This window comes from Enterococcus sulfureus ATCC 49903 (assembly GCF_000407605.1).
Taxonomy (GTDB): Bacteria; Bacillota; Bacilli; order Lactobacillales; family Enterococcaceae; genus Enterococcus_G; species Enterococcus_G sulfureus.
Window position 1 is genome coordinate 288,358 of sequence record NZ_ASWO01000005.1, and the last position, 57,671, is coordinate 346,028.

43 protein-coding genes (2 of these 43 only partly in view) are annotated in these 57,671 nt (G+C 38.7%); 34 read left to right on the top strand and 9 right to left on the bottom strand.

Going from position 1 to position 57,671, the window contains the following annotated elements:
• The 4 genes from uvrA to whiA form a co-directional block, all read left to right on the top strand.
• On the top strand, nucleotides 1-2,185 hold the 3' portion of the coding sequence (gene uvrA, locus I573_RS07460) for an excinuclease ABC subunit UvrA (protein WP_016185633.1). Its footprint begins 635 nt before the window's first position; only the last 2,185 of its 2,820 coding nucleotides appear in the window; the start codon falls outside the window, past its left edge; the stop codon is at nucleotides 2,183-2,185.
• Between the two features lie 109 nt (nucleotides 2,186-2,294).
• The gene (rapZ, locus tag I573_RS07465) at nucleotides 2,295-3,182 is read left to right on the top strand and encodes an RNase adapter RapZ (RefSeq protein ID WP_016185632.1); all 888 of its coding nucleotides are present in this window, start codon (nucleotides 2,295-2,297) and stop codon (nucleotides 3,180-3,182) included.
• Complete coding sequence (locus tag I573_RS07470) at nucleotides 3,179-4,183, top strand: gluconeogenesis factor YvcK family protein (RefSeq protein ID WP_016185631.1); 1,005 nt, start codon at nucleotides 3,179-3,181, stop codon at nucleotides 4,181-4,183. Before rapZ ends, I573_RS07470 begins: the two co-directional genes overlap by 4 nt.
• 28 nt (nucleotides 4,184-4,211) lie before the next feature.
• Complete coding sequence (whiA, locus tag I573_RS07475) at nucleotides 4,212-5,144, top strand: DNA-binding protein WhiA (RefSeq protein ID WP_016185630.1); 933 nt, start codon at nucleotides 4,212-4,214, stop codon at nucleotides 5,142-5,144.
• Between the two features lie 49 nt (nucleotides 5,145-5,193).
• On the opposite strand, the gene I573_RS07480 is transcribed toward whiA, so the two are convergent.
• Nucleotides 5,194-5,709: a thioredoxin domain-containing protein gene (locus I573_RS07480; protein ID WP_016185629.1), complete on the bottom strand. Its 516-nt coding sequence runs from the start codon at nucleotides 5,707-5,709 to the stop codon at nucleotides 5,194-5,196.
• A 163-nt stretch (nucleotides 5,710-5,872) separates the two neighbouring features.
• On the opposite strand from I573_RS07480, the gene nifJ reads away from it, so the two are divergent.
• The 13 genes from nifJ (at nucleotide 5,873) to yihA (ending at nucleotide 29,264) form a co-directional block, all read left to right on the top strand.
• Nucleotides 5,873-9,478 carry a pyruvate:ferredoxin (flavodoxin) oxidoreductase gene (gene nifJ / locus I573_RS07485; RefSeq protein ID WP_016185628.1) on the top strand — a complete coding sequence of 1,202 codons (3,606 nt, stop codon included), beginning with the start codon at nucleotides 5,873-5,875 and terminating at the stop codon, nucleotides 9,476-9,478.
• A 161-nt stretch (nucleotides 9,479-9,639) separates the two neighbouring features.
• Nucleotides 9,640-10,533: a diadenylate cyclase CdaA gene (cdaA, locus tag I573_RS07490; RefSeq protein WP_016185627.1), complete on the top strand. Its 894-nt coding sequence runs from the start codon at nucleotides 9,640-9,642 to the stop codon at nucleotides 10,531-10,533.
• On the top strand, nucleotides 10,533-11,648 hold the full coding sequence (locus I573_RS07495) for a CdaR family protein (RefSeq protein WP_016185626.1): 1,116 nt from the start codon (nucleotides 10,533-10,535) through the stop codon (nucleotides 11,646-11,648). The genes cdaA and I573_RS07495 overlap by 1 nt, the downstream gene beginning before the upstream one ends.
• 31 nt (nucleotides 11,649-11,679) lie before the next feature.
• Nucleotides 11,680-13,035, top strand: a complete 1,356-nt coding sequence (gene glmM / locus I573_RS07500) for a phosphoglucosamine mutase (protein WP_016185625.1) — start codon at nucleotides 11,680-11,682, stop codon at nucleotides 13,033-13,035.
• Nucleotides 13,036-13,097: 62 nt separating this feature from the next.
• Nucleotides 13,098-15,083 carry a penicillin-binding protein PBP4(5) gene (pbp4, locus tag I573_RS07505; RefSeq protein ID WP_016185624.1) on the top strand — a complete coding sequence of 662 codons (1,986 nt, stop codon included), beginning with the start codon at nucleotides 13,098-13,100 and terminating at the stop codon, nucleotides 15,081-15,083.
• A gap of 60 nt (nucleotides 15,084-15,143) precedes the next feature.
• Nucleotides 15,144-15,419: a hypothetical protein gene (locus tag I573_RS07510; RefSeq protein WP_245555075.1), complete on the top strand. Its 276-nt coding sequence runs from the start codon at nucleotides 15,144-15,146 to the stop codon at nucleotides 15,417-15,419.
• 21 nt (nucleotides 15,420-15,440) lie between these two features.
• Nucleotides 15,441-16,472 carry a signal peptide peptidase SppA gene (gene sppA / locus I573_RS07515; protein WP_016185622.1) on the top strand — a complete coding sequence of 344 codons (1,032 nt, stop codon included), beginning with the start codon at nucleotides 15,441-15,443 and terminating at the stop codon, nucleotides 16,470-16,472.
• Nucleotide 16,473: 1 nt separating this feature from the next.
• Nucleotides 16,474-17,112, top strand: a complete 639-nt coding sequence (locus I573_RS07520) for an RDD family protein (protein WP_016185621.1) — start codon at nucleotides 16,474-16,476, stop codon at nucleotides 17,110-17,112.
• A complete protein-coding gene (locus tag I573_RS07525) occupies nucleotides 17,109-18,023 on the top strand; it encodes a hypothetical protein (protein WP_016185620.1) in 915 nt (304 codons plus the stop codon). The genes I573_RS07520 and I573_RS07525 overlap by 4 nt, the downstream gene beginning before the upstream one ends.
• A gap of 126 nt (nucleotides 18,024-18,149) precedes the next feature.
• Nucleotides 18,150-19,430, top strand: coding sequence for a trigger factor (gene tig / locus I573_RS07530; protein WP_016185619.1), 1,281 nt, complete (start codon nucleotides 18,150-18,152; stop codon nucleotides 19,428-19,430).
• A gap of 325 nt (nucleotides 19,431-19,755) precedes the next feature.
• A complete protein-coding gene (locus tag I573_RS11285; protein ID WP_016252705.1) occupies nucleotides 19,756-27,183 on the top strand; it encodes an Ig-like domain-containing protein in 7,428 nt (2,475 codons plus the stop codon).
• A gap of 194 nt (nucleotides 27,184-27,377) precedes the next feature.
• Complete coding sequence (gene clpX / locus I573_RS07545; RefSeq protein WP_035020708.1) at nucleotides 27,378-28,622, top strand: ATP-dependent Clp protease ATP-binding subunit ClpX; 1,245 nt, start codon at nucleotides 27,378-27,380, stop codon at nucleotides 28,620-28,622.
• Nucleotides 28,623-28,673: 51 nt separating this feature from the next.
• Nucleotides 28,674-29,264, top strand: coding sequence for a ribosome biogenesis GTP-binding protein YihA/YsxC (gene yihA, locus I573_RS07550; protein ID WP_016185614.1), 591 nt, complete (start codon nucleotides 28,674-28,676; stop codon nucleotides 29,262-29,264).
• Nucleotides 29,265-29,278: 14 nt separating this feature from the next.
• On the opposite strand, the gene I573_RS11530 is transcribed toward yihA, so the two are convergent.
• From I573_RS11530 to I573_RS07565, 4 genes are all read right to left on the bottom strand, one after another.
• A complete protein-coding gene (locus tag I573_RS11530) occupies nucleotides 29,279-29,440 on the bottom strand; it encodes an SPJ_0845 family protein (protein WP_016185613.1) in 162 nt (53 codons plus the stop codon).
• Between the two features lie 88 nt (nucleotides 29,441-29,528).
• Nucleotides 29,529-31,490, bottom strand: a complete 1,962-nt coding sequence (locus tag I573_RS07555; RefSeq protein ID WP_016185612.1) for a PTS fructose transporter subunit IIABC — start codon at nucleotides 31,488-31,490, stop codon at nucleotides 29,529-29,531.
• 18 nt (nucleotides 31,491-31,508) lie between these two features.
• A complete protein-coding gene (pfkB, locus tag I573_RS07560) occupies nucleotides 31,509-32,423 on the bottom strand; it encodes a 1-phosphofructokinase (protein ID WP_016185611.1) in 915 nt (304 codons plus the stop codon).
• Nucleotides 32,420-33,175: a DeoR/GlpR family DNA-binding transcription regulator gene (locus tag I573_RS07565; RefSeq protein WP_016185610.1), complete on the bottom strand. Its 756-nt coding sequence runs from the start codon at nucleotides 33,173-33,175 to the stop codon at nucleotides 32,420-32,422. The genes pfkB and I573_RS07565 overlap by 4 nt, the downstream gene beginning before the upstream one ends.
• 871 nt (nucleotides 33,176-34,046) lie before the next feature.
• On the opposite strand from I573_RS07565, the gene I573_RS07570 reads away from it, so the two are divergent.
• The 6 genes from I573_RS07570 (at nucleotide 34,047) to I573_RS07595 (ending at nucleotide 39,840) form a co-directional block, all read left to right on the top strand.
• Complete coding sequence (locus I573_RS07570) at nucleotides 34,047-35,531, top strand: amino acid permease (protein WP_016185609.1); 1,485 nt, start codon at nucleotides 34,047-34,049, stop codon at nucleotides 35,529-35,531.
• A 13-nt stretch (nucleotides 35,532-35,544) separates the two neighbouring features.
• Entirely contained in the window at nucleotides 35,545-36,456 is a 912-nt protein-coding gene (hemC, locus tag I573_RS07575) for a hydroxymethylbilane synthase (RefSeq protein ID WP_016185608.1), read from the top strand.
• Complete coding sequence (locus I573_RS07580; RefSeq protein WP_016185607.1) at nucleotides 36,453-37,160, top strand: uroporphyrinogen-III synthase; 708 nt, start codon at nucleotides 36,453-36,455, stop codon at nucleotides 37,158-37,160. Before hemC ends, I573_RS07580 begins: the two co-directional genes overlap by 4 nt.
• Before the next feature lies 1 nt (nucleotide 37,161).
• Nucleotides 37,162-37,716, top strand: a complete 555-nt coding sequence (locus I573_RS07585) for a flavodoxin domain-containing protein (protein ID WP_016185606.1) — start codon at nucleotides 37,162-37,164, stop codon at nucleotides 37,714-37,716.
• Nucleotides 37,713-38,738, top strand: coding sequence for a uroporphyrinogen decarboxylase (gene hemE, locus I573_RS07590; protein ID WP_016185605.1), 1,026 nt, complete (start codon nucleotides 37,713-37,715; stop codon nucleotides 38,736-38,738). Before I573_RS07585 ends, hemE begins: the two co-directional genes overlap by 4 nt.
• 556 nt (nucleotides 38,739-39,294) lie before the next feature.
• Complete coding sequence (locus I573_RS07595; protein WP_016185604.1) at nucleotides 39,295-39,840, top strand: TetR/AcrR family transcriptional regulator; 546 nt, start codon at nucleotides 39,295-39,297, stop codon at nucleotides 39,838-39,840.
• A gap of 9 nt (nucleotides 39,841-39,849) precedes the next feature.
• Here I573_RS07595 and I573_RS07600 read toward each other — a convergent pair whose 3' ends face one another.
• Nucleotides 39,850-41,151 (bottom strand): metal-dependent hydrolase family protein, encoded by a 1,302-nt coding sequence (locus I573_RS07600; RefSeq protein ID WP_016185603.1) that lies wholly within the window; start codon nucleotides 41,149-41,151, stop codon nucleotides 39,850-39,852.
• 245 nt (nucleotides 41,152-41,396) lie between these two features.
• Here I573_RS07600 and I573_RS07605 point away from each other — a divergent pair, with 245 nt between their 5' ends.
• Nucleotides 41,397-41,792, top strand: a complete 396-nt coding sequence (locus tag I573_RS07605; protein ID WP_016185602.1) for a cytidine deaminase family protein — start codon at nucleotides 41,397-41,399, stop codon at nucleotides 41,790-41,792.
• 291 nt (nucleotides 41,793-42,083) lie between these two features.
• Here I573_RS07605 and I573_RS07610 read toward each other — a convergent pair whose 3' ends face one another.
• Nucleotides 42,084-43,610, bottom strand: coding sequence for a ClC family H(+)/Cl(-) exchange transporter (locus tag I573_RS07610; RefSeq protein ID WP_016185601.1), 1,527 nt, complete (start codon nucleotides 43,608-43,610; stop codon nucleotides 42,084-42,086).
• Nucleotides 43,611-43,754: 144 nt separating this feature from the next.
• On the opposite strand from I573_RS07610, the gene pcrA reads away from it, so the two are divergent.
• The 9 genes from pcrA (at nucleotide 43,755) to I573_RS07655 (ending at nucleotide 55,575) form a co-directional block, all read left to right on the top strand.
• A complete protein-coding gene (pcrA, locus tag I573_RS07615; RefSeq protein WP_016185600.1) occupies nucleotides 43,755-46,004 on the top strand; it encodes a DNA helicase PcrA in 2,250 nt (749 codons plus the stop codon).
• An 11-nt stretch (nucleotides 46,005-46,015) separates the two neighbouring features.
• Entirely contained in the window at nucleotides 46,016-48,034 is a 2,019-nt protein-coding gene (ligA, locus tag I573_RS07620) for an NAD-dependent DNA ligase LigA (RefSeq protein WP_016185599.1), read from the top strand.
• Between the two features lie 93 nt (nucleotides 48,035-48,127).
• The gene (gene gatC / locus I573_RS07625) at nucleotides 48,128-48,433 is read left to right on the top strand and encodes an Asp-tRNA(Asn)/Glu-tRNA(Gln) amidotransferase subunit GatC (RefSeq protein WP_016185598.1); all 306 of its coding nucleotides are present in this window, start codon (nucleotides 48,128-48,130) and stop codon (nucleotides 48,431-48,433) included.
• Complete coding sequence (gene gatA / locus I573_RS07630) at nucleotides 48,433-49,905, top strand: Asp-tRNA(Asn)/Glu-tRNA(Gln) amidotransferase subunit GatA (protein ID WP_016185597.1); 1,473 nt, start codon at nucleotides 48,433-48,435, stop codon at nucleotides 49,903-49,905. Before gatC ends, gatA begins: the two co-directional genes overlap by 1 nt.
• Nucleotides 49,902-51,332 (top strand): Asp-tRNA(Asn)/Glu-tRNA(Gln) amidotransferase subunit GatB, encoded by a 1,431-nt coding sequence (gatB, locus tag I573_RS07635; protein WP_016185596.1) that lies wholly within the window; start codon nucleotides 49,902-49,904, stop codon nucleotides 51,330-51,332. Before gatA ends, gatB begins: the two co-directional genes overlap by 4 nt.
• Before the next feature lie 11 nt (nucleotides 51,333-51,343).
• Nucleotides 51,344-52,366, top strand: coding sequence for a diacylglycerol kinase (locus I573_RS07640; RefSeq protein ID WP_016185595.1), 1,023 nt, complete (start codon nucleotides 51,344-51,346; stop codon nucleotides 52,364-52,366).
• A gap of 102 nt (nucleotides 52,367-52,468) precedes the next feature.
• Nucleotides 52,469-53,836, top strand: coding sequence for a 23S rRNA (uracil(1939)-C(5))-methyltransferase RlmD (rlmD, locus tag I573_RS07645; protein ID WP_016185594.1), 1,368 nt, complete (start codon nucleotides 52,469-52,471; stop codon nucleotides 53,834-53,836).
• Between the two features lie 174 nt (nucleotides 53,837-54,010).
• Nucleotides 54,011-54,919 (top strand): GIY-YIG nuclease family protein, encoded by a 909-nt coding sequence (locus I573_RS07650; protein WP_016185593.1) that lies wholly within the window; start codon nucleotides 54,011-54,013, stop codon nucleotides 54,917-54,919.
• A 14-nt stretch (nucleotides 54,920-54,933) separates the two neighbouring features.
• Nucleotides 54,934-55,575, top strand: coding sequence for a hypothetical protein (locus I573_RS07655; RefSeq protein ID WP_016185592.1), 642 nt, complete (start codon nucleotides 54,934-54,936; stop codon nucleotides 55,573-55,575).
• 51 nt (nucleotides 55,576-55,626) lie between these two features.
• Here the strand turns inward: I573_RS07655 and I573_RS07660 are convergent, their stop codons facing one another.
• Entirely contained in the window at nucleotides 55,627-56,466 is an 840-nt protein-coding gene (locus I573_RS07660; protein ID WP_016185591.1) for a DNA/RNA non-specific endonuclease, read from the bottom strand.
• A gap of 127 nt (nucleotides 56,467-56,593) precedes the next feature.
• Here I573_RS07660 and I573_RS07665 point away from each other — a divergent pair, with 127 nt between their 5' ends.
• Complete coding sequence (locus tag I573_RS07665) at nucleotides 56,594-57,106, top strand: cysteine hydrolase family protein (protein ID WP_016185590.1); 513 nt, start codon at nucleotides 56,594-56,596, stop codon at nucleotides 57,104-57,106.
• A 33-nt stretch (nucleotides 57,107-57,139) separates the two neighbouring features.
• On the opposite strand, the gene I573_RS07670 is transcribed toward I573_RS07665, so the two are convergent.
• Nucleotides 57,140-57,671 carry the final stretch of an iron-containing alcohol dehydrogenase family protein gene (locus I573_RS07670; protein ID WP_016185589.1) on the bottom strand. It continues 554 nt past the right edge of the window, so 532 of the gene's 1,086 nt are visible here — the last part of the coding sequence; its start codon lies off the right edge, out of view; the stop codon is at nucleotides 57,140-57,142.

Here is a 57,671-nt window from a genome sequence, read left to right on the forward strand (position 1 = left end):
AGAAGGAATTCGTTCACGTTTGTTTGACTCATTTGAAGCGGCATTACGTTTGGCTGATGGGTATGCAGTAGTCGATGTGATCGGCGAAGAAGAAATGTTGTTTAGTGAGCATTATTCTTGTCCGTATTGTGGATTTACCGTGGGCGAATTGGAGCCACGACTTTTTTCATTCAATGCTCCATTTGGCGCATGTCCAGAATGTGATGGACTAGGGATGAAATTAGAAGTCGATCTAGATTTAGTTGTTCCAGATACGACAAAAACCTTGCGTGAAGGCGCGATTATTCCTTGGAATCCAATTAGTTCACAGTACTATCCGCAATTACTAGAGCAAGCTTGTTATGCGTTCTCAATTGATATGGATACGCCTTTTGATCAACTTAGTGAACAAGAACAAGCTATTATTTTATATGGATCAGGCGATGAGGCGTTTCATTTCCATTATGAAAATGACTTTGGTGGTGTGCGTGATGTCGACATTGCATTTGAAGGAGTAATGAGCAATATTAAGCGTCGCTATCATGAAACCAATAGTGATTTTACGCGGGAACAAATGAAATTATATATGACAGAGTTGCCTTGTAACGTCTGTCACGGATATCGTTTAAACCGTCAAGCCTTATCGGTAAAAGTGGGCGGAGAGCATATCGGTCAAGTGAGCGAAAAAGCGATTGTGGATGCATTGGCCTTTATCGAACAGTTGGCTTTATCAGAAAAAGAGCAAACCATTGCACAACCAATCGTTAAAGAAATCAATGATCGATTAAGCTTTTTACGTAATGTAGGCTTAGATTATCTTACATTGAGTCGAGCAGCAGGTACACTATCTGGTGGAGAAGCACAACGTATTCGTTTAGCGACGCAGATTGGATCGAACTTGTCTGGCGTTTTATATATTCTAGATGAGCCTTCGATTGGGTTGCATCAGCGAGACAATGACCGTTTATTAGATTCACTTAGAAAAATGCGTGATCTAGGCAATACATTGATCATTGTGGAACACGACGAGGATACAATGCGTGCGGCAGATTATTTAATCGATGTTGGACCAGGTGCCGGAGCTGCAGGTGGGCAAATCGTTGCACAAGGAACACCAAAACAAGTTGAAAAAAATAAAGCTTCTTTGACTGGACAATATTTGTCTGGAAAACGTAAGATCCCTGTTCCTGAAGTAAGACGTGAAGGAAACGGCAAAGCGATCGAATTAAAAGGGGCAGCGGAAAATAATTTGAAAAATCTAGATGTGTCGTTTCCTTTAGGTGAGTTTGTCGCGGTAACGGGTGTTTCTGGATCTGGAAAATCAACGTTAGTCAATGAAATCTTGAAAAAAGCGTTAGCTCAAAAAATCAACCGAAATAGTGCGAAACCTGGGAAATATAAATCTATTTCAGGATACGAAGCAATTGAAAAAATCATTGATATCGATCAAAGCCCGATTGGACGAACACCTCGTAGTAATCCAGCGACTTATACAAGTGTATTTGACGATATTCGCGATCTCTTTGCGAAAACAAACGAAGCAAAAGTACGAGGATATAAAAAAGGACGATTTAGTTTTAATGTCAAAGGGGGACGCTGTGAGGCGTGTCGCGGAGATGGAATCATTAAAATCGAAATGCACTTTTTGCCAGATGTATATGTTCCATGTGAAGTTTGTCATGGCAAACGTTACAACTCAGAGACACTCGAGGTGCATTATAAAGGAAAAAATATTGCAGATATTTTAGATATGACAGTAGAAGATGCGGTAGAATTCTTTCAATCGATTCCTAAAATCCAACGAAAATTGCAAACAATCGTAGATGTTGGATTAGGGTACATCACACTTGGTCAACCTGCGACGACATTATCTGGTGGAGAAGCGCAACGGATGAAGTTGGCTAGTGAATTGCATAAGATCTCAAATGGGAAAAGCTTTTATATATTAGATGAGCCAACAACTGGATTGCATTCTGAAGATATCGCCCGTTTGTTGCACGTACTTGATCGTTTAGTTGAAAAAGGCAATACCGTGTTAGTCATCGAGCATAATTTGGATGTCATCAAATCTGCCGATCATCTCATCGACTTAGGTCCAGAAGGTGGCGCTGGTGGGGGTACGATTTTAGCAACAGGAACACCAGAAGAAATCGCTCAAGTAAAAGAAAGCTATACAGGGAAATACTTAAAAACAGTATTAGCTTAATTTTGAAGGTAAGGACAAATTGTCTTTACCTTTTTTTATATAAAAGTAGCCATGATACGCCCGGGATGATATAATTGTTTGGATAGAGAAAGTTAGAGGGGGAAATACTATGGTAGATAACTTAGAATTAGTCATAATTACTGGAATGAGTGGAGCAGGAAAGACCGTCGCAGTCCAAAGCTTTGAAGATATGGGGTATTTTTGTATCGACAATATGCCACCATCTTTGATTCCAAAGTTTTGGGAATTGATCAAAGAATCCGGGAAGATCTCAAAAATTGCGCTAGTTGTCGATATGCGTTCTCGTTCTTTCTTTGAAGAGATTCAAACGATGTTGATTGAGATTGAAAATACGAATTTTATCAATACGCGGGTCTTATTTTTGGATGCATCTGATGAAGAATTGGTTTCGCGGTATAAAGAAACGCGTCGTGCTCACCCACTGGCAATGGATGGTTTGGTCACAGAAGGGATCAAGAAAGAGCGCCATTTGCTGGAAGAATTTAAAACACAAGCTTCTGTAGTCGTCGATACAACGGAATTGACACCGCGTCAATTACGCGAACGAATCAGTGAAGAATTCCGTACGAGTGATGCGACTCCAGGATTTCGAATTGAAATGCTTTCGTTTGGTTTCAAATACGGGTTACCAATCGATGCAGATATCGTGATGGATGTCCGTTTCTTGCCAAATCCGCATTATATTCCAGAGTTGCGCCCGTTAACTGGGTTAGATCAACCGGTGTATGAGTATGTGATGTCATTTGACGAAACAGAACAATTTTACCAACAATTTAGTCAATTACTTGTCAGTGTGATGCCAGGTTATATCAAAGAAGGAAAAAGTAGCTTGACGGTTGCGATCGGGTGTACGGGTGGCCAGCATCGTTCAGTTGCGTTGACCAAACGTATCGGTGATTTATTGCAACTAGAATATCTCGTTCATACCACGCACAGAGATAAAGATAAACGTAAAGAAACAGTGAATCGTTCATGAGTGTTAAAACCTACCGTATCCATAAACCAAAAGTCGTGGTGTTAGGTGGAGGTACGGGATTACCTGTCATTTTAAAAAGTTTACGTAATCAAGGGGTCGATATCACTGCAGTTGTGACCGTAGCTGATGATGGAGGAAGTAGCGGTGTCATTCGGGATTCGATCACAATGGCACCACCTGGAGATTTACGTAATGTCTTGGTTTCGTTATCAGATATGCCAAGATTATACGAAGATATTTTTCAGTATCGGTTTAAATCAGAAGACCATTTTCTAGCCAATCATGCGTTAGGAAACTTGATCATCGCAGCGATCTCTGAAATGCGTGGCAGTACCTATGAAGCCGTGCAGTTATTATCCAAAATGATGCATGTAGATGGACGTGTATTTCCTTCTTCTGATGAGCCGTTGATTTTACACGCAGTCTTTAAAGATGGCACGACAGCGGTTGGAGAATCCAATATCGCCAAACAACGCAAAACGATCGATCGTGTTTTTGTGCAAAATCAACACAATCTGGAAGAACCTAAAGCTGCACGAAAAGTGATTTCCTCGATTTTAGCTGCAGATATGGTCGTATTAGGTCCAGGAAGCTTATTTACGAGTATTTTGCCCAATCTTATGATTACAGAAATTGGTCAAGCCTTGTTGGAGACGAAAGCGGAGACGGTGTACATTTGCAATATTATGACGCAAAAAGGGGAAACAGAACAATTTACGGATGCTGAACATGTTCGTGTGTTACATGAACACTTAGGTCAGCGATTTATTGACACAGTATTAGTCAATATTGAAAAAGTACCAGAAGATTATATGGACAACGATCGATACGATGAGTATTTGGTACAAGTGAAACATGATTTTACTAGCTTACGTAATGAAGGTTGTCGTGTTGTATCGACGGATTTTCTTGAACTACGTGACGGGGGCGTATTTCACGATGGAGAAAAAGTTGTCCAAGAATTATTGCGCTTAGTTTATGAACGTAAACGTGTAAATTGAGCGAAGTTGTAGAAAGAAGGTGATCTGGATGTCATTTGCAGCCGAGGTCAAAAAAGAATTAACAAGTCTTGAGGTACATCGTGAGCATGCCAAAGCAGAACTTGCGGCATTGATTCGGATGAATGGTTCGCTTAGTTTAGCCAATCATCAGTTTGTATTAAATGTGCAAACTGAAAATGCTGCGATCGCAAGACGGATTTACTCCTTGCTTAAAGATCATTATGAGGTCAAAAGTGAGTTATTAGTTCGTCGGAAAATGAAATTAAAAAAGAATAATGTGTATATCGTGCGCTTAAAACAAGATACACAACGCATCTTAACGGATTTAGATATTATGGACGGTATGATGTTTCACACACACGTTTCAGATGAAATCATGGGCAATAGTCAAAAAATGCGTTCTTATTTAAGAGGCGCGTTTATGGCTTCAGGTTCCGTCAATAATCCAGAAACGAGCCGGTATCATTTAGAGATCTATTCTTTATATGAAGAGCATAATCAAGATATCTGCGAGATGTTGAATTTCTTCGACTTAAATGGACGAACATTAGAACGACGTAACGGGTATATTTCCTACTTAAAAGGAGCCGAGCAAATTGCGGATTTCTTCGTTGTGATCGGGGCAACCAATTCGATGCTAAAATTTGAAGATGTACGCATCGTTCGTGATATGCGTAACTCTGTCAATCGTTTGGTCAATTGCGAGACAGCCAATATGAATAAAACGATTGATGCCGCCTCAAAACAATTAGAAAATATCGCCTATATCGAAGATACAGTAGGATTACAAGCACTACCAGAAAAACTACAGGAAATCGCTGAGTTACGACTGGAAAATCCTGAAGTTAGTTTAAAAGAATTAGGAGAGATGATTCCATCGGGTGCCATCTCAAAATCAGGGATTAACCATCGAATTCGTAAAATCAACGAATTTGCTGAACGCTTGAGAGAAGCAAAATAAAACGAGCAAAAAGTATTTACTTTTTGCTCGTTTTTTATTGTTCAATTTTTTATTGTTCAACGAATGTAGCCAATTCTTCTTTAGAGATACTTTCATCAAAAATATGTCCATCAAATAAAATAGTTGGGACAAATTTAATGACAGCAGCTTCACTTTCTTGGGTAATTTCTTGAGCATACTCTGCATGGTTATGCTCGGTCAATCCTAGAGTATTTTCGGCAAATGCGGCAACTTCTTCTAAAGATAGATTTCCCCATTGATCTTGAGTATCGAAGATTTTTTCGATTTCAGCTAAAGCTGTTTGTGCATTATCCGTTGTGACATAACGATGCATCACATTTCCACGTTGTAATGATTCTTTTTGTCGATCGGTTAATTTGATCAAGCGTGAAAGACGATCTTGAGCAACAGCTTGTGCTAAATATTCTTTTGAATCTTGGAACCATTTTTTGCAATAAGGACAACGCAAATTCACAAATTCAATCATGATTCGTTCTTCATTGTCTCCGATTTTAATCCCTGTCTTTGTATTGGTTGCTTCTGGTTTGATTACTGAAATATCCATGTAATTATTCCTCCTTTTTCTTATCACAATTGTACCTAATTTTTTGTCAAAATCCTACTAATCAAGTTCCTTTTGTTTTTGTGAAAAAATTAACTTTTATCTTTATAATTTTTTCACAATCTATTATACTGATAATAAAGAATGTGAAAAGAGGAGTGTCTTTATGAAAGAATATCAGATCATGGATGGCAATGAGGCTGCGGCGTATGTATCTTACGCTTTTACAGAAGTAGCCGCAGTCTATCCGATCACCCCGAGTTCACCGATGGCCGAGATGGTTGAGACATGGGCGACACAACGACGGAAAAACATTTGGCAACAGCCAGTGAAAATTGTTGATATGCAGTCTGAAGCTGGAGCAGCTGGAGCGGTCCATGGAGCCTTGAAAACAGGTGCGATGACAACGACCTATACTGCGTCACAAGGATTACTTTTGATGCTACCTAATATGTATAAAATCGCGGGTGAATTATTGCCAAGTGTGATCCATGTCGCCAGTCGTGCAGTAACGACCAATGCATTGAGTATTTTTGGAGATCATTCTGACGTGATGGCCGTACGCCAAAGTGGTTATGCGATGTTAGCATCTAGCTCGGTCCAAGAAGCGATGGATTTTGCAGCAATTGCTCATCTAGCCTCAATCAAAAGTAGTGTACCTTTCGTTCATTTTTTTGACGGCTTTCGAACAAGTCATGAAATTCAAAAAATAGAGGTATTGCCGTATGCCAAATTGTCAGAATGGGTCGATCATGATCAAGTTGCAGCATTTCGCGCACGTGCGATGAATCCAAATCATCCAACGGTCAGCGGAACCAATCAAAATCCTGACGTACATTTTCAGCAACGTGAAGCAGTTAATCAGGCATATGAACAAGTGATTCTAACGGTCAAAAACTATTTCAAAACACTAAATGCTTTTCGTCAAACTGACTATGATGTCGTCAATTACTACGGGGCAATTGATGCGACGGAGGTCATTGTTGCCATGGGGTCTGTAACAGAAACGATTCGCCAAACCGTTGCGCACTTAAACGAAAAAGGACGCAAAGTAGGTGTAGTGTGTATTCATTTATATCGACCATTTCCTGTAGAGGACTTACTTCAAGTCATGCCAAAAACAGTTCAACGTCTCGCGGTTTTAGATCGAAGCAAAGAAAGTGGTGCACCAGCAGAGTCCTTGGCCCTTGATGTACAAAGCGCGTTTTATGGACAAAAAGAAGCACCGATGATTCTTCATGGTCGTTATGGATTGGGTTCAAAAGAAATCCGTCCAGATCATATTCTTGCATTATTTAAAGAACTTTGTGCACCTCAGCCAAAAGAAGTCTTTACCTTAGGAATTGATGACGATGTTACGCATCTATCCCTTCCAAATTTAAGTCCGATCGACCTGACTCCAGATTCGATCAAACAAGCGAAATTCTGGGGATTTGGTTCAGATGGGACAGTAGGAGCGAGTAAATCTGCGATCAAATTGATTGGAAAACATGGAGCACCACATATCCAAGGATATTTTTATTATGATTCTAAAAAATCTGGAGGACTGACGGTTTCTCATTTGCGTTATGGCGATCGACCGATTCAATCTGAGTATTTGATCGAAGCTGCAGATTATGTCGCGTGTCATACACCAGCATATATTCATCATTATCCTTTATTGGAGGATCTAAAACCTGGCGGGATTTTTGTATTGAATACACCGTGGTCTAAAGAACAAATCTTGCATGCTTTGCCTCAAAAAGTGAAACAGCAACTTGCGCAAAAACAAATACGATTTTATACGATCAATGCGATGAAGTTAGCTCATGAAAAAGGTCTTGGACAGCATATCAATACGATCATGGAAGCAGTTTTCTTTTATTTGATGAAACCTTTTGAGTATGAGAAAGCCAAAGAAGCGTTAAAAAAAGAACTAAAACTACGCTATCGACATAAACCTAAGCAAGTTGTTTTGGATAATGTCGCGATCTTAGAGGAAGCCATTTTGTATTTAGAAACCGTCACGATTCCAAAAGAGTGGCAAAGCATAAACGTAGAAGAGCCAAAACCTAGCACAACCACGTATATGGATACGATTGCGCGTCCCGTATTGACTCAAAAAGGAAATGAATTGAAAGTCTCTGCGTTTGCAGAATCGTCTTTACAAACAGGGACCATCCCGCTTGGAACAGCAGCGTATGAAAAGCGCGGAATCGCGTTAGAAGTACCAAACTGGATCAGTGATCGCTGTACGATGTGCAACGAGTGTGCCTTTGTTTGTCCACATGCTGCTATTCGTCCATTTTTACTAGACGAAGAAGAAGAAGCTACTCGACCAGAAGGGATGATCACACGAAAATTCCGTGGAAAAGATGGATTATGGTATCGTATCCAAGTATCCGTAGAAGACTGTACGGGATGTGGGGTATGTGTTGAAGCTTGTCCTGCGAAAGGAAAAGCGTTGGAGATGGTTCCTTATGAAGAACAAAAAGAACAAGCGATTAATTGGGCGTTTGCGATGACGTTAAAACAAAAAGAAAATCCAGCAAAACTAGGAAGTGTGATGGGGTCGCAGTTTGAGCAACCATTATTAGAATTTTCTGGAGCGTGTGCGGGGTGTGGCGAAACGCCATATGTTAAATTAGTCACACAATTATTTGGAGATCGTATGTTGATTGCCAATGCAACAGGCTGTTCTTCTATCTGGAGTGCATCCTTTCCAACAGCTCCTTATACCACAAATCATGAAGGAAAAGGACCAGCTTGGTCAAACTCGCTCTTGGAAGATAATGCTGAATTTGGATATGGAATGTATATGGGGATCACAACCAGACGCTACGCACTAGCAGACCAACTCCTTCAGCTAAAAAAACAAGCCAAAAATGTCTTCAAAGCGGAAACGTTGGCATGGATAGAAGAATTTGTGACGCACTTGATGGATAGTGACGGAACAAAGCAACGCGCAGAGAAGTTGAAGCACGCGTTGCAATCTGAAACTGAGCTTGAACGTGAACGTCTTGCGATCTTAGCAAAAGAAGAGTTATTTGTTAAGCCGAGTCAATGGATCATCGGTGGTGATGGCTGGGCATATGATATTGGTTATGGTGGACTAGATCATGTATTGGCGAGTGGAGAAGATGTGAATATCCTTGTCTTAGATAACGAAGTGTATTCAAATACAGGGGGCCAAGTATCAAAAGCCACCCCACAAAGTGCGATCGCTAAATTTGCTTCGATTGGCAAACGACAACATAAAAAAGACCTAGGAAAATTGGCGATGACCTATGAATCTGTTTATGTCGCACAAATTTCATTTGCTGCCAATCCAATGCAGACGATCAAAGCGATCGAAGAAGCAGAGAGATTTTCTGGTCCATCGATTTTGATTGCGTATACGCCATGTATTGCACATGGATTAGTTGGTGGAATGAAAAATAGTTTAACGGAAGCAAAATTAGCCGTAGAAAGTGGCTACTGGCCACTTTATCGATATCATCCGTTTAAAACGGAAGCCAAACGATTTAGTTTAGATACGAAACGACCAAAATTTGATCGTTTAGGTGACTTTTTAACGATGCAACAACGCTTTAATACGGTAAAAACATCTGCAGTACTAGCAGAATTAACAGAACAAGTAACAAAACGATTTGCGTATTATCAAAAGCTTACGGGCAAGATAAGCCGAGAAAAAGTAAATGCGACTGTAAGCGAACAAGACGTAGAAATGGATGAAGCTACCAAACGGCGACTTGAAAGACGAGAAGCACGTAAGAAAAACGCAAAAAAATAACCTAGAAAAAGCGATCAAATCTTAAATTTGATCGCTTTTTCTGTAAGTAATGATAAGTTTTGAAAAAAATAGATAAAAAAGTCAGAATTTCACTCAATTTTAAAAAATGCTTATGTTATACTGAAATATGAAAAGTCTGTGAGCAAAGGAAGGCTTCATATATGTCAATTAACTTATCGAATTTTTTTAATTTAGAACATTGGAAACAGTTTTTTTCTGTTGATTTTTTATCTTGGGATTTCGCCATTAATTTGCTAGATATTCTAGTAGTATGGTTTATTTTATATAAATTGATCCAACTCGTTAGAGGGACAAAAGCGATTCAATTGTTAAAAGGTGTTGCGATGTTTATTGCTACACGTTTTGTGGCCGAATTGATTGGTCTACATACATTATCTTGGTTGATGGATCAAGTCATTACGTATGGAGTGATTGCGGCGATCGTGATCTTCCAACCAGAGATTCGTCGTGGACTCGAACATCTTGGGCGAACATCATTTTTTAGTCCAGCAAAATCTAACAAACGTCAAGATGAACAAATGATCTTGGCTTTTGATAAAGCGATCCAGTACATGTCAAAGCGTAAAATTGGAGCATTGGTCACGATTGAGCGCAATACAGGATTAGAAGAATATATTGAAACGGGAATTCCTGTCGATGGAGATATCAGTGGAGAATTATTGATCAATATTTTTATTCCTAATACGCCTCTACACGATGGAGCCGTTATTATCCGTGATGGAAAAATCAGTGTATGTTGTGCCTATTTACCGTTGTCTGAAAGTTTATTGATCCCTAAAGAATTTGGGACCCGTCATCGTGCAGCAGTAGGTGTATCGGAAGTCAGCGATGCAGTGACATTTATCGTTTCAGAAGAAACCGGAGATGTGAGCATTACGATGAACAATCAATTATTACCAGGGTTGACCAGAGAAGAGTATTTAACTATCTTACGCCGTGAGTTGATTCCTGCCGAGGAAAAAGATGTCAAGAAACCTTTTTATAAGGTCTTCATCGATGAGATGAATCGCTTAAGTAAGAAGGGGGATAAATAATGCTTAAAACCCGTCGAAGAAAAAATATTTTTTATGCGATTATTTCGTTGTTATTTACACTCGTTTTATTTTTTAATGCAAATGGCTCGACCTTGCAAGGAAATATTATTCCGACACCCACGAGTTATGAAGAAACATTAAAAGAAATTGCGATCCAACCGCAATACGACTCATCTAAATATTTTATCCAAGGATTCACACCATCTGTTACGGTCAAATTAAAAAGTGATAATCGGGTACAACTGAATACAGAGTTGAATGCAGAAACACGAAATTTCAGAGTAATTGCTGATTTAGATGGGTTAGAGCCTGGAACGCATGAAGTCCCATTGAAGGTTCAAAATCTAAGTAGTAGTGTGAGTGCGACTTTGGAAACAAAATCGATTACGGTAACAATCGAGAAAAAAGTAACGAAAACATTTGATGTGCAAACCGATCTTTCGCAAGGAAATTTGCAAGAAGGGTACGAATTAGGTAAAATAGCAATCGAACCGAGTACGGTATCTGTTACGACTGGTGAAGAAACGTTAAAAGAGATCACTCAAGTACTCGCACCAACGAGCGCGGTCAAAAATGCGACAAAAGATATTGCAACTACTGTAACTGTTGCTGCAGTAGATGCAAATGGTCAAAAGTTACCCGCGATCATTACACCGGAACAAGTAAAAGTTTCTGCACCAGTAACATTACCTTCGAAACAAGTTCCTGTGACGGTCGTTCCAACAGGAAAAATGGCAACGAGTTTAGCGACGATCGATTACGAATTGAACGAATACAACGTGACGGTCAGCGCAGAGCAAGCAGTGTTAGATCAGCTTGATCAAGTATCTGTTTCAGTAGACATCGATAATGTCGTCAAGCAAACAGAAGTTACGACTGCTGTTGAAGTACCTGAAGGCGTACAAGTGTCACCAAATGAAGTGACCGTTACGATCAAACCAGTACAAAAAACGACGACGTCTGCGACATCATCTAGTCGTAGCCAAACGCAACAAACAACTCGCTCGTCTACTGTAAGTTCAGAATCGCTCGAAACAACAGAGTCTGCGACTAGTGAAGCTTCTTTACCTACAAGTACAACGGTAGAAGAACCTACAAGTGAGACTACAAATTGATTTTTTTGATAAAGAGAGGATACGTTGAATAATGGGAAAATATTTTGGAACTGATGGAGTAAGAGGAGAAGCAAATACGGAATTAACACCAGAGCTAGCATTTAAATTAGGTCGTTGTGGTGGATACGTATTGAGCCAGCACGAGTCAGGAGAACGAGTGCCACGAGTTTTAGTTGGACGTGATACACGTATTTCTGGTCAAATGTTAGAAAGTGCATTGATTGCAGGATTGCTTTCAGTAGGGATCGAAGTCTTTCAATTAGGTGTGATCTCAACACCTGGTGTAGCCTATTTGACCCGTTTACAAAAAGCAAGCGCTGGGGTCATGATTTCAGCTTCTCATAATCCAGCCCAAGATAACGGAATTAAATTTTTTGGAAGTGACGGATTTAAATTAGTGGATGATCAAGAGGCGGAGATCGAAGCTTTACTCGACGCAGCTGAAGATACATTACCTCGTCCTTCTTCGACAGGATTAGGAACCGTTGAAGAATATCCAGAAGGGTTAATGAAATATTCACAATTTTTAGCACAAACGATTCCAACCGATCTATCCGGTTTAACAGTGTGTATCGATGCAGCTAACGGTGCGACAGCATCAAGTGTCAACCGCTTATTTGCAGATCTAGAAACCGATTTTTATACAATGGGGACTTCTCCAGATGGATTAAACATCAATGATGGCGTAGGCTCGACACATCCTGAAAAATTAGCAGAAATGGTTGTTGAAAAACAAGCAGATGCTGGTTTGGCTTTTGACGGAGACGGCGATCGAATTATTGCAGTTGATGAGTTAGGAAATATTGTAGATGGCGACAAGATTATGTATATCTGTGCCAAATATTTAGCAGAGAAAAAACGCTTGAAACAAGATACGATCGTAACGACGGTAATGAGTAATTTAGGATTCCATAAAGCGGTAGAACAAATTGGATTAAAAGATGTGATCACTCAAGTCGGCGATCGTTATGTTGTAGAAGAAATGCGCAAAAATGGCTACAACTTTGGGGGCGAACAATCAGGTCATATGATTTTCCTAGATTTCAATACGACTGGTGATGGGATGTTATCAGGTATCCAGTTATTAAATGTGATGAAAGAAACTGGAAAAACTTTATCTGAATTAGCAGCAGAAGTTGCAATCTATCCGCAACAATTAGTCAATATTCGCGTATCGAATAAATACGGGGCCATGGACGTGCCAAAAATCAAAGAAGTAATCGAAGAAGCAGAACAAGAAATGAATGGTGAAGGGCGTATCTTAGTCCGTCCTTCTGGAACAGAACCTTTATTACGTGTGATGGCAGAAGCACCAACAGATGAAAAAGTAACATATTATGTTGAGAAAATTGCCGCAGTCGTACGCGAAGAAATCGGGTTAGAGTAACTCTAAAAAAGCTGTGAAGAGAACCACTTCTCTCGCAGCTTTTTTGACTAAAGGAGGGCATTATGAAAACAAAATATCTTGTATGGGGCGTAGCGGGCATCGTTGTGGGTATCGGTCTTAGTGGTACAGTTTGGTATTATCAAAATCACCAAGCTCAAGTAAAGGCTACTGAGATCGTAACAGATTTTACTAACGCGCTAAGCCAACAAAAATTTACAGAACTCAATCAGTATGTAAGTACAGATTCGCTTAAAGCAGAGGGGTTTACTAAAGAAGAACTTGCCAAAAAATATGAAACGATCTACCAAGGTATCGGTGTAAAAGAGGCGAAAATCAAAGAGATCGAAACCAAAAAACAAAAAAAGGGCTATGAAGTTTCTTACGAGTTAACCTTAACGACAGCACTAGGGAAGTATACAACAACATATCAAGCAATGGTCGATGCGGATAAGATCCAATGGACGCCGGCGTTGATCTTTCCGGATATGACAAAAGACGATACAGTATCTTATCAGCCGATTTCAGCGACTAGAGGACAAATAGTCGATCGAAATCAGCAAGGTCTAGCGATCAATGATACGCTCGATCAAGTCGGGATCATTCCAGGACAGCTAGGAGAACAAAAAGAAAATGCGATCGCACAAATTGCGGCATTATATGGATTGACAAGTGAAGGAATCAACCAAACCTTAGCTCAAGGCTGGGTGACAGATGATGCGTTCGTACCACTGAAAGTGACAAAAGACGCACCAAATGAAAATCTTCCAGGTGTCGAGATTAGACAAACGACAGGTCGCTATTATCCATTAGGAGAAGCCGCGGCTCAATTGATTGGGTATACAGGAGAAGTCACTGCTGAAGATTTAGAAAAAAATCCCAAATTGGAAGCAGGTCAATTGATTGGTCGATCAGGACTTGAACAAACACTTGATGATACTTTGCGTGGTCAAGATGGAGGGGAAATCGTTCTTTTAGATCAAAACCAACAAGAAAAAAAGGTGTTGGTCAAAAAGCAAGTGACGAATGGAAAAGATGTTACACTAACGCTTGATGCGAATGCTCAAAAAATCGCGTTTGAACATTTAGGTGGTAAAAAAGGTTCTTCAGTAGCCACTCTTCCCAAAACAGGGGACTTAGTCGCTTTAGTCAGTTCACCAAGTTACGATCCTAATAAAATGGCCAATGGAATTTCAAGTGCGGAGTACAATGTCTATGCTGAAAATGAAGCCAAACCATTTATTAGTCGCTTTGCCACACGTTATGCTCCAGGTTCAACGTTTAAAACCATTACGGCTGCTCTAGGAATCGATGCAAAAACACTTGATCCAGATCAGAAAATTGCGATTCCTTCATTGAAATGGCAAAAAGATGCTTCTTGGGGAGACTATCAAGTAACACGTGTTCAACAAACGGATGAAGTGAATCTAAAAGATGCGCTAATGTATTCAGATAATATTTATTTTGCGCAACAAACCTTGAAAATGGGCGAAGCCACGTTTCGTGAGGGGTTGAATCGTTTTATTTTTGGGGAGACACTCGATTTGCCATTTGAGATGAAAGCGGCCCAAATTTCAAACGATGAGCAATTCAACTCAGAAATTTTATTAGCCGATACAGGTTATGGACAAGGCCAGTTGTTGATCAGTCCGGTTGAACAAGCCACGATGTACTCGGTATTTGCAAACGAAGGAAATTTGGTGTATCCACGACTACTACTCGATGCCCAAACCAAAACGAAAAACGAAGTTATCAGTCAAGAGGCTGTCAAGATTGTCGGCAGTGATTTACGTGCAGTCGTGACAGAACCGACAGCTTTTGGATATCGTTTAAATGCATTAGGGATCGATGTCGCAGCCAAAACGGGTACTGCAGAAATCAAACAATCACAAGACGACACAAGCGGAACCGAAAATAGCTTTTTATTTGCGTATGATTATGGCAATCACAACTATTTAACGGTTACGATGTTTGAAGATAGTCAAGGAGAATACACTGCAATCAAGCAAGCAGATGAATTATTGAGCTATCTAAATCAAACGTATCAATAATAAAAAAAGAGAAAAAGTGATGTGAACCTTTTTCTCTTTTTTTAATAAGGAGTAAAGATGATGGAAACAATGACGCTAAAACAATTAAAAGAACTTATTCAAAGATTAGAAACAGAAGGTGTAGGCGAGGAAACACCGATCTTTTTAGATACGGGTTGGGATAGTATCCAAGAAATCGACCCAACTGCCTTGGTAAAAAAACAAGCGCGGCCGTTTCAAATTCAAGATGAATTAACTAAGGAATATTATGGTGGATTTGTATTGGAAGAAAAAGCTCATACAAAAGACACAACTGGGGATATACAAGAAGTTCTTGTATTTGACCATAAATATTAAGAGAAAGTAGAGGGGTAAAGAATGAATAAACGTAGATGGGTTGCAGTTGGGATATTTGGTGTCATTGTCATTGGATCGATTATCTTTAGTGTTGTAGGGTCAGAGGATAAAAAAGAGACATCGAATTTAACGACAGTTCAAAGTATTTTATATGGCAGTAATGATTTAGCAGAAAATGAATTAGAACCAGGTGAGGTCAGCAAGCGTATCGTGAAAGTGACAATCGACGGTACAATTGCCGACACAGGTGAGTCGAATGGGTTGTTTTCTAGTGAAGGGTACAATCACGCATTTGTATTGCAACAATTGCAAGCGATCCAACAAGACGATTCGATCCAAGCCGTATTGCTTGAAGTGAATTCACCAGGTGGAGGTGTTTACGAAAGTGCAGAACTAGCTAGACAGATCCACTTGATCCAAGATCAAAAAAAAGCCTTATATGTTTCGATGCAAAGTATGGCGGCTAGTGGCGGCTATTATATTTCTGCTTCTGCTGATAAAATCTTTGCCACAGATGAAACGATCACAGGTTCAATTGGTGTGATTTCGTCTAGTTTAAACTACGCTGGGTTGTTAGAAAAACTTGGACTCAAAGAACAAACGTATAAAAGCGGTGCGCTAAAAGATATGAACGCACCGACAAAAGAACCTAGTGAAGAAGAAAAAAATGTGATGCAAGACTATATCAATAGTTCATATGAACGTTTTGTAGATATTGTGGCGACTGGACGAAATCTACCAAAAGACACTGTATATAAACTTGCAGATGGAAGAATCTATGATGGAAGTCAGGCGGTCAAAAATGGATTGGTCGATGCCATTGGATATGAAGATCAAGCACTTGCAGCGCTTCGTAAAGACAAAGGTCTGAAAAATGCACAAGTATTTGAATACGGTACAAGTAGTACAGGATTTGCCCAAACATTTTTTGGTGCTAAATTAGCTCAATGGCAAGGATTGACACAAAGTCCAGAAAATCGTTTGACGAAAGTGATTGAAAGCATCGGTACACAAAGTGCGCCAAAACCACTATACATGTATGGAGGGGAGTAAGATGAGCGAAAAACAAGATACTTTTTTTACGGAACTTGTAGCTTCAAGTAAAAAGAAAGTCTATACACAAGAAGAAATCGATACGATTCAACAACAAAGCGACGAAGTGTTGCCCCCTGAACTGCCGGTTATAACTACACCGTTACCGACATACTTTTTTAGTGGGATGTGGATTCGGTTCTTTGCCTTCATGATCGATTTGATCGTCATTGCTGCACTTACACAAGTCGTACGAACGATCGTTGGCTTGTTTATCACGTTTACACAACTTGGTACGTGGAGTGTGTATGGGATATGTGGACTGATCGTATATTATGGCTATTTTATTTTACTAACAAAATTAAATCATGGGCAAACACTTGGTAAAATGATCTTTGGGATTCGTGTTGTTTCTTTGACTAGTCCAGTATTGGATTGGCAAACCGTATTATTACGAGAAGGTTGTGGTCGTTTCTTTTTAAGTATTCCCGTACTGGGTCTTTTCTTATATGTACCGATTTTATTTACTGCAAGAAAACAACAGGTAGCCGATTTATTTTTTGATACATCCGTCGTGAACTTAAAGGTAGTGGCTGCTTTTTTACATCAAACGACAGAGTCTTATCACGTAGAACCGGTATATAAGGAAGTGAAATCTTGAGTTTATCTTTTCCAAACGAACACCAAAAAACACTAGAACGAGCAAAAGATGCGTTTACTACACAAAATTATCAAGCATGTCTACAAGCATTATATCAACTTGTACCTGAATCATTAGGTGAAACGGAACAAAAAATGATTGTAAGCTGCCAACTTGCCCTAGGTGAATATGAAGCAGCTTTAACGTACATGAAAAAACATCCAGAGCTGTTGACGACAAAAGAGATGTATGCAAATTATCTACAAGCGCTTTGCATGACGTATCGATTTTTGGATGCTTGGTTTGTGAGTTGTGCGCTTGACGATGTATCCTTGCAACAAAAAGTTTTAGAAATGGAGAATGCGTATCTCCAATTTCATCCCGAGCAAAAAATAAAGAAAGAACGGGAACTTTTGGATTTGTCGCAAGGAAAGCGTCAAACTAAAAACTGGTTGGCTTTTCTAGATGGCTTAACGAGCCAACAAGCCAAAGCGTTACTTCCGGCGTTACTCGTGTATCAAACACAGACACAAGCACAATTAAAAAGTAAAGCTGCAGAACTATTAGTCAAGTTAAATGAAACGCGTCACTTAGATGTCACACATCCATTAACGATGAAAGTACATCGTGTTGCTTTTTCAGAACTAACCACATTAGAACAAAGTGAGCAACTTCAAGCATTGGATCAAACTAGTCTTATTTTAGCAACGCAACCTCAAGTGTTGGCGGCCACTGTTACTGAAATTCGCGCACATTGGGCGTATTTGTATCCTTTTTTACCAGAAGTCACACAAGTGAAACAATGGATAGATGTGTATGCATTAGATTACAAAATACTAGAGACCCATCCAAAAGAAACCCAAACAGCAAGTGCTAAAAATATCCAAGAAATAAAAGAAATGATTCGTTTGAAATTCTCGTTATTTTCTTAAAAAATGGCTGAGAAATAACGGAGTTTGTGTTTAAAATGTTTACAATTGGGTCTGTATAGTGTACTATTTAAAAGTATGCATGAAGCTATTTCATATAACAATAGACAGATATTCGGAGGGAATTACATGACTGCAAAATTTGAAAAAAAAGGCACAAATGATGGTGTATTGACATTTTCAATTGCAAATGAAGAAATCCAAAAAGGATTGACAACTGCATTTAATCGCGTGAAAGGAAACTTAAACGTACCTGGATTCCGTAAAGGGAAAGTTTCACGTACTGTATTTAACCGTATGTACGGCGAAGAAGCATTGTATGAAGATGCGTTAAATGCTGTTTTACCAGCAGCTTATGAAGCGGCTGTATTAGAAGCTGGAATCGATCCAGTTGCGCAACCAAAAATCGATGTGAAAAGCATGGATAAAGGTGAAGCTTGGACAATCGAAGCAGAAGTAACTGTAAAACCTGAAGTAAAATTAGGCGAATACAAAAACTTAACTGTTGAAAAACAAGATACTGAAGTAACAGATGAAGACGTAGATGCACGTGTGAAATCTGCTCAAGAACAACAAGCTGAATTAGCAATCAAAGAAGACGCTGCAGTTGAAGGCGATACAGTAGTGATCGACTTTGAAGGTTTTGTTGGCGATGAAGCTTTTGAAGGTGGAAAAGGCGAGAACTATTCATTAGAATTAGGTTCTGGTTCATTTATTCCAGGCTTTGAAGAGCAATTAGTTGGTCAAAAAGCTGGTGACTCTCTAGACGTTACGGTAACTTTCCCTGAAGATTATCAAGCAGAAGACTTAGCTGGTAAAGAAGCGGTCTTCAAAGTAACAGTTCACGAAGTAAAAGCAAAAGAACTTCCTGAATTAGATGACGAATTTGCTAAAGATGTAGACGATAGCGTGTCTTCATTAGCTGAATTAAAAGAAAAATTCCGTCAAGAATTAACAGAAAGCAAAGCACAAGCAGCTAAAGATGCTGTTGAAGAAGCAGCGATCCGTCAAGCTGTGGAAAATGCTGAAATCGTTGAATTACCACACGTAATGGTTCACGATGAAGTACACCGTGCAATGGACGAATTCTTAAACAACATGCAACGTCAAGGAATCTCTCCTGAAATGTACTACCAATTAACTGGTTCTACAGAACAAGACTTGCACCAACAATTTGAAGCAGAAGCGGATACTCGTGTGAAAACGAACTTAGTGATCGAAGCGATCGCAAAAGCTGAAGGCTTAGAAGCAACTGAAGAAGAAATCGCAAACGAAATCAAAGAACTTTCTGAAACTTACAACATGCCAGAAGCACAAGTAAAACGTGTGTTAACTGAAGACATGTTAAAACATGACGTAACAATGAAAAAAGCAGTAGATTTAGTAACATCTACAGTAGTTGAAGCGTAAGCAAATTCGAATAATTTTAAACTCTACTAGGATCTTTTCTAGTAGAGTTTTTTTTATTCAGTTTGTTTGTTAATTCACGAAATAGTGAATTTTTTTATGATTTTTAAAAATAAATAACGAATTTTTTATAAATTTGTTTATTTTACTCTGAAAAAAACTTTTAATTAAAAGCTTTGAATAATAATTATTTTTAAAAAATAACTAAAATTATAATTTTTATATTGTGAAAAATATTGTAAATTGTGGCATAATAAACTTGTTAGTTTGGTTTCATTAAATTTTGGGAGGGATTAAATGGAATGAGTAAAAAAATAATTGGAATAAGTTGTTAAGGTCGAACAAGAAAGAACGTTACAAGTCGTATAAATCAGGGAAAAACTGGGTATATGCGATGATTACGACATATGGTGGGGTATTGGGTGTTACTACATATACAGATGCAGTTTCTGCAGATGATCAAACGGGTGAAAATACAGCAACAGAAACAGATACATCAAATGTATTAGCGGTACAAGATTCTGCGAAAATACCTAGTATGGATTCTCGTGCTTTAATGCCTACGACTAATACTTTGAATTCGAGACAAGAAATATTGGATAATTTTTATTTACTATCTGGACAAGATACTGGATATGGAAAAGCAAGTGTGATTACTTCTGATACAATGAATGCAAATTTCTTATTGACACCAGATTCTGCTCAAAAAGGGGGCGCCATTATTTTTAAAGACGCCATTTCTTTAAATCAGAGCTTTCACATTAGCGGATTAGTAAATATAGGAACTAAAGTTGGACCAAACGGTGGTGATGGAGTTGCTTTCGCATTTGCACGAGATAGTAGGTTTGATAGCGAAGAAAGTATGAAAAATTTAACATTGTCTCGTGGTCAGAATTTAGGGTTATCAGGAATAAACGATTTTCTTGGCTTTAAATTAGATACATTTCATAATGATAATGATCCTTTTACCAATGGTCAATCTTTTGGAGCATTAATCAGATCTAAAAATAAAGTGATTTCAAATATAAAGAACTCAGCTGCACTAATAGAAAACCCCTTGAATAATAAGTATAGAACATTTGATTTTGATTATAGTGTTGAAACAATTGATGGATCAGATCAAATGCTAAAAACATTAACAGTAACTTATGCAACAGAAGATGCAAACTACCAAACATATTGGTCTATTAATAATCAACAAGAGCCGGAGTTTTTTGATGATGATTCTCCAGTCTATTTTATGATTTCAGCTTCAACTGGAGATAAGTCAAATCGTCAAGCTGTAATTTTAAATGAAGTCAACTATACACTTGGGTTTGATACTGCCCGTCACCAACCAACGATTGAAGATACACTGACAGATAGTAGTAAAGTAGTTGTAGGTACAGGTGTTCCTGGAGATACAATTCAAATTAAAGATTCTAGTGGTAATGTTATTGGAGAAACTGTAGTAGCTTCGGACGGAACTTATAGCGCACCGTTAGATCGACCATTGAAACCTGGAGAAACAGTTACAGCACAAGCGATTGGACCAAATGGTGAAGAATCTTTGACATCAAATCAAAAAGTCTCGTTTGATCCGAATTTACACAAACCAACGATTACTCAACCCGCTGCAGGAAATGACTCAGTTTCGGGTACAGGAATTCCAGGAGATACGATCACGATTTACGATAGTGCGGGTCAAGCTTTAGGAAATAGTGTTGTTGGCGAAGATGGTAAATATACGGTTGATTTGAATCGTCCTTTAAATGGTGGAGAAACGCTGACAGCAACGCCAACTGTAGATGGTGTCGAGAGTAATGTTTCGGAGAAAACAACTGTTCAGACGGTTGAAGAAAGTCAATCTGCTAGTTTAAGTTCTAGTACGAGTGCTTCAACTGCTATTAGTCAAAGTCAAAGTGAAAGTCAGCTTCAAGAAAGTTTAAGTAAAAGTGAAAGTAGTAGTGAAGAAAATTCAGTTAGTGAGAGTAATAGCATATACGATAGTGAAATGGACAGTCGATATGAAGAAAGTACGAGTAAGTCAGAAAGTATTATTAGCCAGTCGAATAGTCTAAGTACGAGCATTCAGACGAGTCAGTCAGAAAGTCGTTCAATTGTAGAAGCCGATCTATCAAAAAGTGAAAGTACTCGCGTATCTCTAAGTAATAGTGACAGTGATAGTCTCAGTCGCTCAAATAGCTCAATTTTAAGTGAACGAGTTAGTGAGTCGATGAGTATCTCTAAATCAAATAGTTATAGTGATCGTTTATCTGAAGCAGAGTCTACTTATGAGAGTTTGTCAGCTTCTGCAAGTAATAGTTCATCTATTATTATCAGTGCAAGCACAAGTACAAGTAAAAGCAATCAGGACTCTTTAAGCGTGTATATTAGAGAAAGTCAATCGAATAGTATCAGTCAAGCCAATAGTATCAGTGAAATGATTCGAGACAGCCAATCAGAATCTACTCAAAATAGTCTATCTTCAAGTGAAATGGACAGTACTTCAACTTCTTTAAGTAATAGTCGTTCACAAAGTAATCAAAATGCTGCATCTGAGTTTGACAGTATTTCAAAAAGTGCAAGTGAGTCACAATCTAGAGTAACTAGCGAATATACAAGCACATCTTTATCGGAAAGTACAAGTCGTTCTCAAAGCAATCAAAATCAAATCAGTGAGTACATCAGTACATCCACAAGTACTCTAAACTCACAATCAGAATCCGTGAGTGAATATCTAAGTACGTCTATGTCTGAAAGTAAGAGTCGTTCGGAAAGTAATTCAGGTGAAATGACGAGTTACGAGAGTACATCTGTTAGTGAAAGTGACTCACAATCACGTTCAGCAAGTGAGTATGATAGTATGTCTCTTTCAAAAAGTGAAAGTCAATCTGATTATAATGACGATATGATGGATAGCTATACAAGTGAATCGATCCGTAATAGTGAATCACAATCACGATCAGTAAGTGAATACAATAGCGCGTCTCTTAGTATTAGTGAAAGCGAGTACTTGGAAGATAATAGTGAAACAGAATCACTAAGTTTGAGTGAGTCAGGTTCAAATTCTGAAAGTGAATTTGTAAGTATTTCGAATAGTAATAGAGAATCTGTATCACAATCTTCAAGTGAGTATGAAAGTCTATCGAAGCAAGAAAGTACGAGTATTTCCGACAGCAATTCAGAATTAATGGAGGACTTTGAAAGTACCTCGATTCAAAATAGCGAATCTTCTTCAAGATCTGCTAGTGAATATGAAAGCACCTCGATTTCAATGAGTGAGAGTCGTTCCACTAGTATCAAGGATGACATGAATCAATATGAAAGTACCTCGATTCGAAATAGCGAATCTTCTTCAATATCTGCTAGTGAATATGAAAGCACCTCGATTTCAATGAGTGAGAGTCGTTCCACTAGTATTAAAGAGGCAATAAGTAATTATGAGAGTGAATTGGCCAGTACAAGTACCTCACAATCAAAATCTGTGAGTATCTATGAAAGTCAGTCAAAATCTGAAAGCTTGGAAGACTCTTTAGAAGACAGCGAATCAATGAGTAGTAGTGTGTCGACCAGTGATAGCTCAAGTACAAGTGCTAAAAATAGTGTGTCTTTATCTGCAAGCTATAGCGGTAGTACGTCAACAAGTTATAGCGGAAGTAGCTCGCTAAGTACAAGCATCAGTGCATCAACTTCTGCAAGTTATAGTGGAAGCACGTCACTAAGCACAAGTATTAGTGGATCTATGCGCACAAGTACTAGTGAATCCTTAAGTACAAGTTTGAGTGATGCAAGCCTTTCTGCTTCATATAGCTCAAGTACAAGTACTTCGGTTTCTGCAAGTTATAGCGGTAGTACATCAGCAAGTCATAGTGGAAGCACATCAGTGAGTACAAGTACAAGCACTTCGACTTCAGTAAGTTATAGTGGAAGTAGTTCGACAAGTGCAAGTATAAGTAACTCTAACAGCGTATCGCAATCAATAAGCATGTCTGTTTCAACTAGTTTGAGTGCAAGTATCTCATCTTCGACGAGTATTAGTAGTTCATTGAGTACTTCAGTTTCAGCAAGTTATAGCAGTAGTACATCAGCAAGCTATAGCGGAAGTAATTCAGTGAGTACAAGTAGCTCGACTAACATATCACAATCAGCAAGCACATCTGTTTCAACTAGTTTAAGTGCAAGCCTCTCTACTTCGTATAGCTCAAGTACAAGTACTTCGATTTCAGCAAGTTATAGTAGTAGTACAAGTACTTCAGTGTCATTAAGTACTCAAAGCCAAAGTACAACAAATAGTGCGAGCACAACCACAAGTAATTCTGAAACACCAAATAGTGATACAAGTCTTTCTACTTCGTATAGCTCAAGCACAAGTGCTTCGATTTCAGCAAGTTATAGTGGATCGACGAGCACAAGTTTAAGTGGCGAAAGCCTTTCTACTTCATATAGTTCAAGTACAAGTGCTTCGATTTCAGCAAGTTATAGTGGATCGACAAGTACAAGTTTAAGTGGCGAAAGCCTTTCTACTTCATATAGTTCAAGTACAAGTGCTTCGATTTCAACAAGCTATAGTGGATCGACAAGTACAAGTTTAAGTGGCGAAAGCCTTTCTACTTCATATAGTTCAAGTACAAGTGCTTCGATTTCAACAAGCTATAGTGGATCGACAAGTACAAGTTTGAGTGATGCAAGTCTTTCAACTTCATATAGCTCAAGCACAAGTGCTTCGATTTCAGCAAGTTACAGCAGCAGTACATCAACAAGTTATAGTGGAAGCAGCTCAGTAAGTGCAAGTATGAGTAGTTCAACTAGTACATCACAGTCAACAAGTACATCTATTTCAATTAGCTTGAGCGAAAGTAACTCAACGTCAATGAGTATTAGTAATTCAATGAGTGCTTCGATTTCAGCAAGTTATAGTGGATCGACGAGCACAAGTTTAAGTGGCGAAAGTCTTTCTACTTCGTATAGCTCAAGCACAAGTGCTTCGATTTCAGCAAGTTATAGTGGATCGACAAGTACAAGTTTGAGTGATGCAAGTCTTTCTACTTCATATAGTTCAAGCACAAGTGCTTCGATTTCAGCAAGCTATAGTGGATCGACAAGTACAAGTTTGAGTGATGCAAGCCTTTCTACTTCATATAGTTCAAGTACAAGTGCTTCGATTTCAGCAAGTTACAGCAGCAGTACATCAACAAGCTATAGTGGAAGCAGCTCAGTAAGTGCAAGTATGAGTAGTTCAACTAGTACATCACAGTCAACAAGTGCATCTATTTCAACTAGCTTGAGCGAAAGTAACTCAACGTCAATGAGTATTAGTAATTCAACAAGTACTTCGATTTCAGCAAGTTACAGTGGATCGACAAGTACAAGTTTGAGTGATGCAAGTCTTTCAACTTCATATAGCTCAAGCACAAGTGCTTCGATTTCAGCAAGTTACAGCAGCAGTGCATCAACAAGCTATAGTGGAAGCAGTTCTTCAATGAGTACAAGTACAAGCACGTCAGACAGTGAGTCAAATACGACTTCAACAAGTACGTCAGACAGCGAGTCAAACACGACTTCAACAAGTACGTCAGAAAGTGAGTCAAATACGACTTCAGCAAGTACGTCAGCAAGCGAGTCGAATACAGGCTCAACAAGTACGTCAGTAAGTGAGTCGAACACGGCTTCAACAAGTACGTCAGAAAGTGAATCGAATACAAGTTCAACAAGTACGTCAGTAAGTGAGTCGAACACGGCTTCAGCAAGCACGTCAGAAAGTGAGTCAAACACGACTTCAACAAGCACGTCAGGTAGTGAGTCGAACACGGCTTCAACAAGTACGTCAGCAAGTGAATCGAATACAAGCTCAACAAGTACGTCAGAAAGTGAATCGAATACAAGCTCAACAAGTACGTCAGAAAGTGAATCGAATACAAGTTCGACAAGTACGTCAGTAAGTGAGTCGAACACGACTTCAGCAAGTACGTCAGCAAGCGAGTCGAATACAAGCTCAACAAGTACGTCAGCAAGTGAGTCGAACACGACTTCAGCAAGTACGTCAGAAAGTGAATCGAACACAAGCTCAACAAGTACGTCAGCAAGTGAGTCGAACACGACTTCAGCAAGTACGTCAGAAAGTGAGTCGAACACGACTTCAGCAAGTACGTCAGAAAGTGAATCGAACACAAGCTCAACAAGTACGTCAGCAAGTGAGTCGAACACGACTTCAGCAAGTACGTCAGAAAGTGAATCGAACACAAGCTCAACAAGTACGTCAGAAAGTGAATCGAATACAAGTTCGACAAGTACGTCAGTAAGTGAGTCGAACACGACTTCAGCAAGCACGTCAACTAGTGAGTCAAACACAAGCTCAACAAGTACGTCAGCAAGTGAGTCAAACACAAGCTCAACAAGTACGTCAGAAAGTGAATCGAATACAAGCTCAACAAGTACGTCAGAAAGTGAATCGAATACAAGTTCGACAAGTACGTCAGTAAGTGAGTCGAACACGACTTCAGCAAGCACGTCAACTAGTGAGTCAAACACAAGCTCAACAAGTACGTCAGCAAGTGAGTCAAACACGGCTTCAACAAGTACGTCAGCAAGTGAGTCAAACACGACTTCAACAAGCACGTCAGGTAGTGAGTCGAACACGGCTTCAACAAGTACGTCAGCAAGTGAATCGAATACAAGCTCAACAAGTACGTCAGCAAGTGAATCTACTACGACTTCAGCAAGCACGTCAGCAAGTGAGTCAAACACAAGCTCAACAAGTACGTCAGCAAGTGAGTCGAACACGGCTTCAACAAGTACGTCAGACAGCGAGTCAAATACGACTTCGACAAGTACGTCAACAAGTGAGTCTACTACGGCTTCAGCAAGCACGTCAGCAAGTGAGTCAAACACAAGCTCAACAAGTACGTCAGCAAGTGAATCGAATACAAGTTCGACAAGTACGTCAGTAAGTGAGTCGAACACGACTTCAGCAAGCACGTCAACTAGTGAGTCAAACACAAGCTCAACAAGTACGTCAGCAAGTGAGTCAAACACGGCTTCAACAAGTACGTCAGCAAGTGAGTCAAACACGACTTCAACAAGCACGTCAGGTAGTGAGTCAAATACGACTTCGACAAGTACGTCAACAAGTGAGTCTACTACGGCTTCAGCAAGCACGTCAGACAGCGAGTCGAATACGACTTCGACTAGTCTGAGTGCAAGTATTTCGATTTCAACGAGTATTAGTAGTTCGATGAGCACAAGTACATCTGTGTCAAACAGTCTAAGTGACTCAATAAGTACTAGCATGTCATTAAATGAAGGAAGTACTAGCACTTCAGATACAACAGATGCAAGTGAATCGATGAGTCTAAGTGAGTCAACAAGCACATCACTTTCAGATAGTCTAAGCGACTCAATGAGCATTAGTAATTCGTTGAATGATGACAGTGACAGCACTTCAGATACAACAGATGCAAGCGAATCGATGAGTTTAAGTGAGTCAACAAGTACCTCACTTTCAGATAGTCTGAGCGACTCAATGAGCGAAACAGATTCTAACACCTCAAGTGATTCGGATACAAGTATTACCGGCACTTCGGATGGCACATCCTCTGGTTCTGGATCAGGCTACACTAATGGATCTAGCTATAGTGGATCAGATTACAGTACAGGAAAAGTCTTGCCAAGTACGAATGAAAATACAATTTTCTCAAATGAAATGACGCTGATTGGAATGGCAACTGTAACGTTAACGTTGTTACTTGCAAGAAAACGTCGTAAAGAAGAAAATTAATCTAAAAAAACAAGGCGAGACGAAAAATATTCGTCTCGCTTTTTTTGTAAAATGAAAATCTTAGTGTTTGGTTAATTTCACTAAAAAGCGTATAGCAATGACTTTTTCTTTTAAGAAGAATATGCTATTATGAAGGAATGAAGTGTATAGATTGCTTTTTGGAATAAATCGAAAAGCAGTAAGGGGTGACGAATTTGTACGAAAATACAAATGGAAATGAAACAGTACGTTGCTCTTTTTGTGGCAAAGCCCAAGAAGAAGTAAGAAAGCTAGTTGCTGGTCCAGGCGTCTACATCTGTGACGAATGTATCGAATTGTGTAAAGAAATTATTGATGAAGAATTTTCTGAAGATACGATTCATGAGTTATTAGAAGTGCCAAAACCACAAGAACTATTAAAAACATTAAATGAATATGTAATCGGTCAAGACCGCGCGAAACGTGCGTTAGCCGTAGCGGTATATAATCATTACAAACGTATCAATGCGAATAATGAAACAAATACTGAAGATGTAGAACTTCAAAAAAGTAATATTTGCTTAATTGGACCTACAGGATCAGGGAAAACATTTTTAGCACAAACCTTAGCCAAAAGTTTAAACGTGCCTTTTGCGATTGCAGATGCGACAAGTTTAACTGAAGCAGGATATGTAGGTGAAGATGTTGAAAATATTCTATTAAAATTATTGCAAGCGGCAGACTTTGATGTAGAATATGCACAAAGTGGAATCATTTATATCGATGAAATCGATAAGATTGCACGTAAAAGCGAGAACGTATCGATCACACGTGATGTTTCTGGTGAAGGGGTGCAACAAGCTTTACTGAAAATTTTAGAAGGAACGACCGCAAATGTTCCTCCACAAGGTGGCCGTAAACATCCACATCAAGAAATGATCCAAATCGATACAAGTAATATTTTATTTATCGTTGGTGGTGCTTTTGATGGAATTGAAACGATCGTAAAAAACCGTATGGGTGAAAAGACGATTGGTTTTGGTAGCAATAATCAAAAAGTACCAGATAAAGACAGTGTTATGAAATACATCATTCCAGAAGACTTATTGAAATTTGGTTTGATTCCTGAGTTTATCGGACGCTTACCAGTGATGGCAGCATTAGATAAATTAACTGTAGATGATTTAGTACATATTTTAACTGAGCCTAAAAATGCTCTAGTTAAACAATATACGAAATTATTAGCTTTAGATGATACAGAGTTAGTCTTTGAAGACGATGCTTTGCGCGCGATTGCGAAAAAAGCAATCGAACGTAACACCGGAGCACGTGGATTACGTTCAATTATTGAGGAAATCATGATGGATGTGATGTTTGAAGTCCCATCTGAAGAAGCAATCGAGAAAGTGATTATCACAAAAGCCGCAGCGCTTGAAGAAGACAAACCAACAATTATTTATGCAGAAGAAAAAGCCGGATAGCACAAAATGGGGGAATCGCATTTGGATTTCCCCTTTTTTAGGAGGAATACTATGAAAGTACACAATGCCGATATCGTAATCAGTGCCGTATCGCCTGCGCAATACCCAGATACGGATCTACCTGAGATCGCGTTAGCAGGACGCTCTAATGTCGGAAAATCGTCATTTATCAATACGCTAGTTGATCGTCGTAATCTAGCACGTACATCATCAAAACCTGGGAAAACGCAAACGCTCAATTTTTTCATTATTGAAAATGCCTTGCATTTTGTGGATGTTCCAGGATACGGATATGCTAAAGTATCCAAAACCGAACGGGCAAAATGGGGGAAAATGATTGAAACTTATTTAGCTGAACGCGAACAGTTAAAATCAGTTATCTCTTTAGTTGATCTACGCCACGCACCCTCAGTAGAAGATGTGCAAATGTATCAATTTTTGAAATATTACGATATTCCTGTTATTGTAGTCGCTACAAAAGCAGATAAAATCCCACGTAGTAAATGGAATAAACACATTAGCGTCATCAAAAAAGCGTTAGATTTTGATGAGCAAGATGAATTTATTTTATTCTCTTCTGTTACCAAACAAGGAAAAGAAGAGGCATGGGCAGCAATTGAAGCCGCAATGGTAAGACCATAAAAAAGAAGAACCTTCTATTTAGAAGGTTCTTCTTTTGTTTCAGATGCCTCATCGTCTTCTGGTAATAGAAAACGACTAATGTCTACTGCTTCTTTTTTATTTTCCTCAGGAGGCAAAAACGCAAAGTCTTCTAAGCGTTTGTCTAAGGCATCATCACGTTGAAATTTTAATCCCATGAATTATTCCCTCCAATTTAGTAATAGTGTACCATGAAGCAAAAAAAATAAAAAGCTAGTCGAAAGGTTCGACTAGCTTTTTTAGACTTTATTTAGCAACTGGTTTTTTTAGTAATCCGAAGAGTACACCAGAAACGATTGCACCGATAAAGATGAATAATAGATACATAATTGGTTGACTTACTAATGGAATGACGAAGATTCCACCATGTGGTGCTAACGATTTAATATCTAATGCACCAACTAAACCACCTGTTAATGCTGAACCAACTACGAAACTTGGAATCGCACGTAATGGATCGGCTGCAGCAAATGGAATCGCTCCTTCTGTTACGAATGAAAGTCCCATTACAATATTCGTTAAACCAGCATCTACTTGACTTTGATCAAATTTTTTCTTGAACAATAAAGTTGCCACAAAAATTGCTAATGGAGGTACCATACCACCAGCCATTACAGCAGCCATAACTACTGAACCACCAGAAGTAACAGATTCAGATAAGCTCAATGTCGCAAATACATAAGCCGCTTTGTTGATAGGTCCACCTAAATCGACAGCCATCATACCAGCTACTAATAAACCAAGTAAGATTGCATTCGCACCACTTAATGAAGCTAAGAAGTTATTTAAGGCAGTGTTGATCGCACTTACCGGGATATTGATAAAGGTCATTAAGAAACCGGTAATCAATAAACCAAAGAATGGGTAGAATAAAATCGTTTTGATTCCACCAAGAGATTTTGGTAGGCCACTGAAGATTTTTTTCAAGAATAAGATCACGTAACCAGCTAAGAACCCACCGATTAACGCACCTAGGAAACCAGCACTCTTCATGTCGCCAAAACCATTAAAGGCATATCCGCTATTAGCTAAAGCACCAGCAGCAAATCCGACGATCAAACCAGGACGATCTGCGATACTTGCGGCGATATATCCAGCAAAAACAGGTAACATAAAGGCAAATGCAGCACTACCGATTTGGTTAAAGTTGGCAGCCATTGGATGGTATGAACCTAATTTGCTCAATTGATCTTGAGGAACACCCATAAATTGGTCGATCATGAAGGATAATGCGATCATGATTCCGCCTGCGATAACGAATGGCAACATATGCGATACACCATTCATCAAGTTTTTGTAGATTTCTTGGCCGACAGATCCTTTAGACGTTTCTTCTTCAGCAGTATTGCTAGAATTTTCAGCGTGATAAACTGGAGCTTTTCCTTCAACAGCTAATGTTAATAATTCTTCTGTTTTACGGATACCATCACCAACTGGACGATTTAATAATTTTTTACCATCGAAACGATCCATTTCGACTTTTTTATCTGCAGCTACGATAACAGCAGTTGCACGTTCGATATCTTCAGCAGTTAAACGGTGTTTGATTCCATCCGAACCATTCGTTTCAACTTTAATATCGATACCCATTTCTTTGGCTTTTTTCTTTAATGAATCTTCTGCCATATACGTGTGGGCAATTCCTGTTGGACAAGCTGTCACTGCGATCACGTATGGACGATCACTTGCTGCAGATGTTGCGTTAGCTGCTTCAGCCTCAGCTTTTGCTTCAGCTTCTTTTTCTTTTGCTTCTTCAGCTTCAGCCGCTGCAAAAATCGCTTGGACTTGATCAGGTGTTGTTACTTCTTTTAGACTAGCTACAAACTCTGGGTTGATCAATTGGCGAGATAATGCTGCTAATGCTTGTAGATGGGTATCGTTTGCGCCATCTGGAGCTGCGATCATAAAGAATAAGAAGGTAGGTTGACCGTCTAAAGCTTCATAGTCTACACCAGCATCTGATTTCGCAAATAATACAGTTGCTTCTTTTACAGCTGCATTTTTTGAGTGAGGCATGGCAATACCATCACCTAGACCAGTTGATGTTTGCGCTTCGCGTGCTAAGATTCCTTCTTTAAATGTTTCAACGTCACTGATGCGGCCAGTGTCGTACAATTTTTGAACCATTTCATCGATAGCACCGCGTTTGTCAGTTGCTTTCAAATCCATGATCATTGCATCTTTTACTAAAAGATCGTTGATTTTCATTGTATTTCCCCCTATAAATTAAGATAATTTGGTAATGACAACTTCAGGTAGTAACTCATTGATAAATTCTGCTGTAGCTAAATCATCTGAAAATGCTGTTGCACTCCCACAGGCAACTCCCCATTTAAATGCTTCAACTGGATCGTTTTCCTTAGCAAAAGCTCCGATAAAGCCTGCGATCATTGAATCACCAGCACCAACTGAATTTTTCAAAGGACGTTTCAGTACATTAGATTGATAAACTCCTTGATCACAAAATAGTAAAGCGCCATCTCCAGCCATTGAGATCAAGACGTTTTGAGCACCTGCTTCACGTAATTTTTCAGCATAAGGGAAGATGTCTTCCATTTTCTCAAATGAGGTATGATACATTTCAGCCAATTCATGATTATTTGGTTTTACCAATAATGGTTGAGAAGATAGAGAGTTTAACAAATCTTCACCAGTTGTATCGATGACAAATTCGGCTCCTTTTTCTTTGATCAAGGTGATCAATTCTTGATAGAAGTTCGCACGTAAGCTTTTTGGTGTACTTCCGGCTAGTACGACGATATCACCAGTTGTTACGTTTGCAAGTGCTTCTTTAAGTGCATCGATCTCAGCGTCAGATAAAACTGGTCCAACACCATTGATTTCAGTTTCTTCATTTGCTTTTAACTTGATATTGATACGTGTATCGTCTTGCACACGGGTAAATGCACAATTGATACCTTCTTGTGTTAACCAATCACGGATAAACGTTCCAGTGAATCCACCAAGAAAGCCGAGTGCAACAGAATCCGTATCGATTCGTTTTAAAATACGAGAGACGTTGATTCCTTTTCCTCCAGGAAGTTTAAAATCAGTCGCCATGCGGTTAACCGCACCCATTTCTAGTTGATCGACATGCACGATGTAATCGATAGAAGGGTTTAATGTCATAGTATAAATCATAGTGTGACCTCCTTTATAGTTGTATGCAGGGATAATCGTTTACGAATATCAGAAGGACAGTGATCAGTAATAATTTCAGCAGCATGTACGGGTGCAACTTGAACAAAATTGATCGTTTGAAATTTAGTGGCATCTGCTAAAATGAAAGGACGCGCACTATTTTTTAGACCAATTCGTTTGAGATGAGCTTCTTCGATGTCTGGTGTTGTGAATCCTGCATGTAAATCAATCCCGTTGATCCCAATAAACGCTTGATCAAAACGATAGTGCTGCAATTGTTCACTTGTCGTGACACCGGTAGAGGCTTGAGTAGAAAGCTTGACATTACCACCTAAAATAATCGTTTCGATTTGATAGTCACTCAGCTGTGCTGCGTGTTTTACCGAATTCGTCACGACTTTTAATTGGACGTCAGTTGGTAAAAAAGGAATCATCTGGAAAGTTGTTGTTCCAGCATCTAAATAAATAATTTCATTTGGCTGAACGAGTGAAGCCGCATATTTGGCGATGGCGATTTTACCTTCGACATTGACTTGGCTTTTTTCATTCATATTTGCTTCAACGTTCAATGTGTTGACTTTTTTTGCGCCTCCGTGGACACGCAATAGTAGACCATGGTCTTCCATAAACTGTAAATCTCGTCGAATCGTGGACTCGGAAACGTTCAATGAATCAGTTAATTCAGTAAGCGTCACCATCTCATATTCTTTTAATAAAGAAAGGATTCGTTGTCGCCGTAGTTCTGTAAGCATTTACAATCACCCCATCACGCAGTATATTAGCATAGAATTTCGCATTAATCAATCAAAAACAGTCAAAAACAGTAATAAACAATCAAAAAAACCCTTTCTTCATGAAGGGTCTTTTTTCGAATTTTCATATTATTCTAATCTGAATAAATTTACGTAAAAAATCAAAACGCTTCCTATATAATATAAAGCGTTTTAACTAGTTTATTTTATGTCATTCTGACGTATGAGAATGAACAAGAGTAATCATAAAAGGATAGTAGACTATTCTAAGCTTAGTTGTGGTCTGTAAGAACGATCAAGAGCAGTAAAAATGTAATGTAAAAATCTATATGAAGAGTCACTTTATATTTTTTTGAATCTGGTTTTGTGGAAGCACACGAGCTTAAAAGTAAATGGCAATTTATTCGTTGTCTGTTTATATAGATACATTTAAAGTAATAAAGTAGAATTTAATTATGTGAAAAGAAAAAATGGAACTTTTTATATTAAAGTGCCCATTGATTCTTTACTTATTGAATTACTGTAAATAAACTATTTTTCAATATTAATTACTAAGATAGATTAAGAAAAGGATCTATATTATTTAAATATTATCGTTATATTATTTTTTAGAGAATATTATGACTATAAAACCAAGTAGAGCCTGTATCGCATAAGATAGGCTCTTTTTTTATAACAAGTTTACTCAAGTTATTTCATTTATTTATATATATATTGTTATTTTTTAATCAGTCGCTTATAAATCAAGTTTCGTGCCAATTAGAATTTGAAAATTTCACAAGCAGTTTCTTTGTCTTTTTCGTTATTTTTGTATATGGTCATACTTGGTGATTTATTTCACTGAGTAGAAGAAGAGAGGAATTATTTTTTTATGGCACTAAACAAGAAGTTTACGAGAGCAAAGCTCTTAATCATTATCATCACAACTGTGTTTTCATTCTCAAGCATGTCGGATGCGTTCTTTTTAAAATCCTATTCGGCAATTCCTTGGTTTATTTTGTGCGCGATTGTGTATTTTTTCCCTTATTGTATTATATTGTCTGATTTAACAAGTGTTTACCAAGATGAAAAAGGGGGAGTATATTCTTGGTTAAAGGAAACCAATACGGAGAAAGTTGCATTTATTGCTACGTTTTTATGGTATGGAAGCTATTTTACCTGGATAATTAGTCTAGTTATGAAAACGTGGATTCCTTTATCTATCTTGATTTTTGGTAAAGATTTAACGGGTTCGAACCAATCAGTGTGGCACCTTTCAGCGATCCAATGGGTAGGGATTTTATCGATTTTGTTAATTATCGTGATGACGCTTGCCACTTTTGGTGGGTTTCGTAATATTTCATTCTTTTCGGTAATGAGTGGTCGCTTTATGCTATTTTTAGTTTCAGTAATGTTTGTCGGTAGTTTATTTTTGTTCATTGGTCATCACGGGCAATTTGCTGAACCGTTACATGTGAACAATTTATTTAAATCGCAAGGGCAGTTCCAAACGCCAATTGAAAACTTATCCTTTTTATTATTTGGGATCACCGCATTCGGTGGATTAGATACCGTTTCTAGTCTCGTGAATAATACCGGTGAATTAAAACGGAATTTTGGGAAATATCTATTAGTCAGCGGTATTGTTATTTTAAGTATGTATATTTTAGGTGTCATCTTTTGGGGTGCAGGAATCAATGTACAAGAATTTATCCATGGACCGTATCATTTAGGGAATTTAATGTATGGTTTAATGGGTCAATTGAGTTTGAACATTACGAATCTTTTGGGCCTAAGTGCTTCAGCTGGAGCTGTATTAACAACGATCTTTATGCGCTTGACCGCACTGACTTTATTCACTGCTTATATTAGTTTATTATCGATTCTATTTTTTGTACCTATTCGTTCTTTATTAGAGTCGATTAGAGGAATGAGAGGGGATAATGTAACGGAAGAAAGACAAAAAATACAATTGAAAAAAGCGTTAGGTTTACAAGCTGTATTTATTGCGTTATTTGTATTTGTGTTATCGTTCCAAAATCAATGGGCCGCAGCACTATACAATAAATTAACGATCATGACGAATATTTCACGTTCGATTCCTTATTTATTAGTTGCGTTGTCGTATCCAAAATTCAAGCAATTGTACCCAACACATCCATATCTATCATTTGTAAATAATAAAAAGGTGACGTATCTTTTAAGTGGACTGGTAGCTTTAGCTGTTTTCTTAGGCATAGTCTTCTCAGTTTATCAAAAGATCTCAGTCAAACAATTTGTCGATGCATCGTGGTTGGTTAGTGGGCCACTTTTATTTTCAGTTGTAGGATATGTATTTTATAAAATGATCGTGAAAAATCCAAATAAATTAGCATAGAAGGTATGAAGGAATGACAACAGTTTATCGAATGGGGACACGTAAAAGTAAGCTTGCGCAAATCCAAGCAGATCAAGTGGCTGAATACATTCATGCGCATTTTCCCGATATTAAAATTGAAAAAGTATTGATCACGACAGAAGGTGATCGTAATCAAAAAGATAGTTTATTAAAAATTGGTGGCCAAGGTGTTTTTGTGAATGAAATTCGGCATCGTTTATTGGACGAATCAATCGATTTTTGTGTCCATAGTGCCAAAGATCTGCCATCGGTGTTACCAAGTCAATTGACGCATGCTGCTTATTTGCCACGTGAAGATGTTCGAGATGTTTTGGTTACCGCAGATACGATTGAAACCATTGATCAATTGCCGGATCAAGCCAAAATTGGTACCAGTAGTAAGCGGCGTTTATTTGAATGGCAGAGCATCTATCCACAGTTTTGCTACGAGTCGATTCGTGGAAATGTGGATACACGGTTAAATAAAGTTGTGACCAAAGAATATGATGCCACGATCTTAGCTATGGCCGGTTTAAATCGCTTGAAGGTCTCTTTAAGCGATCTAGGCTTAAAGGCACATGTCGTAGAGGTTCAAGAACCCTTTATTCCAGCTGTTGGACAAGGTGTGATCGCTGTGGAATGTTTGCGCACAAATCAGCCATTGATTGAGTGTTTATCAAAAATCGATGATCCGCTAACACGCATGGCGATTACACAAGAACGCGACTATCTAGCAGAATTTGGTGCTGGATGTAATGTGCCTATAGGCGCTTATGCAAAGGTAGTGGATCAACGGCTAAAATTTCAATCGATTGTTTTCAATGAAGAAAGTGGCCACGTAAATTATCATAATGAGTGGTTCGATATTTCATCATCGATCGGTAAAGAAGTCGCTAGAAAACAAAAAGAATGGTTAGAAAAATGATAAATGATCCTTGCTTATTATTATTACGAATGCCAGCAGATAATCAAAAAGATCGTCAGCAACGATTTAAACATTATCGTGGCCAAGTCGTAGAGTGCCCGTTGGTCGAGATTTCTGTCGATTTTACTTGGTCTGAACAAAGAATGGTTGAGTTTCAGCGAGCGAATACGTTGTTTTTTACGAGCAAATACGGAGTACGACTATTTTTTCACTTGTGTTTTGAACAAGAGATCTCACAGCAAACGTTGGCGAATTATCGTTATGTCTGCATTGGCGAACAAACGAAAAAAGCTATTTTAGAAGTCGTCACACCTATTCAGGAGGTATTGATAGCAAAAGATTTATCAGCAGTGAAGATGGAAGAGGAATGGTTAGCTAAATCAGCAAGTATCAGTTCAGGAGAATGGTTATGGATCAGCGGAAATTTATCGGCTGATGTAAGATACCCAAATATCTTTACTCAGTGGCGGATTTATCAAAATCAAGCTGTCTCTGGCTATGAACAACTGCTAATGAGTTGTCTCAAGCAGCATGAAATTACAGATGTATTCGTGAGTAGTCCTTCAATTTTTAAACGTTTTTATGAAGTGGCTAATGAATACCTTCAGATTGAATCACTTCGTTTCTTTGTTCTAGGTGAAACGACAACTAAGGCGATTCAATTAACAAATCCAAAAATAAAAAAGATCCAGGAGATTAGATGATATGATGAGTCCAAGTGTTTTATTTTTATATACGACGGTAGATGGTCAAACAAAAAAAGTAGCAGATGCCTTACAAAAAGAACTAGAAGTAGCTAACGTTGTTTATCAGTTGGAAAATTTAGAAAATTATGATCTAGCTGATATCCATTGGAAAAACCAACTAGTTATCTTGATGGGAGCTGTCCATACTGGTGGATTTGATCCAAAGCTAATTGCTGCCAGCCAAGACGACGCCTTTATTCTTCATAGCGATCAGACTCATTTTGTGGCTCTGAATTTGATTGCAAGAAATAAAGAGAAGACTAAGATCGAGAACAATGTCTATGTACGTGAATTTTTAGCAGCAACAGCTTGGCAACCAGCCCACACTGAAATTATTGCTGGCGCTTTGAATTACACGAAGTATACGAAAGAGAAGCAAGATTCTATTTTAAGAGTGATGGCGATTACTAAAGGGCCAACGGATATTACGAAAGACTACGAATTTACCGATTGGCAACAAGTTTCTGAATATGCACAAAAAATTGTTGGATTTGTCAAAGGAGAGGGCAAATGAAGAATAGAACCTATTTAGATGCGGCACTAAAAAAAGAGACGGATACGATTCCAGTATGGTATATGAGACAAGCGGGGCGCTCACAACCCGAATACCGTAAATTAAAAGAAAAATATTCGTTAGAAGATATCGTCCATCAGCCGGAATTATGCGCAGATGTAACCGCACTACCAGTAGAAGATTATGGTGTCGATGCAGCCATTTTGTTTAAAGACATTACGACCCCATTTCCAGGGATCGGTGTTCCTGTGTATATCAAAGACGGTGTGGGACCAATTATCGATGAACCGATTCGTTCAATGCAAGATGTCGTAAACTTACGTCCTTTTGAACCAGAAGAGAGCACGCCATTTGTTTATGAAACGATTCGTATGTTATCTCAACAACGCCTAGAAGTTCCGTTGATCGGTTTTGTTGGGGGACCTTTTACGTTAGCGAGTTACATGATCGAAGGAAGACCTTCAAAAAATTACGCCAAGACAAAATCATTAATGATCTCACAACCGGATGTCTGGCATTTGTTGATGGATCATTTGGCAGAGATGATTATTAAAGATGCACATGCTCAAGTTTTAGCTGGTGCCAGTGCTTTGCAAATCTTTGATTCGTGGGTGGGAAATTTAAATGTCCAACAGTACCAATTATTCATAAAACCTGTAATGCAGAAGATTTTTAGTAGTTTAAAAGCGTGTCAGGTGCCGATTACGTTATTTGCTTTTGGCGGTAGCCACTTGATTAGCGAGTTCAAACAATTTGAAATCGATGTGATTGGTTTAGACTGGCGTCTATCTTTTTCAGAAGCACGAGCACAAGGGGTCAAACAAACGCTTCAAGGGAATTTGGATCCCGCCTTTTTGACTTGTGATTGGTCAGAGTTAAAACAAGAAACCACGCGTATTTTAACTGAAGGAAAAGAAAACGGATCGTTTATTTTTAATTTAGGACACGGCGTATTTCCTGAAGTAGAACCTAGCACATTAAGACGATTGACTGATTTTGTGCATAATTTTTCTAAAAATTGATTTTTTAAAAGTTACGATTTATATTCAACTTAAAGTAAAGGTGGTGTGACAAAAGTCTGTCACACCACCTAAAAAACGAATAAACGGCGTTCCAGAAGTAGCTCCTAAGGAAACAAGCCGAATCATTACCGAAATAGATGAACCTATTATCGGCATGATTCGGCTTGTTTCTTGGAGCTGGTCACTTCTGTCACAGCCTCTTTTCAAATAAAATTAATTTTATTTGAGGAAATGTAATCGAAATATATTTTTGAAACTTACTTTTTGATACCTCTCCAAACTAAATAACTCAATGAAGAAATCGAGTATGAGAAAGTTAAGGGGTAGTGACATAAAAAATAAAGATCAAAAGCAGCTTTAATCAGAACTGCCTTTTTTTGCTTATGCACTACAAGTATAAGTATGAACCATTAACTAACTTATAGTCATAGAATTTTCATTCCAAATGATGAAAACTGAATTTTAAGACTAGAAGCAGATTTATTAACTAATATCGTAAGTAATTGACAACTAAGCATAACTAAAATCATAATGTAATTAAACTAAAGGAGCTTGTATGAAAAAAAAACCAACAAAAAGTACTGAATCAGCTAAATTAGCTTTATTTGAACTATTGAAAGTTCACTCTTTTTCTCAAATTACCGTCAATGATATTTGTAAAGAAGCTGAAATTGGTCGTTCGACTTTTTATAAATCATTTTATGATAAGTATGATATCCTAGAGGCAGAAAATCAAGATATCTGTCAAAAAATCAAGTCTTCACTAGCGGATCTAATGACCATGGCGAATATCACTACCCATTTGCAGGAGCTAGTTGAAATAGTAAAATCTACACGTTTTTTACAAATGATTGAAATTGAAGAAGGAACAGTCAATTTAAGAAAACAAATTCTTTCACTTTTAGAAGATCAGTATATCCAGTACTATAATTATAAAGATATAGCGATCAAATGGTCGATTTCATATGATTTTGCAAAAGAGCTTTTTTGTTCAGCAGCTCTTGCTTTTATTGAAACATCCTTAAATGAATCCGATCCTGTCATTTTAGAACAAAATCAATTTTTTTTAGAAAAAATAATGAAACAATTTACACATGTATGATGAATAAGTTTAAATTCGATCAAGTAATGTGTCTAACATAGACCATTTTTTAGTTGGTTTTAGCTGAATATTTTGACCATTTTTTATCACTTGATTTATTGACTTCAAAGCCGAAATATCTTCTAATGGGTTTTTCTTAAGTAAAATCAAGTCTGCTTGTTTTCCTACTTCAAGAGAACCGTAGTGTTTTTCTATTCCTAAAATTTTTGCATTATTTAATGTAGCGTGTTGCAAAATAGTTAAAGGAGAAACGTGACCAAAGCGTACAGTATGATCCAGTTCACGCCAGATATCGTAATGTGTGACAAATGACATTGAAGCATCATTTCCCATCCCAATTTCAATTTCAGATTCTACTGCTTGCTTAAAACCACTAATCATTTCTTGATAAACAAGCTTTCCATTTTCAATCACAATGTCACTTAGCTTTAATTCCGCTTTAGTCAAAAACATTGAAGGAAATGCTGCGGTAAATGTAGGGATTAGCGAACTGTGTCCTCTCAAACTCTTAGGATTTTTTTTAAATAAATTGATAATCTCTTGATCCATAACAGCTCCATGTTCAATCGTGTCAACTCCACCACGTAAAGCAATTCTCATACCTTCTGTACTTTCAACATGCGCTGCGACCATACGATGGTTTTTATGAGCTTCGTTGCAAATCGCAATTATTTCTTCTTCTGTAAATTGTAAAGCTCCCGCTTCTCCAATACGTTTTGCATCTGTGACGCCACCTGTAACGCAGATTTTAATCCAGTCGATTCCATGCTTCATATTTTTACGAACATTTTTACGTCCTTCCCATGGTGAATCACTTTCTAAGGCTAAGAATGGTGCGCCGTGTCCGTCAGTAGTACTCAAGAAAAAGCCAGAAACAAATAGTGAAGGACCAATAATTTTTCCACTATTGATTTGATCACGTAATTTAACATCTTGATAAAAAAATTCACCGACTGAACGAATTGTCGTAACACCCGACATAAGTTCAATTTGAGCATGTTTTTTCATTTGTTTCAGTAAAATATTTTTCCCGAATCGTGTTTGTGCCAAACGATAAATTAAGTGAAGCAGTTTTGGAGATATATTTAAGTTCATCGGCTTTCCAGAACCGAATAGATGTGCGTGACCATTGATTAGCCCAGGGAGTGCATAGTTACCTTCACCTTCAATTATCTCGCAATTTGTTGTGGGACTAATTTCTGGTGCAATCGTATCAATAACTCCATCTTGTGTATAAAGAATATCCACTGTACGAATATTTCCACTTTTTAAATCGATATGCTGGACGTTTTTTAAAAGTATGTTTTTCATTTTCAATCTCCTTAGTAACTACTCTAGTTTTGGTTTTAATTATAAAAAACGTTTCTTCAAAAAAATAGAAACAATTCTTGTGAAATGTCTCTTTTTAGAAGTTATTAACATCTTCTATTTATCTGTGCATTAGCTAGTAGTAAAAGTTGAAGAATATTTTTTAAGAAAATAAGAGAACTCATGCTCTTAGATACAACTATGCAGTCACTAAATGCATGGTATACTAAAGATAAAGGAGTTTTTTTATGGATATTTGGGAGAAATTATACGAGTCAGCAAGTCCATTATATGATCCTCACGAAGTATCACCTTTTATCTATGCGCAACATGTCGTCTGTGCATTAGAAGCGGAAGATGGGCAAATATTTACAGGCTATTGTTTTGAAGCGACAGCGGGTGTCTTTCATCTGTGTGCTGAACGTGCAGCAGCTTTTAATATGTATCAATTCAGTAAACAAACTAAAATCAAACGAATCCTCACGTGTCGCAATGAAGCACCACAAGGAATAGGAGGGATGCCTTGCGGTGCTTGTCGAGAATTTTTGATGCAGCTACATCCTGAAAATGCAAAAATAGAATTCATGGTCGACTATTCAACACGGGAAACGATCTTGTTAGAAACGTTACTTCCAAAATGGTGAGGGATGGATAGAGCATAAATAAGAATTTAGAAGCGAAAAAGGGTCGTGAAAAAAGTATCTACTAGGATTCTAATTCATTACTTCGTACCTTTGAAGTTAAGCAGAATCAATTAGGCTATCGGGCAACATATCATAGAGAAATATAGATCATATTAACATAGGATCTACAATGCAATCAAAAAAACAAAGAATTGACAGCTTTCTCTTTGATTCGCAATGGGTATTAAGCTGTAACAAAAGACACTAAAAAACACCTTTTTGAGATGACTCGAAAAGGTGTTTTTTAGTAGGTTATAACACGGTATACAATTGACTACGAATCGTGCGTAAATGTTCCTTTGTAGTAAAAATCGTTAGAATATCACCGGCCTTGATCAAAGTGTCGCCATTGATCAACAAGACTTGATCCCCACGTTGGATCGAGACAATCAAGACGTGATCAGGCCATTTGATTTCACGGATCGTTTTGCCGACATATGGACTTTCAAGTGTAATTGGGTACTCAATGACTGTTTGTTTGGTAGATGTGGTCTCGTGTTGCCCAACTAAACGTGCTAGGAGTGATTCATAGATCGGAGCCCCACCTAATGTGTCGACAACGAGATAGGCAATCAAAGCCACCATTCCAGTGGCCATCAAATGATGTAGTGATCCAACCATTTCAGTAATCAAGATGATCGCGGTAAGTGGTGCTTTTCCGATGGCTGCAAAGTAACCCGCCATGCCTACAATAATGAAATTTTTCATATACACATCATCCAAATCAAGATAACGAATCGCGATCAAAGCAAATAATGCTCCTGCTAAAGCGCCTAGCGTCAAGATAGGTAAGAAAATCCCTCCTGGTAAAGAGGCACCGTAAGATACCATCGAAAAGACAAAGCGTAAGACGAGAACGCCGATCAATGGCAAGATCGTCCAAGTCTGGGCTTCGACACCTGTAATGACTTGGTGTCCGCCTCCTAATAAATCAGGAAATAATAAACCGATCGGAACGATCAAGATAAAGGGAACAATTCCGTGAAAGGCGATAGGGAGTTTGATGTGACTGTACCATTTGGGTAATCCTAGTAAGACTACTTGATATAAACGGGCAAATAATCCCAATAAAATAGCAAATACGATCAATAACCAATAATCTTTTAGTGGCATATCTTGTAATTCGCCAAGATAGAGCACGGGTTTTAAACCAAATACATAAAGTGAGACCATATTGGCGGTAAGTGCAGAAGCAAAAGCAGTGAGCCAAACCAGTGGCGAAAAGGTATGATGGATCTCTTCTATAATAAACATCAATCCTGCGATCGGTGCATTAAACGCAGCTGAAAGACCTGCACTTGCTCCACTTGAAATAAAAATTTTACGTTCAAATCCTGTTGTTTTGGTCGTTTCAGCAAATCCTTGTCCGATCGTAGCACCTAGTTGGATCGAAGGCCCTTCGCGACCTAAAAAGAGTCCTGAACCGACAGCAATCAATCCGCCAATAAATTTCTTCCAAAGAACAGAAAACCAGTTATAATCTAATTCTTCTTGTAATTGCCCTTCAACTTGGGGAATTCCACTACCTTTGATCATCGGTTCTGAGCGAATCAAAAGACCGACGATTATCGCAGATCCGATCATCAAAAGTAACCAAGCAAGGATCCAAAGAGGATGATACGGTAATACTTTATATACTGAGATGCACCACTCTGTCAACGTGCCGATCCCTAAACGAAATAGACTAACCGTGATTCCTGTAAGTGCTCCGATCACGATTCCTTTTAACACAAACGTAAGTCGTGTATGATCTAAAAAACGTAATTCATGTTTTGTCACATTGATTCCTCCATTTCATTCTTATGGTACGCTTGTTTAATTCTAGATACAAGCTAAGTTTTAGGAAATTTCAGATAAAATACTGAAAATTTGAGGTCGTAAATGCTATAATAATAAAGATTGCCAAAGAAAGGATGTTGAGAGATGTCATCCAAACAGACATTATTACAAGGTATGAATGAGCAGCAAAAACGCGCTGTGGAAACAACAGAAGGCCCGCTACTACTAATGGCAGGTGCTGGAAGTGGAAAAACACGAGTTTTAACACACCGTGTTGCGTATTTAATCGAAGAGCGAGAGGTGAATCCCTGGAATATTCTAGCGATCACGTTTACCAATAAAGCCGCAAAAGAAATGCGCGAACGGATCCAAAAACTATTAGACTATGGATCAGAAGATATTTGGGTATCGACGTTTCACTCGATGTGTGTCCGTATTTTAAGAAGAGATGTCGAAGCGTTAGGATATACGCGTAACTTTACGATTTTAGATCCTTCAGAGCAGTTGTCTTTGATCAAACGCGTGTTAAAAGACTTGAACTTAGATCCGAAAAAATATGACCCAAGAAGTTTATTAGGTACGATCTCAAATGCGAAAAATAATTTACAAAGTCCAGAAGACTATGAAAAATTAACGGGAAATTATTATGAAGAACAAGTGGCGACGTGCTATACGCGCTATCAAAAAGAATTAGTAGCCAATCAGTGTATGGACTTTGATGATTTAATCATGAATACAATCGAATTATTTGTAAAACATCCTGATGTATTAGCCTTTTACCAACGTAAATTCCAATATATCCATGTGGATGAATATCAAGATACCAACCATGCGCAGTATACCTTAGTGAAACTATTGGCAGCACGATTTAAAAATCTTTGTGTAGTCGGCGATGCCGATCAAAGTATCTATGGTTGGCGCGGTGCCGATATGCAAAATATCTTGGATTTTGAAAAAGACTATCCCGATGCCAAGGTTATTTTATTAGAGCAAAACTACCGTTCGACTCAAACGATTTTAGAAGCGGCCAATCAAGTGATTGAAAACAATCGAAATCGTCGTGCGAAAAAATTATGGACGGAACAAACGTCTGGTGAAAAAATTTTTTATTATCGTGGCGAAAGCGAACGTGATGAAGGGCGATTTGTAGTTTCTGAAATCACAAAAGCCATTCGTGAACGCACCCATACGTATCAAGATTTTGCTGTGTTGTATCGCACCAATGCGCAATCACGGATCGTCGAAGAATCGCTTTTAAAAGCCAATATCCCGTATAAAATGATCGGGGGCCAAAAGTTCTATGCCCGCAAAGAAATTCGCGACATCTTAGCTTATCTAAGTGCTTTAGCTAATCCAAGTGATTCCTTGAGTTTAGAACGGATCATCAACGTACCAAAGCGTGGTGTAGGACCAGGATCTGTTGAAAAATTACGTGACTTTGCTGAGATGCATGAATGGTCACTACTAGAAGCGGTGTACAATATCGATCTATCTGGTATCGGTGGTAAAGCTGGACGTGAGCTTGGCAATTTTGGGCAAATGATGCTCGATCTAAGTCAAATGATCCCATTTTTGACAGTGACGGATTTAACAGAAGAAGTCTTGAAACGCACGCACTATCTAGAGGAATTAAAAGCTCAAAAAACGATTGAAGCGCAAGCTAGAATCGAAAACTTAGAAGAGTTTCTAAGTGTGACAAAGGAATTTGATCGTCAGTATGCACGACAAGAAAATGACGAAACAGAAAGTAAATTGTCGCTATTTTTAAATGATCTGGCTTTGGTATCTGATTTAGATTCATATGAAGAAGAAGTCGCACAAGTAACGTTGATGACCCTTCATGCAGCCAAAGGATTAGAGTTTCCAGTCGTCTTTTTAGTGGGGATGGAAGAAAATGTCTTCCCACTTTCACGTGCATTACAAGAAGAAAGTGAATTAGAAGAAGAACGTCGTTTAGCCTATGTAGGAATCACGCGAGCAGAACGTCGCTTGTATTTATTAAATGCTTTTTCTCGTACCCTTTACGGTCGCACGCAATACAATAAACCGTCTCGTTTTATTGACGAAATCGATGAGAACTTGCTAGAAGTGATCGGCCGTAATGTCGCTTCACCTAAATCCAGTCAGCGACCAACGATCGTTCAAAACCGTCCGATGCCACGTGCGGCAAGTACGTATCAACAACCAACAAAATCTGGAGTATCAAGTAAGCAACAAAGCGGTGCGCAACAAGAAAGTTGGCAACCAGGAGATCATGTCGCCCATAAAAAATGGGGCAAGGGGACAGTCGTCCGTGTCAATGGTTCAGGTAGCGATTTAGAATTAGATATTGCCTTTCCGCAACAAGGGGTGAAACGATTACTCGCAGCCTTTGCACCAATCACACGAGCTTAGGAGGAAATAAGATGGAAGCGACTCAAGAAATTATCGATCGCATTGCGTATTTACAAGCTGAACTGACGAAATATGGAATGGCGTATTATGTAAAAGATCAACCATTAGTCGACGATGCGACATATGATGCGTTATATCGAGAACTAGAAGAATTAGAAGCTAGCTATCCGCAATATCAAACCGAAGATTCACCGACAGCACGCGTTGGGGGCATCATCTTACCAGGCTTTGAAAAAGCGATTCATGAGATTCCGTTATATTCTCTTTCAGATGTGTTTACTAAAGAAGAATTGTTTGCATTTGATCAACGTGTACAAAAAACTTTAGGATACGAGCCAAAATATGTCTGTGAATTAAAAATCGATGGTTTGTCGATCTCATTGACGTATGAAGCGGGGCGTTTAGTACGTGCTGCGACGCGTGGAGATGGAACAGTTGGTGAGAATATTACCGAGAATATTAAAACCGTTCAATCGGTACCGCTGCGTTTACCACAAGAAATCGATCTTGAAGTACGTGGAGAATGTTATATGCCTAAAGCTTCTTTTTTAGCATTGAATCAAAAACGGGAAGAAGAGGGTCTGGAAACCTTTGCCAATCCAAGAAATGCTGCAGCAGGAAGTTTGCGTCAATTGGATTCTAAAATCACAGCAAGTCGTAATTTGAGTACCTTTTTATACACGTTAGCCGATTTTGGTCCCTTACAAGTTACCACGCAAGAAGAAGCCTTAGTCCATTTAGGTGAATTAGGCTTTCGCATTAATCCGGAACACCATGTGTGCCACTCGATCGAAGAGGTTTGGTCATTTATCGAAGATTTTCATGACAAACGCAGTGAATTGCCTTATGAAATCGATGGGATCGTGGTCAAAGTCAATGAATTTGCAGCGCAAAACAGCTTAGGCTTTACCGTAAAAGCACCACGTTGGGCCACAGCATATAAATTTCCGCCTGAAGAAGCGGTGACAACGATCGAAGATATCGATTGGACGATCGGTCGCACTGGAGTATTAACGCCAACAGCTGTTATGACGCCAGTAAAAGTAGCAGGAACAACCGTTGCGCGCGCCAGTTTACACAATGGCGATTATATTGAATTAAAAGATATCCGATTATATGATCAAGTCGTGATCTATAAAGCCGGCGATATTATTCCAGAAGTTTCTCATGTGGTACTTGATGCGCGTCCAAAAGACAGCGTAGCGTACGTGTTACCGACACATTGTCCGGCATGTGACAGTGAGCTTGTGCATCTAGAAGAAGAAGTCGCGTTGCGCTGTATCAATCCAAAATGTCCCGCGCAATTAAAAGAAGGATTGGCCCATTTTGTCTCTAGACAAGCGATGAATATCGATGGTGTAGGTCCTAGAGTGATTGCACAATTATTTGATCGTGCATTGGTCAACGATACAGCTGATCTGTATAAATTGACGAAAGAACAATTGATCGAACTGGATAAGATCAAAGAAAAATCAGCGGATAATATCCTATCTGCAATCGAAGCAAGCAAACAAAATTCACTAGAACGTTTATTGTTTGGTTTAGGGATCCGTCATGTGGGAGCTAAAGCGGCACGTTTATTGGCAGAAGAATTTGAGACATTAGAACGCTTCTTTACTGTAAAAGAAGAAGATATTCTAGCGATCCATTCGATTGGTCAGACGATTGCCGATAGTGTCGTGACGTATTTTGCCACACCTGAAGTACGCGAATTGGCCAATGAATTTCGTGAAGTAGGCGTCAATACAGCCTATTTAGGAAAGAAAGCAAGTGATCTCGCAGAAGTCGACTCGTACTTCCAAGGAAAAACGGTCGTCTTAACTGGGAAACTGACTCATTATACAAGAGAAGAAGCCAAGGCTAAGATCGAAAGCTTAGGTGGAAAAGTGACGGGAAGTGTGTCGAAAAAAACCGATCTTGTGGTGGCAGGCGAAGATGCTGGAAGTAAACAAACCAAAGCACAAAATCTGGGTGTTTTGATTTGGAACGAAGCGCAGATGGTAGAAGAACTAGATAAATCGCAAGAATAATCTTGAGTGGATAGGAAAAACAACTGATTTTTATTTCAAGATGTCAGATAAAATGATACAATACAAAGTAGAAATTTCGAAGAGGAGGATTTTATGGCAATTACAGAAGAACAAGTCAAACATGTAGCCAAATTGGCGAAACTTTCATTTGCAGACGAAGAACTGCATGAATTTACGGCACAATTGGATAAAATTATTGAAATGGTAGAAACATTAGAAGAAGTGGATACAACAGGTGTTCCATTTACTTCTCATGTAGTCGATTCAATCAATGTATTACGTGAAGATCATGCTGCTCCAGGCTGGGATCGCAAAGAATTATTACGCAATGTACCAGAATCTGAAAATGGATTTATCAAAGTGCCTGCGATTTTAGACAATGGGGAGGCCGGAGCATAATGGAAAAATTATATACAAAAACAATCGAAGAATTACATGCATTATTAGTCTCAAAAGAAGTAACAGCAGTCGATGTGACGAAAGCTTTTTTTGACCGTATCAAAGAAACAGAACCAACAATCGATGCTTTTTTAGCATTAAATGAAGAAAAAGCTTTAGAAATGGCGAAAGCATTAGATCTAAAAGGCATTACACCAGAAAATGCCTTAGCTGGTATTCCAATCGGGATCAAAGACAATATCGTCACAAAAGATTTGCGTACGACTGCGGCTTCAAAAATGTTATATAATTTTGATCCGATCTATGATGCAACGGTGATGGAAAAAGTCTATCAAGCCGATATGATTCCAGTTGGAAAATTAAATATGGATGAATTTGCGATGGGTGGAAGTACCGAAAATTCTCACTTTAAACAAACAAAAAATGCGTGGGCTCAAACAAAAGTTCCTGGTGGCTCTTCAGGTGGTTCAGCAGCAGCAGTAGCCGCAGGTCAAATCCCAGCTTCTCTAGGTTCAGATACGGGTGGTTCGATCCGCCAACCAGCTGCATTCAACGGAATCGTAGGGATGAAACCAACATATGGCCGTATCTCTCGTTTTGGTTTAATTGCTTTTGCGTCTTCATTAGACCAAATCGGACCATTGACACGCACAGTAAAAGACAATGCCTTAGTATTAAATGCTATCAGTGGCTATGATGCAAAAGATGCAACATCTGCTGGACGTTTGGTTCCTGATTTTACTGAAAAATTAGATCAAGGCGTAAAAGGCATGAAGATCGCCTTACCTAAAGAATATTTAGGCGAAGGAATCGATGCTGGCGTTAAAGAAGCAATCTTAAAAGCAGCAGATACGTATCGTAAATTAGGCGCAACGGTTGAAGAAGTCAGCTTACCTCATTCAAAATATGGTGTAGCGGTGTATTACATCATTGCCTCTTCAGAAGCAAGCTCAAACTTACAACGTTTCGATGGAATTCGTTATGGTTTCCGCTCTGAAAATGTGTCAACGTTAGATGATGTATATGTCAATTCAAGAAGTGAAGGATTTGGCGATGAAGTCAAACGCCGGATCATGTTGGGAACATTCTCACTAAGTGCCGGATATTATGATGCTTACTTTAAAAAAGCAGGGCAAGTCCGTACATTGATCAAACAAGACTTTGACAAAGTATTTGAAGACTATGACATGATCATTGGACCAGCAGCGCCAACTGTTGCCTTTGGAATTGGTGAAAATATCAATAATCCACTAGCAATGTACTTAGCTGATCTATTAACGATCCCAGTAAACTTAGCTGGTCTTCCAGGGATGTCGATTCCTGCTGGCTTATCAAATGGATTACCAGTCGGCTTACAATTGATTGGAAAACATTTTGATGAAGCAACGATGTATCAAGCAGCGTATGCGTTTGAACAAGCAACTGAGTTTCATTTACAACAACCTGCGATTTTAGGAGGGACAAACGCATGAACTTCGAAACAATTATCGGACTAGAGGTCCACGTTGAGTTAAAAACCAATTCAAAAATCTTTTCACCAGCACCGGCACACTTTGGGGCAGAGCCAAATACGAATACGAATATCGTGGACTGGGGCTACCCAGGTGTGTTACCGGTGATGAATAAACAAGCGTTAGAATTTGGGATGCGTGCAGCGTTAGCGTTAAACTGTGAAATCTCGAAAGAAACGCATTTCGACCGTAAAAACTATTTCTATCCAGATAATCCAAAAGCCTACCAAATCTCTCAATTTGATCAACCGATCGGACACGATGGCTGGATCGAGATCGAAGTTGAAGGCAAAAAGAAAAAAATCCGTATCGAACGTGTACATTTAGAAGAAGATGCTGGGAAAAATATGCACGGAATCGGGGGATACTCTCACGTGGACTTAAACCGTCAAGGAACTCCACTGATCGAGATCGTATCTGAAGCAGATATGCGTTCACCTGAAGAAGCGTATGCGTATTTAGAAGCATTGCGTTCGATCATCCAATTTACTGAAGTATCTGATGTGAAAATGGAAGAAGGCTCAATGCGTTGTGATGCCAATATCTCATTACGTCCTTATGGTCAAGAAAAATTCGGAACAAAAGCTGAATTGAAAAACTTGAATTCGATGACATTTGTCAAAAAAGGATTAGCCTTTGAAGAAAAACGTCAAGCGAAAGTCTTATTATCAGGTGGCGAGATCCAACAAGAAACAAGACGTTTTGATGAAACAACGAATAAAACGTTGTTGATGCGTGTCAAAGAAGGTTCATCTGACTACCGTTATTTCCCAGAGCCAGATCTACCACGTTTTGTGATCGATGATGAATGGATCGAACACGTACGTCAAAGCTTACCAGAATTACCACAATCACGTCGTGCACGTTATTTATCTGAACTTGATCTTCCAGAATACGATGCGATGGTCTTGACGCAAACAAAAGAAATGTCTGATTTCTTTGAAGAAACACTAGCGCATGATGCAGATGCGAAACAAGTATCAAACTGGTTGATGGGTGAAGTGTCCGCTTACTTAAATAGTGAAAAACTAGCACTTGCGGAAACGAAATTGACACCAAGCAATCTTGCAGGCATGATCAACTTGATCGCCGATGGAACGATCAGTTCAAAAATCGCGAAAAAAGTGTTCCGTGAATTGATTACAAATGGTGGCGATGCTAAAGAAGTCGTAGAAGCAAAAGGTTTAGTTCAATTGTCTGATCCAGCGCAATTATTGCCAATGATCAATGAAGTATTGGATCAAAATGCCCAATCGATCGAAGACTTTAAAAACGGAAAAGATCGTGCGGTCGGCTTCCTAGTCGGTCAAATCATGAAAGCTTCACGCGGAAAAGCCAATCCTGGTGTTGTGAATCAATTGTTGCAACAAGAATTGGCGAAAAGATAGAAGGTCTGAACATGAAAAAAGCGCGAGTAATCTATAATCCAACTTCTGGAAAAGAAACGATGAAGCGTAGTTTAGCCGACATTTTAGATGCTTTAGAACAAGCCGGCTACGAAGCCAGTGCCTATGCGACGACACCACAACCAAATTCAGCAAAAGATGAAGCCAGACGTGCCGCATTAGCTGGATTTGAGCTGATCGTCGCAGCCGGTGGCGACGGGACGATCAATGAAGTCGTCAATGGGATCGCACCACTTGAGACGCGTCCGAAGATGGCGATCATTCCTGGTGGAACGACCAATGACTATGCACGTGCACTACGGATCCCTAGAGATAATCCAAAAGCTGCGGCAGAAGTCGTATTAAAAAATCAGACAGTTAAGATGGATATTGGAAAAACACCGGAGCAATATTTTATCAATATCGCAGCCGGTGGTCATCTGACAGAATTAACGTATGATGTGCCTTCAGAATTAAAAAGTGTCTTTGGCTACTTAGCCTATCTAGCCAAAGGTGCGGAATTGCTTCCTCGGATCAAACCAATCAAAATGCACTTTAAATATGATGATGGTGAATACGATGGCAATGCGTCGATGTTCTTTTTAGGATTGACCAATTCAGTCGGCGGATTTGAAAAAATCGCGCCGGATGCGAAGTTAGACGATGGGAAATTCTCATTGATCATCGTCAAAACAGCGAATGTCTTTGAAATCGTTCATTTGGCTTCATTGATGTTAAATGGCGGAAAACATATCAAAGATCGTCGCATCATCTATACGAAGACGTCAAAACTTGAAGTGTCGGTTCCATCAGAAAATCATCGTTTGATGATCAATCTTGATGGGGAGTATGGAGGAGATGCGCCGATGGTATTTGAGAATCTGCATAATCATATCGAATTTTTTGCAGATCTCGATGCGATGCCAGATGGCGCAGTGATCGGCGAAGAGGAATTGACCTCGATTGGACGTAGTTTCATTAAAGAAGTGGAAAAACTAAACGATGAAGACATCGATGGCGATGGCAAAATCGGATAAATGAGGTAAGTTGAGTGAGAATTCACTCATCTTGCCTTTTTTACTTGCTTAACCGTATAAAAACCGCTAGAATGACTTGAGGTTTAATAAAAGGAGAACAAGATGAAAACATACCCAGTAGTAAAGAATCAAGAAGTAGAAGTAACGATCACCGATCTATCACATGAAGGCATGGGAATTGCCAAAGTCGATGGCTATTTATTATTTGTCGACAACGCATTACCAGGTGAAGTCGTTGAGATCAAAGTATTAAAAGTAGGACCAAAATTTGGTTTTGCGAAAGTGATGCATTATATCGAAAAAAGTGCACACCGTAACGAAGAGATCAATGAAGATCTATTACGTACGGGGATTGCACCGTTAAGTCACCTAGATTACCCTTCACAATTAGTCTTTAAACAAGAACAAGTTGAAAATGTGATGCGTAAAGTTGCAAAAATGCCTGATGTAACGGTCTTGCCAACGATTGGGATGGATGAGCCTTTTGGGTACCGCAATAAAGCACAAATCCCTGTTCAACGTATTCAAGGCGAGTTGACGACTGGTTTTTACCGTAAACATAGCCACACATTAGTACCGATGGAAGACTTTTTCATCCAAGAAAAAGAAATCGATGAAGCGATCGTAACGGTCCGTGATATTTTACAAGGTTTTGGTGTAAAAGCGTATAATGAAGAAGCGCATGAAGGATTCTTGCGTCATATCGTCGTACGTCGTGGTCATTATAGCGAAGAGATGATGATCGTCTTAGTCATAAAGAAAACAAAATTCTTCCAAGCCGATAAAATTTGTGCAGCGATCACTAAAGCTTTACCAAAAGTCGTATCGATTGTTCAAAATGTCAATGAAGAAAAAACAAACGTCATTTTAGGACCAGTCAACCGTGTCTTATTTGGCAAACCATATATCGAAGATCAATTATTAGGCAAAACGTACCGTATCTCAGCACGTTCATTCTACCAAATCAATACGGTACAAGCAGAAGAATTGTATAACTACGCTATCAATGCAGCAGGCTTAAAAGAGACAGATACCGTAATCGATGCCTATTCTGGAATCGGCACGATCGGTTTATCTTTAGCAGATAAAGTCCACCACGTCTATGGAATGGAAGTTGTTGAAGAGGCTGTTGAAGATGCACGTACCAATGCAGAGATCAATGGGATTGAAAATGCGACATATTTAGCTGGAAAAGCAGAAAAAGTGATGCAACAATTCGCCCGTGAAGGCATCCAAGCAAACGTTGTGTTTGTTGATCCTCCACGTAAAGGATTAGAAGCAAACTTTATCGAGTCTACAGTTCAAATGAAACCAGAAAAAGTGGTCTACATCTCATGTAATCCAGCAACAATGGCACGCGATATCGCGTTATTTGCTGATAAAGGCTACAAAGTCAAAACGATCCAACCAGTCGATCTATTCCCACAAACGCATCATGTGGAATGTGTCAGTGTATTGGTGAAGAAATAAGAGTGTGAAGCAGTTCTAGAGAAATCTAGAACTGTTTTTTTATTTATGTTGCAATGATCAATGCAAATATTATCGCAAAAACGATATGAAAATAACATAGAAAATAAACTAATCGAGATAAAGCATGGTAAACTAGATTTAAGAATAACAGTGAAAAGATAGTGTGGTGTAAAAATGGCAATCGCAAAAGCAATTCAATTGTATTTAGCTGATGGAACGTTAAATGGAATTTTAACCATTCAAGAACCTGCTGGATGGGGATCAGGGATTTTAGTATCGGCTCCTAGAGAAAATTTTGCCCAATTATTGAAACGACCAGAAGTCGACAATGCGGGTATTTATTTTTTATTATCAGAATCTCAGGTGTATATTGGTCAGTCACACAGTAGTATAAAAGCACGTTTAACCACGCATGATAGAAAAAAAGACTGGTGGGATCGAGTGATTTTCCTTACTAAAACTGATAAGTCTTTACGTGCAACGGACGTACAATATTTAGAAGTAGAATTTATTAAATTAGCTTTAAAAAATCAAACTGCGGATATGGATAATAAAAACGGTGGGAATCAAAATGGATATATTTCTGAATTTGATCGAGCTGCAAATGATCAGTTTATGCAAGAAGCATTATTGTTATTAGAAGTGATTGGGATTACTGTCTTTATGAAGAAGAATAAGTCAGAACTGCCCACAGTTACGACAGTTATCAAAACGGAGTGTACTACAAATCCTCGAACATGGAATCCTAGTATTGCTCAGTATACATTTTATTATCGAACAAAAAATGGTGGGGATGCTCGAATGAAGTGGATTAGTCCAAATGAATTTGTGTTACTTGCGGGCTCCGTATTAGGCAAAAGTTTTTCGGATAACTCGAGTGGTCAATATTCAAAAAAATTAAGAGCTCAGTATGCAGACAAGATTAACGATTTTGTTTTGAATACAGACATCATCTTTTCAAATCCCAATCCTACTTCGAATATTGTCGTAGGACGTGCGGCTAATGCATGGACGGAATGGAAGACAGAGCAAAATGAAACATTAGACAAAGTGATACATCGGTTGAATCAAATGACAGATTAGGAGTATATAATAATGTGGATAATTTAGACAAACATACTTTTGAAAATGATGCTCCGACTGAACTCTATTCTCGTATTCGTGGTTTGAAGCAAAGAATAGGACGATTGAAAAATCAACTAGAGCATCCAGACTATAATGAATCAGCAGCAGAAAAGATTGAAGATATCGAGAGTTTACGTAAACAATTGGTTCTAGCTAAACAAGTGTATAGCCAAAAAATAGGGGACTATCCGATGTCGAACAAAGAACAGGCAATCGATATGTTTGAACGTAATTTACAAAATGTTTCAAAAATTGTATTGACGATAGGTGGTTTTTTTGCGGGGTATCCGCATTATGTCGCAGATTTTTCAGATGATTTTTCTGTATATAAAGAATATTTCGATTCTAAAGAAATGATTCATTTATTGGACAAACTGAATCGACCGTATACGAAGGTAAGCTTTTTAGCTGAATTTAATAACATACATGTAGAAGAATGGAATAAAAGTTATTCTTTACGGAAATTTGGCTATGAGATCTTAGATGGTACACAATGGGAGCTTAAAATCTATTATAGTAACGATATCGCTCCACTTAACTATTCTGGAAATAATCACTATCCCTATAATTTTGAACAGTTACTACAGTTATTTAATGCTAAAGAGATGAGTTAGAATAAAAAAACAACTCCATCCCGCTTCACAAAAGGTAGGATGGAGTTGTCTTTATTCAAAGGAATATTCTGCTTTAAAACTACGGTCGATTTTACTTGTACCGTCTTGATAATTGAATTGCACGTCTGGTTGGACATTAAATAGATAGACATTGAAATTTAACGTCTTATTGGTATCCACAGCTTGTAACCAGTAACCTCTTGGCATCAACTCTTGATCACGAAAGACCGTGATGATCTCATAGGTCACTTTATTGTCTTTGATCTTTTGAGCATCGCGAACGAGTTTCTCATAATGCGTTTGTAAGATTTGGTTAGAAAAAGCCGATTGGGTCGCTAAGTTTTTCGGATTGTCGATACTACCCGTTTCGCCTTGTTTATAATTGCCATCGATATCTAGATTAAAACTAGAGGTATAGGCAAGTAAGTGACCACGGTTATAGATATAGTCATTGCCGACCTTTTTTTGATGCCAGCCAGTCGGTTTAAAGACTTGTTGGTCACGTCCTTCTGACTTACCTAAGTTTTTTTGATCGATAAAGGCCGTCACAAACGTCGTGCGATTTAGTGAATCTAAATCGCCATAGATGACTTTATTCGTCGACCACGCATCAGGATCGAGCGTCGATTTTCCGCCATCGACTTGATAGATCGCATTGTCGCCACTTTTAAAGTCCATTTGCGCTAAGGTATTGATCTGCGCGCTATTGTTTTGATAAAACGTACTTGGATCTTGTAGGCCATTTGAAGATGTTTGGCTTGATGGAGCTTGTTGTGTGACCTCTTGGTTTTGTGGTAAGAGATCAAGTAACTCTTCTCTTCCAAAAATCCCTGCACCTAATAAGACAAGGACCGAAACTCCAATACTAATGAGTTTTTTGTTATTTTTCATCTGATTTCCCCTTTATATTTGTTCAACTTAATAAAAATAACATGTTTTGCAAGGTTTGTCTAAAGGAGATTCCAATTGTCTAAGTCAAGTGGACATAGTACACTAAAGAAAAAAGGGGGTCATTTTAATGGAAGTACTTGTAGTGGTCGATATGCAAAATGATTTTATTACGGGAAGTTTAGGAACTAAAGAAGCCCAAGCGATCGTGCCAGTGGTGAGAGAAATGATCGAACGATTTGAAGGACCTGTCTTTTTTACTCGTGATACGCATCAAGTCGACTATTTATTGACGCAAGAAGGCCAAAAATTGCCAGTTTTGCATTGTTTAGAAGGTAGTGAAGGTTGGGAGATTGAAAGTACATTGCCCCTAGAAGACGCCGTGATTTTCAATAAACCCACGTTTGGGAGTACGAAGCTTGCACAGGAATTAGTAAAACTGTCGATACAAGAAACACTTGATGCGATTCATTTGATCGGTGTGTGTACGGATATTTGTGTCATTTCAAATGCGTTATTGCTCAAAGCTTTTTTACCAGAAGTGCCGATCATCGTACATGAAAAAGCATGTGCGGGGGTTACACCACAAGCACACACTCGTGCACTTGAAGCGATGAAGAGTTGTCAAATCGATATCAACTAAAAAATGAGGATCCCTTTTTTAGGGATCCTCATTTTACGCTTGCATCATCGTTTCTAGTTCTTGCATCGCTGTGATCACTTTTTCAGCTGTCATTTCTTCAGCTAATAAGTGAATACTTTCTTCTGCGATCGTGGCACGCTTTGCTACAGCCTGGTATTCTTTTTGCGTCAACACCATATCCATATCGTGTAGTGACATTGGAAGGTTCATTTTTTGATAGAAGGGTAGGAGTGCCTTGATCTCAGTAGGATTGTGTTCTAACATCAACTGGACAAGGATTCCGTAAGCGACCTTGTTACCATGTAGCTGATGATGACTTTGTGGTAAAATCGTCAATGCATCATGGATCGAATGTGCCGCAGCAGTTCGGCCGTATTCATCACCAAATCCACCGACCATCCCTGCGAGTAAGATATTGGTTTCAACAACAGTGATAAATTCAGTTGTCAGCTCGCCTTTTTTCATCGCATCGATTGCCTTTGTTCCATAGGCCAATAGATTTTCCTGGCATTTTTTGGCTGCAAAATGAGCTACTTGGACTTCGACCGGAACAGTAGCTAATTGG

Excerpts from the sequence above, each read along its gene's own strand:
- rapZ (WP_016185632.1), top strand. The coding sequence starts at position 2,295 with ATGGTAGATAACTTAGAATTAGTCATAATTACTGGAATGAGTGGAGCA.
- I573_RS07470 (WP_016185631.1), top strand. The coding sequence starts at position 3,179 with ATGAGTGTTAAAACCTACCGTATCCATAAACCAAAAGTCGTGGTGTTA.
- whiA (WP_016185630.1), top strand. The coding sequence starts at position 4,212 with ATGTCATTTGCAGCCGAGGTCAAAAAAGAATTAACAAGTCTTGAGGTA.
- I573_RS07480 (WP_016185629.1), bottom strand. The coding sequence starts at position 5,709 with ATGGATATTTCAGTAATCAAACCAGAAGCAACCAATACAAAGACAGGG.
- nifJ (WP_016185628.1), top strand. The coding sequence starts at position 5,873 with ATGAAAGAATATCAGATCATGGATGGCAATGAGGCTGCGGCGTATGTA.
- cdaA (WP_016185627.1), top strand. The coding sequence starts at position 9,640 with ATGTCAATTAACTTATCGAATTTTTTTAATTTAGAACATTGGAAACAG.
- I573_RS07495 (WP_016185626.1), top strand. The coding sequence starts at position 10,533 with ATGCTTAAAACCCGTCGAAGAAAAAATATTTTTTATGCGATTATTTCG.
- glmM (WP_016185625.1), top strand. The coding sequence starts at position 11,680 with ATGGGAAAATATTTTGGAACTGATGGAGTAAGAGGAGAAGCAAATACG.
- pbp4 (WP_016185624.1), top strand. The coding sequence starts at position 13,098 with ATGAAAACAAAATATCTTGTATGGGGCGTAGCGGGCATCGTTGTGGGT.
- I573_RS07510 (WP_245555075.1), top strand. The coding sequence starts at position 15,144 with ATGGAAACAATGACGCTAAAACAATTAAAAGAACTTATTCAAAGATTA.
- sppA (WP_016185622.1), top strand. The coding sequence starts at position 15,441 with ATGAATAAACGTAGATGGGTTGCAGTTGGGATATTTGGTGTCATTGTC.
- I573_RS07520 (WP_016185621.1), top strand. The coding sequence starts at position 16,474 with ATGAGCGAAAAACAAGATACTTTTTTTACGGAACTTGTAGCTTCAAGT.
- tig (WP_016185619.1), top strand. The coding sequence starts at position 18,150 with ATGACTGCAAAATTTGAAAAAAAAGGCACAAATGATGGTGTATTGACA.
- yihA (WP_016185614.1), top strand. The coding sequence starts at position 28,674 with ATGAAAGTACACAATGCCGATATCGTAATCAGTGCCGTATCGCCTGCG.
- I573_RS11530 (WP_016185613.1), bottom strand. The coding sequence starts at position 29,440 with ATGGGATTAAAATTTCAACGTGATGATGCCTTAGACAAACGCTTAGAA.
- I573_RS07555 (WP_016185612.1), bottom strand. The coding sequence starts at position 31,490 with ATGAAAATCAACGATCTTTTAGTAAAAGATGCAATGATCATGGATTTG.
- pfkB (WP_016185611.1), bottom strand. The coding sequence starts at position 32,423 with ATGATTTATACTATGACATTAAACCCTTCTATCGATTACATCGTGCAT.
- I573_RS07565 (WP_016185610.1), bottom strand. The coding sequence starts at position 33,175 with ATGCTTACAGAACTACGGCGACAACGAATCCTTTCTTTATTAAAAGAA.
- I573_RS07570 (WP_016185609.1), top strand. The coding sequence starts at position 34,047 with ATGGCACTAAACAAGAAGTTTACGAGAGCAAAGCTCTTAATCATTATC.
- hemC (WP_016185608.1), top strand. The coding sequence starts at position 35,545 with ATGACAACAGTTTATCGAATGGGGACACGTAAAAGTAAGCTTGCGCAA.
- I573_RS07580 (WP_016185607.1), top strand. The coding sequence starts at position 36,453 with ATGATAAATGATCCTTGCTTATTATTATTACGAATGCCAGCAGATAAT.
- I573_RS07585 (WP_016185606.1), top strand. The coding sequence starts at position 37,162 with ATGATGAGTCCAAGTGTTTTATTTTTATATACGACGGTAGATGGTCAA.
- hemE (WP_016185605.1), top strand. The coding sequence starts at position 37,713 with ATGAAGAATAGAACCTATTTAGATGCGGCACTAAAAAAAGAGACGGAT.
- I573_RS07595 (WP_016185604.1), top strand. The coding sequence starts at position 39,295 with ATGAAAAAAAAACCAACAAAAAGTACTGAATCAGCTAAATTAGCTTTA.
- I573_RS07600 (WP_016185603.1), bottom strand. The coding sequence starts at position 41,151 with ATGAAAAACATACTTTTAAAAAACGTCCAGCATATCGATTTAAAAAGT.
- I573_RS07605 (WP_016185602.1), top strand. The coding sequence starts at position 41,397 with ATGGATATTTGGGAGAAATTATACGAGTCAGCAAGTCCATTATATGAT.
- pcrA (WP_016185600.1), top strand. The coding sequence starts at position 43,755 with ATGTCATCCAAACAGACATTATTACAAGGTATGAATGAGCAGCAAAAA.
- ligA (WP_016185599.1), top strand. The coding sequence starts at position 46,016 with ATGGAAGCGACTCAAGAAATTATCGATCGCATTGCGTATTTACAAGCT.
- gatC (WP_016185598.1), top strand. The coding sequence starts at position 48,128 with ATGGCAATTACAGAAGAACAAGTCAAACATGTAGCCAAATTGGCGAAA.
- gatA (WP_016185597.1), top strand. The coding sequence starts at position 48,433 with ATGGAAAAATTATATACAAAAACAATCGAAGAATTACATGCATTATTA.
- gatB (WP_016185596.1), top strand. The coding sequence starts at position 49,902 with ATGAACTTCGAAACAATTATCGGACTAGAGGTCCACGTTGAGTTAAAA.
- I573_RS07640 (WP_016185595.1), top strand. The coding sequence starts at position 51,344 with ATGAAAAAAGCGCGAGTAATCTATAATCCAACTTCTGGAAAAGAAACG.
- rlmD (WP_016185594.1), top strand. The coding sequence starts at position 52,469 with ATGAAAACATACCCAGTAGTAAAGAATCAAGAAGTAGAAGTAACGATC.
- I573_RS07650 (WP_016185593.1), top strand. The coding sequence starts at position 54,011 with ATGGCAATCGCAAAAGCAATTCAATTGTATTTAGCTGATGGAACGTTA.
- I573_RS07660 (WP_016185591.1), bottom strand. The coding sequence starts at position 56,466 with ATGAAAAATAACAAAAAACTCATTAGTATTGGAGTTTCGGTCCTTGTC.
- I573_RS07665 (WP_016185590.1), top strand. The coding sequence starts at position 56,594 with ATGGAAGTACTTGTAGTGGTCGATATGCAAAATGATTTTATTACGGGA.